This window comes from Streptomyces sp. AC550_RSS872 (genome assembly GCF_019049285.1).
Classification (GTDB): domain Bacteria; phylum Actinomycetota; class Actinomycetes; order Streptomycetales; family Streptomycetaceae; genus Streptomyces.
Map to the genome: position 1 here is coordinate 1 of NZ_JAGMUL010000128.1, position 57,393 is coordinate 57,393.

Genomic DNA, 57,393 nt, shown 5'->3' on the forward strand with positions numbered 1-57,393 from the left:
CGTGCGGTGAAGATTCGATACCTCCACCACACACGGGGGCCTTCGCCATGATCAAGCCCGGGCAGTGTTAACAACGCTCGTGATCAATACACCTAGGGCGTGTCGTCGAGGTCGGTGAAAAGAAGCTCCCCGTTGATGAAGGCTCCGGCCCGGTAGCCGCCTGCCGCAGCGTTGATGACCTGTTCCGAGAATCCCATCGCGTTGCCGACCGCCCAGACGCCGGGCACCGAGGTCAGTCCCGTCGGGTCGACCGTCGGGTACGAGCCGAAGGGGGTCTCCTGCATTTCGGCGCCGAGCTTCTCCAGCAGGCCGGTCTGCGGCACTGCTCGCGGCGCGACGAACAGCACCTCGCGTGCGTGCTCCGTGCCGTCCGCCAGGCGTACACCCTTGAGCCGGTCGTCCTCGATCGCCAGCCCGGCCACCTCCCCGGGCACCACCTTCACCCCGGCCGCCGCGAGCCTGCGCAGGTCGTCGTCCGAGAGGTCCGACTCGGCCACCTCGTGCAGGAAGAAGGTCACGTCCTTCGACCACTGCGACACCATCAGCGCCTGGTGCACGCTCAGCACAGTCGTCGCGAGCACGCCGAACGCCTGGTCACGGACCTCCCAGCCGTGGCAGTACGGGCAGTGCAGCACATCCTTGCCGAAGCGTTCGGCGACGCCGGGGACGTTCGGCAGCTCGTCCTCGAGGCCGGTGGCGACGACCAGTCGCCGGGCGTGCACGTGCCGGCCGTCGGCCAGCGTGACCGTGAAGTCGTCCCCGCGCTCGACGTCCACCACCCGGTCCTGGACCAGCTCCACGCCGTAACGCGCGATCTCCTCGCGTCCGACGGCCAGGAACTCGGCGGGCGGCATGCCGTCCCGGGACAGATAGCCCTGCATGTGCGCGGCGGGCGCGTTGCGTGGTTCGCCCGCGTCGATCACCAGGGTGCGGCGCCGGGCGCGGCCCAGGACGAGGGCGGCGGACAGGCCCGCCGCGCCGCCTCCGACGACTACGACTTCGTACTGCTCGGTCATGGTGACCACCTCCACGTAGACGGTCGCCCTAACGGCGCGGCATTGACAAACATGTTTGCCGAAACTGCAATAGCGTCCATGAGTGACGACATGGACGGCGTTCTGGCGGAGGTCGGCCCACGGCTGCGGCGCATCCGGAAGGAGCGGGGTGCCACGCTCGCCGGGCTCTCCGAGGCGACCGGTATCTCGGTGAGCACGCTCTCGCGGCTGGAGTCGGGGCTGCGCAAGCCCAGCCTCGAGCTGCTGCTGCCGATCGCGCGGGCGCACGAGGTGGCACTGGACGAACTGGTGGCCGCACCCGCGGTGCGCGACCCCCGGGTGAAGGCGGAGCCGATCAGGCGGCACGGGCGCACGTACTGGCCGCTCACCCGGCAGCCCGGCGGGCTTCAGGCCTTCAAGGTCCTGGTGCCGCCGGAGGAGGTCGAGCCGGAGCCGCGGACCCATGAGGGCTACGAGTGGCTGTACGTGATGTCGGGGCGGCTGAGGATGGTCCTGGGCGATCACGACGTCGTGCTGACCGCGGGGGAGGCCGCCGAGTTCGACACCCGGGTCCCGCACTGGTTCGGGTCGACGGGGGAGGGGCCGGTGGAGTTCCTCAGTCTGTTCGGGCCGCAGGGGGAGCGGATGCATGTGCGGGCACGGCCCAAGCGGTCGTGACGCACGCGACTGTTCCTGAATGACGGTTCCCTGATGACAAGCGACCGCTTAGTATGCGTACCGACCCCGGTCAGACGAAGCAGTCCCCCCGTGGAGGCACCGCATGCAGGCATGGCAAGTGCACGAGAACGGCGAGCCGAGCGAGGTGATGCGGCTCGACGACGTCGAGACGCCCACGCCCGGTGACGGCCAGGTCCTGCTGAAGGTACGTGCCGCGAACATCAACTTCCCGGACGCGCTGCTGTGCCGGGGTCAGTACCAGGTCAGGCCGCCGCTGCCGTTCACGCCGGGCGTGGAGATCTGCGGCGAGACCGAGGACGGGCGCCGCGTCCTCGCCAACCCCGCCTTGCCGTACGGCGGCTTCGCCGAGTACGCCGTCGCGGACGCCGCCGCCGTCCTGCCCGCGCCCGACGCCCTGGACGACGCCGAGGCCGCCGCCCTGCACATCGGCTACCAGACCGGCTGGTTCGGCCTGCACCGCCGGGCCGGTCTGGAAGCCGGCGAGACCCTGCTCGTCCACGCTGCCGCCGGAGGGGTCGGCAGCGCGGCCGTGCAGCTCGGGAAGGCCGCCGGCGCCACCGTCATCGGTGTCGTCGGCGGCGCCGAGAAGGCGGCCGTAGCCCGGGACCTGGGCTGCGACGTCGTCATCGACCGGCGTGGCGAGGACGTCATCGGCGCCGTCAAGGAGGCCACCGGCGGCCGGGGCGCCGACGTCATCTACGACCCCGTCGGCGGCGAGGCCTACGCCCAGTCGGCCAAGGTCGTCGCCTTCGAGGGCCGGATCGTCGTCGTCGGCTTCGCCAGCGGCTCCATCCCCAGTCCGGCGCTCAACCACGCCCTGGTGAAGAACTACTCGATCCTCGGCCTGCACTGGGGCCTGTACAACACCAAGAACCCGAAGCTGATCCAGCACTGCCATGAACAGCTCACCGAGCTGGCCGCGCGGGGCGCCATCAAGCCGCTGGTCAGCGAGCGCGTCCCGCTGAGCGGTGCCGCGGCCGCCGTGCAGCGCGTCGCCGACGGCGTCACCACCGGGCGCGTCGCCGTGGTCCCGGGGCTCACCGAAGGAGGAGCGGCATGACCGACGCCGCCGAACTGCGCCGCCGCACCGCGGAGTTGCTGGCCGCCCACCCTCCGGCCACCACCGACCGACTGGACTTCCTGCGCGCCCGCTTCGACGCGGGTCTGGCATGGGTGCACTACCCGGAGGGCCTCGGCGGACTCGGTGCGCCCCGTTCCCTCCAGGCCGTGGTGGACGCCGAGCTGGAGGCCGCGGGCGCGCCCGACAACGACCCCCGGCGTATCGGGATCGGTCTCGGCATGGCCGCCCCGACGATCCTCCACTACGGCACCGAGGAGCAGAAGCGGCGCTATCTGCGGCCGCTGTGGACCGGCGAGGAGGTCTGGTGCCAGCTCTTCAGCGAGCCCGGCGCCGGATCCGACCTGGCCGTGCTGGGCACCCGTGCTGTACGGGAGGGCGACGACTGGGTCGTCAACGGGCAGAAGGTGTGGACGTCCAGCGCCCACGTCGCCCGCTGGGCCATCCTCATCGCCCGCACCGACCCGGACGTGCCCAAGCACGCGGGCATCACCTACTTCCTCTGCGACATGGCCGACCCGGGCGTCGAGGTCCGGCCGCTGCGGCAGATCACCGGTGAGGCCGAGTTCAACGAGGTCTTCCTCACCGACGTCCGCATCCCGGACTCCCGCCGCCTCGGCGAGATCGGCGACGGCTGGCGGGTCGCGCAGACCACGCTGAACAACGAACGCGTCGCCATCGGCGGCATGCGGCTGCCCCGCGAGGGCGGCATGATCGGCCCGATCTCCAAGACCTGGCGCGAGCGGCCCGAACTGCGCACCCACGATCTGCATCAGCGGCTGCTGAAGCTGTGGGTCGAGGCCGAGGTCGCCCGGCTCACCGGCGAGCGGCTGCGCCAGCAGCTCGTCGCCGGCCAGCCCGGCCCCGAGGGCGCCGGCATGAAGCTCGCGTTCGCCCGGCTCAACCAGGAGATCAGCGGCCTGGAGGTCGAACTGCGCGGCGAGGAGGGCCTGTTGTACGACGACTGGACCATGCGCCGCCCGGAGCTCGTGGACTTCACCGGCCGCGACGCCGGCTACCGCTATCTGCGCTCCAAGGGCAACAGCATCGAGGGCGGGACCAGCGAGGTCCTGCTGAACATCGTCGCCGAGCGCGTCCTGGGCCTGCCCGCAGAGCCGCGCACCGACAAGGACGTCGCCTGGAAGGACCTGGCCCGATGACCGACCTGCTGTACTCGGAGGAGGAGGAAGCGCTGCGGGCCGCCGTACGCGACCTGCTCTCCGACCACTGCGACGCGCCCGGCGTCATCGCCCGCACCGAGTCGGACACCCCGCACGACCTGGCGGCCTGGAAGGCCCTCGCCGACGGCATGGGCCTGGCCGGGCTGCTGATCCCGGAGGACAGGGGTGGCCAGGGCGCCACGCACCGCGAAGTCGCCGTCGTGCTGGAGGAGTTGGGGCGCGCTGTCGCTCCGGTGCCGTATCTGACCAGCGCCGTCGTGGCCACCGAGGCGCTGCTCGCCTGCGAGACCGACGGGGGCCTGCTCGCCGAGCTGGCGACCGGCCGGCGGATCGGCGCCCTCGCGGTCGCCCTGAGCGTCGGTCCCGGCGGCGCCTACAAGGCCGTACGTCACGAAGGCGGCTGTCTGCACGGGGAGTTGACCGGCGTCGCGGACGCGGCCGCCGCCGATGTGCTGCTTGTCCCCGCGGACGACGGCGGGCTGTACGCGGTGGACGCCGACGCGGTGACCGTCACCCCGCAGGCGTCGCTCGACCTCACCCGGCCCGTGGCGACGGTCACCCTGGACGGTGCGCCCGGCCGGCTGCTGGGCGACGCCGAACCCGCCGTACGCCGCGCCCTGCGCGCCGGAGCCGGACTGCTCGCCTCCGAGCAACTCGGGCTCGCGGACTGGACGTTGACCGAGACGGTTCGCTATCTGAAGGACCGCAAGCAGTTCAACCGTCCCGTCGGCGGATTCCAGGCCCTCAAGCACCGGCTCGCCCAGCTGTGGCTGGAGGTCGTCAACCTGCGCGCGGCCGCGCGTAACGCCGCCGACGCGCTGGCGACCGGCGAGGACGCCGACGTGGCGGTGGCCGTCGCGCAGTCCTACGCGGCGTCCGTCGCCGTGCACGCCGCCGAGGAGGCCGTGCAGCTGCACGGCGGTATCGGGATGACCTGGGAGCACCCTGCCCATCTCTACCTGAAGCGGGCCAAAGCCGACTCCCTCGCCTACGGCACGGCGGGCGCCCACCGTGCGGCGCTGGCCGAACTCGTCGACCTCCAGGCTCCCTGACGTACACCTGAGCGAAGCACACGGAAAGCCCGCCCCACCTGGGGCGGGCTTTTCGGTGTGCGCGCCTCGGCCGAAGTGAACACACGACGGCAGTCCGGCCAACTCACCGCACAGCTCTGCTGTTCGGGCACTTCGGAATCGCATACTCACAGCGGTTCCCTCCGGCCCTATCAGGGAGGCAGAGCATGGCCCTCACCACCCGTCGCAGAGCCCTCACCACCCTCGGCGCCGCCCTCGCGGGCACGGTCGTCCTGCCCGTCGGCCAAGCGCCGGCGGGTGAACGGGGGCACGGCCCGCGCCCGTTGTGGCGGGCACACGCCCACAACGACTACGAGCACCCGCGTCCCCTCCTCGACGCCCTCGACCACCGCTTCGGCAGCCTCGAAGCCGACATCTACCTCGTCGGCGACCAGCTCCTCGTCGCCCACGCCCCCGAGGACCTCGACCCCACCCGCACGCTGGAGTCCCTCTACCTCGACCCGCTGGCCGCCCGCGTGAGGGCCAACCACGGCTCCGTCTACCGGGGACACCGCAGGCCGGTCCAGTTGCTCATCGACATCAAGACCGAGGGTGCGTCGACGTACCTCGAACTCGACCGGCATCTGAAGCGCTACAAGCACCTGTTCACGACGTACGCCCACGGCCGGGTGTTCCCGGGCGCGGTCACCGCCGTGATCTCCGGCGACCGTGCGGCCCGCACGCCGATGGAGGCCCAGAGTGTTCGCCGGGCCTTCTACGACGGTCGCCTCGCCGACCTCGGCAGCTCCGCCCCGACCTCCTTCGTCCCGCTGATCAGCGACAACTGGATGCTCAACTTCACCTGGCTCGGCGTCGGCGCCTTCCCGGACGCCGAGCGGCGCAAGCTGCGCGGCATCGTCCAGGCGGCGCACTCCCGAGGGCAGAAGGTGCGCTTCTGGGCCACCCCGGACGTGGCCGGGCCCGCCCGCGACGCCCTCTGGGGCGAACTGGTGGCCGCCGACGTCGACTTCCTCAACACCGACGACCTCGCCGGCCTGGAGGCCTTCCTGGACCCCCGCCGGACGGCCTAGGCTCTGGCGGCAGGACACCACACGTTCGGAGTACAGCTCAGCCGCCCGGACGAACCCCCCGCTACGCCACACTTACGGCCGAACGCCGTGAACCGGGCAAGGCGGCGTGGCGGAGGAGGTTGACGATGGCCATTTCCATCTCTGTGGTGCTGCTGCTGTTCATCCTTGCGGTGATCTTCGTGCGCAACGGCGGACTGAAGGTCACCCATGCGCTGGTGTGCCTGCTGCTCGGCTTCTACCTGGCCAGCACGAGCATGGCGCCCACCATCAACAGCGGCCTGACGGCCACGGCGGACATCGTCAGCAGCCTCAGACCGTGAGACTCAGCCGGTGGAGAAGACCCCGATGCCGTTGGGGACAGGGCGTTCCACGCCGTCGGACGGGTGGTTCCGCACGGAGACCGCCGCCGCTCCCGGTGCTCGGGCGACCAGCGTCGACGAACCGCCGCCGTCCAGGCTGAAGGCGTCGACCGAACCCAACTCCCGCATGACCGAGGCCACTTCCGCGATGGTCAGACCCGTGCGGTACTCGGGTGCGCCGTCCAGCGCGAGCAGCAGCAGACGCCGGCCGCCGTCCGCGATACCCACGGCCGTGCGCACGGCCGAGGCCCTGTCGTCCAGGCCGGGCAACGGCTGTCCGTCGTCGAGGACCGGATAGCCACCCAGCGCGAAACGGAACGGGACGCGTGACTTCGCCGCCACCAGCCGGTGCCGTACCGTCACCCTCCCCCAGCCTCCGGCCGGGGGGACCCCCATCTCGCTTCGCTCGCCCGCGAAGAACTTCCGCAGGTGCTGCGCGCCCGCCTCGCGGCCCACGAGGACGGTCGTGCCCGCGGCGATCGGGCCGCGTCCGGGAGTGTCCGCGGCCGACACGACCCGGCCGTGGCGGACCGTCACCTCGTAGGTGTCGGTGCTGCACGGGGCCGCCCGGTCGGTGTCCGTGCCGCAGGTGGCGCGGACCCGGGAGGCATCGCCCCACTGGGCGGTGAACGCCCCGATGGAACCCACCGGCAGCGCGTACTGGTTGAGCCCGCGCAGCGGTAGCGAGCCCTCCGAGGTGCGGATCGAGCCGGCGAGGCCGAGGCCGTCCATCCGGGCCCGCCGGTCGACGCCCACGCCGAACACGTCCTCGGTGCTCGTGCCGGGCGGCAGAGCGGGTCCGAACCGCTGGCCGTTCGGCACCGCCGCCTTCAGCGCCCGGCCTCGCGCGACGGCCGGTCCCACGCTCGCGCCGGTCGCCTGGACGCCCGGGTGCTGGGTCTCGCTGATGTTGAAGAAGTCACCGTTCACGCCCGCGACGGCGCCCTGCGCAATGGCCTGCCGCGAGACGGTGGCCCGTGCCGCCACCGCGCCCGGGTGCAGCAGATCGAGGCGCACGCGCGGATCGCGCAGGTCGACGGTGAGGACGTGGGCGTGCGTCGTGCCCTTCGCCGCCGGGATGTCGAACTCGTCGTAGGTGACACCGGGCGCGATCGGGGTGCCCTGCGCGGCGCCGGCCGGTGCCGCCCCGACCAGGGCCGCACTGGCCAGCGCGCCGAGTGCCGTGAGCAGCGTGAGGGCCGCTCTGGCGACCCCGAACCGTTTCTGACGACGCGTCACGACTGGCTCCCCCTGATGTCTCGTCAAATGTCCCAGGACTCAGGGGAAGTGCACCAGACGGCGATGACCTGCGGGGTTGCTAGGCGCCGACGACGCGAGAACGGGTGAGGAAACGTACCCCCTCGGGTGCCTCCAACGAGAAGCCGCTGCCCCGGCCCTCGACCACGTCGACGATCAGCCGGGTGTGGCTCCACGCCTCGTACTGACTGCGCGACATCCAGAACGACACCGGCTCCGCCACCCCCTCGACCTGGAGTTCCGCCAGCAGCACGTCAGAGCCGCCGGTGCGGAACTCGCCCTCCGGGTAGCACATCGGCGCGCTGCCGTCGCAGCAGCCGCCGGACTGGTGGAACATCAGCGGTCCGTGCGTCGCGCGCAGACGGCGCAGCAGGTCGGCGGCCGCGGGGGTGAGTTCGACGCGCGGGGTCTCTTCATACATGACAGCAAGGGCAGCACGGGCGACGTTGCGAGAGGGTTGCACCCGCTCGCTCTGATTACTCCGCTCCGTTGCTGGGCGCCGACCGCTGCGGCCGACGTCGGGGCGGGCGCGCAGGTCGGCGTAGCCGCGGACGGGTCCTCGACGAGTTCGGGGGTGAGGTGCAGGGCGTCGGTCATGGTGGCGGCCTTTCCGCTGGTGGGAGACGCCTCGCAGCGTGCGGGGAGCCGGCTTCCGCTCGGTTTCACCGCGGTTTCAACGGCGCCGACGAGGCGCTCCCACCGATGGTCAGCCGCCCGGAACGACCGCTGGGCAACTGCTTCCGTCCTCGGGAACCGTCAGGGCTGTGAGGTAGCCGTCCACCGCTGCGCGCGTGCACTCACTGCGCCCGTAGACGCTGTGCCCCGCGCCCTCGTACGTCAGCAGCACGGTCGTCCCGCGGGTCTGCCGGTGCACGTTGGTCGCCCACGCGTAGTTGTTCGCCGGGTCGTGGCGGGAGTGCAGCATGAGGATCTCGGGGGCCTCGGTGATGCGCAGGCGGTGCTGCGGGTTGTTCACCTCGTCCGGCCAGCCGACGCATCCCGCCATCGCGGCGTGGACGCGCGGTGAGCCACGCATGTGCGGCGCCGCCCGCAGTTCGGCCGCGGTCAGACGGGCGTACTCCCGGTAGTCCTTGGGCCGGATGCGCCAGTCCTGGCAGAACACCGCCGCGAAGGGTTCGGTCCGCGTCTGCTGCCCGGTGTCCTTGACCGCGGTCGCCCCCGGTGTGCCCGGCTGTGGTTCGGCACGGGGACTCCGCCCCGTCTGCGCTTCGAGTCCGGCCAGGTAGTCGGCGAGTTCGTCATGGTCCGGGCCGTAGAACTTGTACCGGAAGGCGAACAGGCTGATGTCGTTCGCGGAGAGCGTCTGACCGGGGTTCTCCGGATCCTGGATCCCGCCCCGGTCGGCCCGGTCGAGCAGACCGTCCCAGACGGCGGCGACGTCCCGGCCGTGCAAGGCACAGGACGGCGTGCGCTCGCACCACTTCACGAACTCGTGGAAGGAGTCCTCGGCGGCGGCCGCGGAGGAGACCATGAAGTCCCGGGTGCCCAGGCTGTGGTCGATGTTCGCGGTGAGGGCCATGGCGCGGATCCGGTCGCCGTACAGTTCCGCGTACTGCTCGCCGATCAGCGTGCCGTAGGAGTGGCCGAAGTAGTTGAGCTTCTCCTCGCCCAGTGACCTGCGCAGGGCCTCCATGTCCCTGACGACGCCGAGGGTGTCGGCGTGGTCGAAGATCGGGCCGCTGTGCCGTCGGCAGTCCTCGCGCAACTCCCGGTTGTAGGCGGCCAGCCGGTCGAACTCCGCCTGGTCGCGGGGGTAGGGGGACGGCGCTCGGCCGAGCAGTTCCGTCGAGCACTTCACCGGTTGGCTGCCTCCGACACCGCGCGGATCGAAGCCGACGATGTCGAACTTGGCCTGGAGGTCCTTGCTGAACTGGGCGGGCGCGCGAGTGAGGGCGAAGTCCACCCCCGAGTCGCCCGGCCCGCCCGGATTGACGAGGAGCGCGCCGACCCGTCGGCCCGGGTCGGTCGCCTTGCGCCGCGCCACCGCCATGTCGAACTTCTCGCCCGCCGGGTGTGCCCAGTCGACGGGCAGCCTGAGGGTGCCGCACTCGGCCGTGGGATGGTCGGGGCACGGTTTCCAGTCGATCCTGGAGACAGGCGTCGCCGAGGGGCCGGCGGGTAAGCGGTCGGGCGTGCCGGCGTCCGCCACGCCCGGGCCGGCCACCAGTGCGCCGACCGCCATCACTCCGGCGGTGAGCGCCCCGGTGAGCCCCTTTGTCATCGGTTGCACAGAGTTCCTCCTGGTACTCCTGATACTTCGCGGACCACGGAACACAGGAGTGGCCACTCCTCGACGAGCTTCACAGCGAGCCGAGGGTGGCCACAACCGTTCAGGACCGGAATCAGGGACAGGACCAGGGAACGTCCGGAGCAGGGCTGAGGGTTACCCCTCACGGCCTCCAGGGATGTCACCGATCTTGACGACGCCCGTCGTCCTCGCGCCGGAGAGGTTGTCGTAGACGACGTCACCGGTGGACTTCTTCCAGATCTTGATACGGAAGGTGTCCGGGCCGTCCGTCGCCGTGATCCGGAAGCCGTAGCCGCCGCTGCCGTTGACTGTGCCGGAGCCCTGGTAGACCGCACGGGGGCCGGTGATTACCAGCCAGTCGGAGCCGGTGGAGCGGAACTTCAGCTCGGCCGGGCCGAAGTCGAAGGTGGCCTTGCCCGTGGGGACGGCGGCGCTCCAGCCGTACGCGACGGCGAAGGAGAAGGCCGCCTTGCCGGTGACAGTCGGCTTGGCCGGACAGGCACCGGCCGTGGAGCTGATCACGCCGACGCCGAGCGCGGGGCCCGCGCCGCGGTCGTAGACGATCAGTTCCGGGAGCGTGTTGCGGTCCGAGGCGCCGTCGTCGTCGGTGACCGTGATCACCGGACGGTGGATGCCGGCCTGGGTGTAGACGTGCTCGGCGCGGCACACGCCGCCGGTGACCGTGCCGTCGGCAGGGTCGGTGCCGTCTTTCCAGTCGACCGTGCAGGTGTGGGAGTCCCGGGTGCCCGCGTCGCCGAAGTCGGCGGTGAGCGTGGCGCGCTGACGGGCCGACACGGCGGTCTTCGGGCCGGTGGCCGAGGTGATCGCCGGTGCCGCGTTGGTGACGTCGACGGTGGCCGTGTCGCTACTGCGACCGCCGGTCAGGGTGACCTCGTACGTGCCGTCGTCGGTGCAGGTGATCGTGGTCCGGGCGGCTTCGGGGTCGGTGACCGTGCAGGGTGCGCCGGCCTCGGCCGTCCACTTCGGGCTGCCCGCACCGGAGACGGTGCCCTTCAGCGGGATCGCGTCGCCTTCCTTCCCGCTGCCGTCCGCACCGGCGTGCACGACGGTCACCGGGTCGATGCCGGTGAGCGTGGGCACGACCTTCTTGATCAGGCCCTCGGCGTCGAACTCCAGCTTGTCGACGGTCGTTTCGCGATGGGTGCCGTCGCCGCCCGGGATGGCGAACCGGTGGTAGGCGATGTACCAGTCGTCGGTGTTCGGGACATGGACGACCGAGTGGTGGCCGGGACCCTTGATGCCGAGGGAGAGGTCCTTCTCCAGGATCACACCGTGCTTGGTCCAGGGGCCGGTGGGGGAGGGGCCGGTGGCGTAGGCGACGCGGTAGTTCTCGTCCCGGGTGTCGTTCTCCGACCACATGAAGTAGTAGGTGCCCTTGCGCTTGATGACGAAGGTGCCCTCGTTGTAGCCGCTCGGGGTGATGTCCTCGACCTTCGAGGTGTCGACGGAGGTCATGCCGGCGTTCAGGGGCGCCACGTACGCGCGCCCGTTGCCCCAGTAGAGATACGACTGTCCGTCGTCGTCCGTGAACACGGCCGGATCGATCATCTGGCCGCTGTACTGGCCTGCCTTGAGCAGCGGCTTGCCCAGAGCGTCCTTGAACGGCCCCGTCGGCGAGTCGGACACCGCGACACCGATGTTGGCGTCGGCGCAGAAGTAGAAGTAGTACTTCCCGTCCTTCTCGGTGATCGCCGGAGCCCACGCCCTGCTGTCCGCCCAGGAGACGTCCGGACCGAGGTCGAGGATGACGCCGTGGTCCTTCCAGTGGACCAGGTCGGTGGACGAGTACGCCTTGAACTGCGTGCCGCTCCAGCCCTCGAAGCCGTCGGTGGTCGGGTAGAGGTAGAAGGTGTCGCCGAACCGCACGATGTTCGGGTCGGCGTTGAGACCCGACAGGACCGGGCTCTTCATGACGAGCGCCGAGACCGTCCAGGTGCGCTTCCTGCCGTCGGAGCCGGTCACCTCGTACGTCACAGGCTTGCTGAAGTCCTGCACGCTGCCGGAAGCCGGGCTGATCGCGGCGCCGTGGGCGAGGGTGAACTCCGGGGCGAGGGCGGTGAGATCGGCGCCCTCCTTCATCGGCAGCGTGATCGTGCTGCCGGCGTTGTCGATGAGCGCGTCGACCTTCAGCGCCGGGTGCGTCGCCTTCGCGATGCCCGCGGTGTTGCCGCTGAGCTCCATGACCTCGGCGGCCGTCAGGGCCCGGTCGTAGATGCGGAAGTCGTCGACCTCGCCGCCGAAGTACGGGTCGGCCGCGTACATCGACCTGCCGATGTAGCCGGAGTAGTCCTTGTTCGCGTCGTACAGCTCGGACGGCTTGATGGTGGTCGTCGTGCGGGCCGCCTCGATGCCGTCCACGTAGAGGACCATCCTGCCGGTCGAGCCGTCGAGGGTGACGGTGACGTGCCGCCACTCGCCGGGCGTGAGCCGTGAACCGGCCGTCAGCTTCGACTCCGCCGACCAACTCGCCTTGGTGATGGCCGAGTAGAGGCTGGAGCCGCCGTTGGAGGGGGTCGCGAACAGGTACTTGTCGCTGTCGGGGCCGAGCCCGAACAGCCACTGGAAGTTGTCGCCGCCCTTCCACTTGGCGTACGTCGAGACGGTGACGCTGTCGGCGTTCTTCAGCACGCCGTTCGGGATCTTCACATACGGCGAATCGGAGGCGCCGGACATCTTGAACGAGCCGCCCTCGACACCGGTGCCGAAGTCGGGCGTACGGACGTAGGTGCCGTGGTGGCCGTGCCCGCCGGCGTCACGGGCGATGTTGCCGCCGGTCTCGTCGAAGTCGTACTGGAGGAGCAGGTCGGCCGGGACGTCCGGGCCTTCCTGCGAGACGGTGACCTCGGCCCGGACCGGTATCGCGGCGCCGTCGGGCAGGCTGCCGGTCACGGTGAAGGCGCCGGCCTGCGCGTACTTCGACGCGGGGACGTCCTCCCAGGTCACGGAGACGGGACGCCTGACACCGTCGGCGTACTCGGCGATGACGGTGGCCGGGAGGACCGGCGCCTCACCGATCCGCGTCTTCACCGTCACGTCCTCGACGCCCGCCACCAACCGGTCCGGCTGGTAGGCGCGCAGCAACCGGTCGTACTCGGCCTGCGTCACGGGGAGCACCGTTCCGTGGCGGGGCTTGGCCGGGAGGTCGTAGCCGGTGGACGGGGTCCAGGTGCCGGAGGCGAGGTCGGTCGTCTCGAAGGGGATGTAGCCGCGGCCGCCGAACTCGTCCAGGAACGCGTACCACTTGTCCTCGGTGTTCGACTTGAACACCAGCGGCCCCTCGGCGGCGTTCATCGCGCCCTTGCCGATGCCTTCGGCGACGGCGTCCCAGGACAGGTCCAGCAGGGAGTCGCTCTTCTCCTCGAAGACGAACTTGCTGTTGGGGGTGGAGGAGGTGTTGTTCCGCTCGTCCTTGGAGAGGCGGAAGTACGTCCCGTCGTGCTGGATCACCGTGGAGTCGATGACGGAGTAGCCGCGGTCGATCCAGACCTCGGGCTCGCTGAAGGTGTGGAAGTCGCGGGTGGTCGCGTACATCATGCGGTTGTACGTGTCGCCGGAGTGCGCCTCGTTGTCGTACAGCTTCGACGCCCAGAAGACCACGTACTCACCGCGCCGGGCGTCGTAGAACGCCTCCGGTGCCCAGGTGTTGCCCGCGCTGTCCGGGGAGACCTTGACGAGGCGCTGGTTCGTCCAGTGGACGAGGTCGGTGGACTCCCAGACCATGATGGACTTGCTGCCGGTGCGCTGGGAGGCGTCCCAGTCGCCGTTGCCGTAGATCCTGAGGTCGGTGGCGATCTGGTAGAACTTGTCGCCCTCGGGGGAGCGGATGATGAACGGGTCGCGCAGGCCCTTCTCGCCGAGCGTGGAGGTGAGGACCGGCTTTCCGTCGTTCAGCTCCCGCCACTTCAGCGGGTCGTTGCCCTTGCTGAGGGCGGCGTAGAGCTGCTCGCCGTCCGCCGTGCCCTCGCCGGTGAAGTAGCTGAACATGTAGCCCTTGAGGGCCTCCTGCTCGGGCAGTTCCGGGACCTTCGCGGTGAAGACGCGGGACGCCTTCGCCTCGCCCTTGGTGACGGTGGCGGTCAGGTCGACCGTCGTGGCGCCGTCGCCGTGCGCGGGGCGGTGGGCGATGCCGTCGGCGGATACGACGTCCGGCTTCGCGGAGGACCAGGTGACGGCGGTGCCGTAGGTGCCGGTCGTCGGGAGGGTCAGGTTGCCCCGTACGTCGTCGAGGTTGTGGACCGTGAGGGCCTCGGCGGCCTGCTCCGCGGCGGTCCGGTCGTCGAAGTCGGGGAGCACCGTGACCTCGAAGGTCCTGGTGTCGGTGACGGTGCCCTTGCTCAGGGTGGCCGTGAGCGTGGCGTGGGCGTCGGGCTGACCGGCGGCCGGGCGGGTCACCTTGCCGGATTCGGACACGACGCCCGGGTTGTCGCTGGCCCAGCTGATCGAGGAGCCGCCCGCCGTTCCGGTCTTCGGCAGGTCGAGGTCGGCCGTGACGGCGCTGGTGTCACCAAGGCTCAGCGCGGCCTTGTCGTCGGCGACGCCCCGGGTGGCGACGGGGAGGGCGAGTTGCTCGACCTCGGAGCCGTCGAGCGCGCGGTCGTAGACCCGGAAGTCGCGGATGCGGCCCTTGAAGAGCTTGTCGCCCGAGTAGACGGACCTGCCCAGGTAGTTGGCGGTGGTGGTGCCGGAGCCGATCGAGCCCGGGGTGATGCTGACGGCCGTGTTGCGGCCGACCTCGACGCCGTCCTCGTACAGCACGCCCGTGGTGCCGGTCTGGGTGTAGGTGAGGTGCTTCCAGACGGCGCGGGTGAGGTTGTGGGAGTCGACGGGCTTGGTGGTCTGCTCGGTCGACCAGTTGCCGCTCGCGACGGACGTCCGCAGGGAGTTGCCGGTGGTGAAGAGGTAGCCGTTGCCGTTGCCGCCGCTGGAGTTGCCGAAGCCGTAGAGGAAGTACGGCGTGCTCTGCGCGGAGTCGATCCGCACGTCCAGCGAGACGCTGATCGCGTCCATGCCCTTCATGACATCGTTCGGCACCTTGACGTAGGTGTCGGAGCCGTTGAAGGCGAGCCCCTCGCCGGTGCTCGACCAGTCCGCGGTGCCGTTCACCGTGGCGTCCCGGCCGTGGCCGGAGGCGTCGGTCACCGTGTTGCCGGAGGCGCCGTCGAGCTTGTACCAGAGGGCGAGACCATCGGTGACCGCTGCCGCTTCGGCCGTGTCGGCGGCCTGTGCGGGAAGGACGGGGGCGGCGAGCCCCAGCAGCAGCGACGCGGCGGTCAGCCCGGCGAGTCGGCCCGCCCGGCGTCTCACGCGGTCACGGGCGCGTGCGATGTACGGCATATGGATTATCCCTGCTGAGGCATGGCGGGGCCTCGGCCATGGGCACCCTGCCGTTTCGGCTGTGTGACGTCGTGTTGCGAGAGTGTCAGCCGGGGTGTGGCACAGCGTCAAGGGTTTTCGAACGATGTCCGATGCGTCGAACGATGCATTCCCAGGCACGCGCGGGACCCGTCGCCGGGGGAGTGGGCGTCAGCGGTCGCGCCTGGAGCGGCGCGCCTCGGTCAGTACGGGAATCAGGGGCAGCAGGGAGAGCACGACGACGACGGCGACCAGCGGCAGCAGGAAGGCGTCGGCGTCGGGGACGGTGGTGCCGAGGGCGTATCCGGCCATGACCAGGCTCGTCGACCAGAGCAGGCCGCCGACGATCTGCCAGACGGTGAAGGTCCGCGTGGGCACGCCGAGCGCACCGGCCGCCGGGTGCAGAACGGTCCGCACCATCGGGATGAAACGGCCGATCACCAGGGCCTTCCCGTAGCCGTAGCGGGCCAGGAGCTGCTCCGCCCGTGCCGCCGCCTCCCGGACGCGGCGTCTGGAGGTGCGGGCCAGCAGGGCCCGCCCGCCGTGCCGTCCGAGCAGGAAGCCGACCTGGGCCCCGACCACGGCCCCGACCGCCGCGCACAGCAGCACCTGCCACAGCATCAGCCGTGGCGCCTGGTCGGCGCCGGCCGCGCACAGCACGCCCGCCGGGAAGAGCAGGGTGTCGCCGGGCAGGAAGAAGCCGACGACGAGCAGACCCGACTCCGCGAAGATCACCACGAGGACCCCGAGGGCACCGAAGGTCGCCAGCACCGAGTCGCTGTCCATCGGGTTGACGGCGATCACCGCCCTCACCTCCCGACCGTCCTCGTCGGCCGCCCTCCCCTCAAGCATCGCCCGCGTGTGGCGGTGTCGCCTGTCCCCGGAGGAGCTCCTGGCCCAGGCGGGTCGCTGCCCCCGAGGCCGGCGGGCGCGACCCGGGTCAGGCCCGGCCATGTGCCTCCTGCGAGCGGCGGGACAGCGCGTCGATGACCACGGCGGCGAAGAGCACCCCGCCCGTGATCATGAACTGGACGGCGGCGGGCGTGTCCGTGATCGCCATGCCGGAGGCGATCGACTGGATGACGAGCATGCCGAGCACCGCCGACCAGGTGGAGCCGCGCCCGCCGAACAGGCTGGTGCCGCCGATGACGGCCGCCGCGATGGCGTTGAGGAGCAGCACGCCCGAGCCCGAACTCTGGCTCACCGAGGTGATGCGCGAGGCCAGGAACAGCCCGCCGACGGCCGCCATCGTGCCCGACACCGCGAGCACCGCGGTCTGCACCCGCGTCACATGGAGGCTGGCGCGACGGGCCGCCTCGATCCCGCCGCCGAGGGCGTAGACCTGCCGTCCGTAGTGCGTGCGGCGCAGGATGATGTCGAGACCGGCGACCACCACCAGGAAGATCAGCAGGGCGAGCGGCAGGCCCTGGAAGCGGTTGAGGAGATAGGCGGTGACGAACGCGATCACCGCGAGCCCTCCTGTGCGCACCACGATGACCTGGAGCGAGCGGTGCGGCATGCCGGCGGCCGTCCGGCGCCGCCGGTCCTGGTAGGACACCAGGAAGACGAGGCCCACGGAGAGCGCCGCCAGACCGTAGGCGACGGCGTCGTGGGTGAAGTAGTAGCTGGTCAGGTCGGCGACGAGGCCGGTCTCGTCGAGATTGATCGTGCCGCTGCTGCCCAGGATGTAGAGCATGAGGCCGTTCCAGGTGAGCAGCCCCGCGAGGGTGACGACGAACGCCGGCACCCGGGTTCTGGCGAAGGAATACCCCTGCACGGAGCCCGCCGCTGTGCCGGCCAGCACCGCGACGATGAGTGCGAGCCATTCCGGCACGCCGTTGTTCACGTTCAGTACGGCGAAGACGGCCGCCGCCAGTCCGCTGATCGAACCGACCGACAGGTCGAGCTCGCCGAGCAGCAGTACGAAGACGATGCCGACCGCGATCAGACCGGTGCCCACGATGTCCACGCTGAGGTTGGACAGGTTCCGGGGCGAGAGGAAGTTCTCGTTGAGGGACTGGAAGGTGATCCAGACGATGGCGAGGACGAGGACGACGGGGAGGGAGCCCAGCTCGCCGGCCCGCAGCTTGCGCCGGGAGAAGGCGACCCCGCTCTCCATGGCACGGGCGCAGCTCTCCAGGGCACGGGCGACGGTCTGCCCGCGATCCGCCGGTCGGGCCTCGGCGGTGGGTGCGGCGGCGTCGGCCTGCGGGTCGTCCGCCCTGTCGCGCGTCCCTTTCACCATCCCGCCTCCTGATGGGCCGGCCGGCGGGGCGTGTTCTCCGTCGCCCCGGTGATGGAGGAGATGATCTGTTCCTGGGAGGCGGTGTTCACGTCGAAGAAGCCGTTGTTGCGCCCGAGCCGCAGCACGGCGGCCCGGTCCGCGAGCGCCTTGACGTCGCCCATGTTGTGGCTGATGAGCAGCACGCCCAGGCCGCGGTCGCGCAGCTGGTCGACGAGGTCCATCACCTCGGTGGTCTGCTGGAGCCCCAGCGCCGCGGTCGGTTCGTCCAGCAGGAGCAGCCGCGGGTCGCCGAGGAGCGAGCGGGCGATGGCGACCGTCTGCCGCTGACCGCTGGAGAGCGACACGACCGGGGCGCGCAGCTCCGGGACGCCCCTGGTCAGCTGTTGCAGCAGCTGGAAGGTGCGGCGCTCCATCTCCATCTCGTCGAGGAACCCGAACCTGCGGATCTCCCGCCCGAGGAACAGGTTGCCCACGACATCGAGGTTCCCGCACAGCGCGAGGTCCTGGAAGACGGTGGCGATGCCGAGATCCCGGGCGTCGTTGGGCCGCCTGATGTGGACCGTACGACCCTCCCACTCGATGACGCCCTTGTCCGCGGGGGCGACCCCGGAGATCACCTTGATCAGCGTGGACTTGCCGGCCCCGTTGTCGCCGAGCAGGGCGACGACCTGGCCGGCGTGGATCTCCAGCTCGATGTCCACGAGGACCTCGACGGCGCCGTAACGCTTGCACACACCGTGCAGGGCCAGCAGCGGGGGAGCGGACACGGAGACGGTCTCCTTCCCGTGGATCCGGACGCGGTCGCACCCGGAGGGCAGGACAGGTCAGGTGAGCCCGGCCGAGGCGCACGCGGCTCCGAGTGGGGGGGTGCAGATCTGCCGGATCGTGTACACCCCGTCCTTGACCAGGGTGTCCTTGATGTTGTCGACGGTCACGGACACCGGGGTGAGCATCACGGCCGGAACCCGCCCCCCACCGCGTGTCGTCACCTGGTCCTGGCCGACCCGGTCGAGGCTCTCACCGCGGGCCGCGGCCACGGCCATGGCGGCGCCGGCCGCGGCCTCGGGTTCGAACGGCTTGTATACGGTCATGTACTGGTCGCCGCCGACGATGCGCCGCACCGCCGCGAGTTCGGCGTCCTGCCCCGTGATCGGGGGCACCGGGTCCACCTTGTTCGCCTTGAGGGCGGAGATGCTGCCGGCGGCGAGGCCGTCGTTGGCGGCGTAGACCCCCTGGATGTTGTCGACGCCGAGCGCGGAGATGGCGCCCGACATGTTCAGGTGCGCGGCCTCGGTCCGCCACTGGAGCGTGTCGTACGCCTTGCCGATCTTCACCTTCCCCATGAGCACGTCCAGTGCGCCCTTTCGGAACAGCAACGCGTTGGGGTCGCTGGGATCGCCGTTCATCATGACGATCTGGGCGCCCGGCACCTCGTCGCCCATGGCCTTCAGCAGCGCTCTGCCCTGGAGCCTGCCGACCTCCTCGCCGTCGAAGGAGACGTACCCCGATATCGGGCCCTCGGCGAGGCGGTCGTAGGCGACGACCGGGACGTCGGCCTCCACCGCCTTGCGGACGGAGGCGGCGAGCGACGTGCTGTCCACCGCCACGAGCAGGATCGCGTCGACGCCCTTGGTGATCATCGAGTTCATCTGCGCCTGCTGCATGGCCACATCGCCCTTGGCGTTGGCCTGCTCGATCGTGCAGTCACGGCACCGTTCCTTGATCTCCTTGTCGAGCAGAGGCTTGTCCCGGGTCTCCCAGCGCGCCGTGGTGACGTCCGGCAGCAGCACCCCGATCATCGGTGCGTTCCCCTCGGCGGAGTCGCTCCCCCCGTCCGCCCCGCAGGCCCCGAGGGCCACGGCCGTCGAAACCGCGGTCAGGGCGAGAACCGCGCTCCGGATGCGGGCCTTCATGCGGGAGACCTCCCTTGTCCTTCGCCCGGCGTGGCGAGGAGGCGCTCATGGTGTCGAGGACGCGTGTGCGGGTACGGGGCCACCCCAGGCGTAAGGGCCGGGTCCTTGGACGTGGCAGGACGACCACGTGGTCAGTCTGACACCGGCCGCGGTGATCTGCGAACGCAGCGAAAGCGCCCCGAGGGGACGGGAACCGGCGGCGAACCAGCGGGGCGCCGACGGGAAACCAGCAGGCTGATATGTCCGGATCATCCAGATATGCGATTCTGGTGTGTGGAAGCGACCGGGGCGGCGGGAGGTGGTGCCCCGATCCCCTAAGGCACCTCCGGCACGGACGGGAGGTAGGCGCGGACATGCCGCACGACGGCCGTGCCCGGACCGGAGTTTCGGCGCCGGGGGCATGGGAGGTCGGCACCGCGGGCACCGGTTCACCGCCTACGGAGCCGGAACCTGTCACGAGTGACCGTGCCCTCACCTTCGCCGGAGCCGCGCTGGCCGCGGTCTACGCGCCCACCGCCGGGGACGAGGAACTTCAGCTGGTCGAAACGGTCGGCGCCGCCCCCGAGTACCGGCTGCCGGAACGGCTGTCCGTGTCGGGCGGCTCGGCCGCCACCCACGCCTTCCGCACCGACCGCCCGCTGTGGCTGAACGCCGCGGCCCTCGCCTCCTACCCCGTGGGCGCCCCGACGCCGCCGCGCGCCAGGTCGGCCTCGCTCGGCGCGCTGCCCCTGGAGCGGGAGGGCACCCGGCTGGGCTGCCTCGTCGTCGTGGGCGCCTCCGCGGACGGCTTCGACGCCGGGCAACAGCGCTTCCTGGAGCGGTACGCCGACGCGGTCGCGGGCCTGCTGCTGGCCGAGTCCGGCCGGCCCGCGCAGCCGTCCCTGCTCGGCCGGGCCCTGCGCGGTCTGCGCGTCGGCACCTTCGTCCTGGTGCCGGACACCGGCCTGATCGAGGCCGACAGCACCCTGCTCGAACTGGTCGGCACCACGCCCGACGGCTTCGACGGCAAGGCCGACACCCTGCTCGCGCACGCCCTCCCGGAGGACATGCCCGCGCTGATGTCCGTCCTGGAGGCGTCCGCCCAGGCGCCGGGCCGACGGGAGCTGGAGTTCCGGGTCCGCTGCCCCACCGGGGAAATGCGTTGGCTGAGCCTGATCTGCCGGATGGTGGCGCACATCGACGATCGGCCCGAGCAGGTGCTGGGCGTGGTGACGGCCACCTCGGTCAAGAGCCGCAGCGCCGACGACGTCGCCCGGATCCAGTGGCTGACCGCCGTGCTCGACGACGCCGCGACGGTCCGGGACGTCGGCCGTGTGGCGGTCGCCGCGCTGCGCGAGCCGCTGGGCGCCGACCGGGTGGCGCTCGCCGACGTCCGGGACGACCGGCTCGTGGTCACCCTGCTCGATCCGCCCCAGCCCGACGCCTGGCCGGACCTGTGGCGCGCCCAGTGGCGTTCCGAGTGGCCCGACGCGCCGGTCAGTGCCCTGCCCACCCTCCAACTGGCCCTGCGGGACGGCCGTATGGACCTCTGGCCCGCCGGCACGGCCCTCGAACCGGGACTCGCCGGCATCGGCGCCGGAGGCCTCGCCGTCCTGCCGCTCCCGGCGAAGGGCCGGGTCGCCGGAGTGTGCCTGGTCGGCTGGGACCAGCCGCACGAGTTCATCCCCGAGGAGCGGTCCCTGCTGACCGCCACCGCGGCCCTGATCGGCCAGGCCCTCAAGCGGGCGCACGCCTACGACGCCGAGCAGGAACTCGCGACGATGCTCCAGCGCAGCCTGCTGCCCCGGCGGCTGCCCGAACTCCCCGGCGGCACTGCGGTCGCCCGCTACCTGCCCGCCAGACGCGGCCTTCAGGTGGGCGGCGACTGGTACGACGTCATCGCCCTGTCCGAGGACCGGGTCGCACTGGTCATCGGCGATGTGCAGGGACACAGCGCCGGAGCCGCGACGATCATGGGCCAGATGCGTACGGCGGTCCGGGCGTACGCGGTCGAGGGCCACCCGCCCGACGTGGTCGTCTCCCACGCCAACCGCCTCCTCGTCGGCATGGAGACCGACCTGTTCGCCACCTGCTGCTATGTCGAACTCGACATGGAGGAGGGCAACACCCTGGTCGTCCGCGCCGGACACCTCTCCCCGCTGCTGCGTCACCCCGACGGCCGTACCGAGGAGGTGGAGGTCGAGGGCGGGCCGCCGCTGGGGGTCCTCGCGGAGGCGGAGTTCCCCATGACCGCGGTCGCCCTGACCCCCGGCACCGTGCTCGCCCTGGTCACCGACGGTCTGGTCGAGGCCGCCGATCTGCCCCTGGACGTGGGCATGGAGCGGACCCGCACCGCGCTCGCCGCGGCCGACCCCGCGGATCCGGCCCGGATGGCGGACGCGCTGCTCGGCGACATCGGCCGACGCGAGGACGACGTGGCGCTGCTGCTGCTGCGCTACGACGGCATGAAGACCCGGCCGATCCGGGCCGGCTGGGTGGTGTGGCGGCTGCCCGACGCCGTCATGCACGCCCGGCGCTTCACCGCGCGCACCCTGCGCCGGTGGAACGTCGAGGACACGGCCGACGCCGTGCTGCTCGTCGTGTCCGAACTGGTCACCAACGCCCTGATGCACACCCAGGGGTCCGTCCGCCTCGACCTGATGCTCCGCGGCGACCGGGTCCGGGTCTGCGTGAGCGACTCCTCGCCGCGCGCCCCCGCCAAGCCCGTGATCGTGGACTGGGAGTCGACCGGCGGCCGGGGTCTGCTCCTGGTCGAGGCGGTGTCGGACTCCTTCGGTTCGGTGCCGGTGGCAGGCGGAAAGCAGGTGTGGAGCGAGGTCACCGTGCCACGGGACGAGCCCGCCCCCGCCGACTCGAGGCTCTGAACGGAACGAGGCGAGCTGCGATGAGGACCCGTACGCTGCACGTGATCGCGGCGCTCGTCGCGGGACTCATGACGGCTTCCCTGACCGCCTGCGGCGAGGACGACGGAGCGGGCACCGACGGCTTCACGGTCGGCCTGCTGCTCCCCAACCGGGTCACTCCGCGCTGGGAGCACTCCGACAAGCCACTGATCCAGCAGCGGCTCAGGGAGCTGTGCCCCGACTGCACGATGGTGTACGCCAACGCCGAGAACGACGCGGCGCGGCAGCGGCAGCAGATCGCCTCGATGATCACCAAGGGTGCGAAGGTCCTCATCCTCGCCCCGGCCGACAGCAAGGCGGTGCGCTCCTCGATCCAGGAGGCGCGGCAGTCGGGCGTCCCGGTCATCGCGTACGACCGCCTCGCCGAAGGCCCGATCTCGGGCTTCGTCAGCTTCGACGGCGCGCGGGTCGGCAGGCTTCAGGGCGAGGCACTGCTGAAGGCCATGGAGGAGAGGGGCAGGGGCAGAACCGTCGTGATGATGAACGGCGATCCCAGCAGCGCCAACGCGGCGTGGTTCCGCAAGGGCGCGATGTCCGTCATCTCGGGCAAGGCGAAGATCACCCGGTCGTACGAGACCGCGGGCTGGAGCCCGGAGAACGCGCACGCCAACATGACCGCCGCGATCTCCGCCCTCGGCGCGGACCGCATCGACGGCGTCGTGGCGGCCAACGACGCCCTCGCCGCCGGCGTCATCTCCGCGTTCAAGAAGGCCGGAGTCAAGGACCTCCCTCCCATCACCGGCCAGGACGCCGACCTGGAGGCCGTGCGGCGCATCGTCGAGGGCGAGCAGTACATGACGGTCTACAAACCGTTCGAGAAGGAAGCCGCGGCGGCCGCCGCCATGGCCGTCGCCGTGGGGCGCGGCGAGGGGGCCCGTGAGGTCTCCACCACGACGACCGACAGCCCGACCACCAAGGACATCCCGTCCATCCTGCTCACCCCGAACCTGGTGACGGCCGACAACCTGAGGCAGGCCCTCGTCAACGGCGGCCTCTACACCGTCGACCAGATCTGCACCCCGCAGCTCCGCTCCGCCTGCGACGCCATCGGCCTCACGAGGTGAGGACGACTGGTCGGCAGGGCGGCCCGGGAGCAGCATGGAAGAGGAGCGACCCAGGGAGGTCAGCCATGAAGACCGGAGCCTCGGACTACGACCGCTGGCTGTATTCGCACACCCCCTCCCAGGCCGAGGGCGAACGTGACGAACCCGCGGAGCGCACCGCCGTGGAGCGGCACCCGGACGTCCCCAGGACCGAACCCTCCCAGGCCGAGGGGGAACGGGGGGACGATCTCAGTACCCCGTGATACTTTGAACGTGTTCAGAAAATCAAGGGGGTACTGGTCATGCATGATCCGGTCGTCGCTGCCCAGCAGGACTCACCCGCCGCAGCCCTGGGACCCACCGCTCTCGCCTTCGGCGTCATCGCCGCCCTGACCTCGTTCGTCTTCTTCCCGTTCGCTCTGATCGCCGGCGGCCTGGCCGTCACCCTCGGCGCGGCGGGCATGCACCAAGCACGCCAGGGAGTCGGCCGGATGTGGCCCGCCACGCTCGGCACGATGCTCGGAACCGTCGGGCTGCTCGGCATCGCCGCCCTCCTCGGCGCCTGGTCCGCCTAGTTCGACGTCCTCTGGGATCAGGCACCGCCGAGGCGGCGGTCAGCGCGGACCTGAGGAGCCGTTCGTGGAGCGGTGCGCCCACTCCGGAGTCCAGACCTCTCCTTCCGGAGGGTCGTGGTGGACGGAGGCGAGGTACTCACGGACCGCGGTCAGCGCCGGGTGCGGATTGTCGGCATGCCAGAGGATCGAGTGCGGGTAGACCGGCGTCGGATCGCGCAGCGGGATCAGCCGCATGTCGTAGCCGGCGGGCCAGACGAGGGGTGTCTGGGCGCCGAGGAAGGTCGCCAGGGTCGAGGAAGCGGCGATCGTGTCGATGAGGGCCTCGACCCCGAAGTTGGGGCCGGTCGCCTCGATGGTCAGCCCGAAGTCGGCGGCGAGCGCGTCGTAGTACGCGGTCCACTCCGCGCCCGGGACGTTGCCCGGCATCCAGATCCGGTGGCCGGCCAACTGGGCGGGGGAGACCGAGGCGGCGCGGGCGAACGGGTGGGCGGAGCCGGTGAACAGGTGGATCGGCTCGTCGTGGACCGGGGTGAACTCGATGCCGTCCGGGATCCGCTGCCCCGGCATGGTGACCGCCCGGAACGTGGCGTCGATGACGCCGTCCCGGACGGCCGCGACGGCCTCCTCCGCGCCGGGCAGCGTCACGATGTCGAGGGCGATCTCGGGGTGGGCGCGATGGAAGTCGCGCAGGTGCCCGGCCAGCGAGACCCGTCGGCCGACCACGTCGATGCGCAGGGCACGGCTCCCGGGACGCACCGAGGCCCGCGCCCGCTCCTCGGCCTGGAGCAGGGCCCGCGCATGGGACAGGAACGCCTGCCCGTCGATGGTGAGCTCGGCCCCGCGCGGTGTGCGGGTCAGCAGCCGTACGCCGATGTCCCGCTCCAGGGTGGCGACGCGCTTGGAGACGGCCTGCTGGGTGAGGGCCAGGTCGACGGCGGCCTTCTGGAACTGCCCGGCGTCGGCGACGGCGACGAAGGTGCGTACGGCGTTGAAATCCACGCCGCCACCGTATCCGTACAACGGGGTGTTGTTCCTCGCTGGCGTGCCGGTTGTTTGATTCACCTGCTCACCATCCCTCTGGATGAGGGCTGGTCGGTGCGGAGTGCGGCTCTGATCAACGATCTGTTGTACCTCTGGCGCGCAGAAGCTCAGGCCGACCCAACTGGGACTACCGGCACACCTGGGTGCGCGACGCGTCCCTGTCGATGCGCGTTCAGTGGTGACGTCAGGACACTGGCCTGGGGTCGATCCACAACGCCTCGGAGACGGCACACAGTTCGCCCTCGGCCGTGGCCAGCGCCGCGCCCACCGTGTGCTTGCGGCCGGATTCCGACAGCAGCCAGGCGTAGGAGATGTACGGCTCACCTGTGGTGACCGGCCGCAGAATCGTGCCCGTGAGGGATGCGGTGACCGCGCCCGGGCGCTGGGTGCCGAGGAAGCGGCCCGCCCAGTTTCCGGGGCAGTCCAGGGCGCTCCAGACGAGGGCGGGCGGGAGCAGGCCGTTCGGGTCGGCGAAGGCGGGGGACGGGGTCCAGGCGGAGGCCACCAGGTCGAGATCCGGCACCGGGGCGCAGTACACCCGTAGACCGCGGTCGGCGGCGCGCAGGCCGCAGCCGAAGCAGTCGACCACACCCGACGGCGGCGCCGACCGGAACCGCTCGGACGCGGCGGCCGCCTGGTCCCAGGTGGGCGCGGCCGGCGCGTCGAGCGGCAACTCGGCGGGGCGCGCCGTGGCGAAGGGCCGCTCGGTGTCGCCCAACTCCACGCCGTCGTCCGTGGTTTCGGTGATCCGTACGGGGGTCTCCACGGGGACCGGGCCACGGAAGTCGACTCGCACGGTCCGTGCGCTGGACCTTTCCGCCAGTACGCCCGCGACATATCCGCCGAAGGCGACTCCGGGGTAGCCGGAGTACAGCTCGGGCACCACGATCGCTTCACTCGTTGTCATGATCCCTACTTCACCACAGGCAGAATTGTCGAGGGCTTGTCGGTGTGCGCCGGGCCCCCGCCGAGCGTGTCGGAGGGGGCCCTGTGTCCGGCCGGCCGTAGATCACCGGGTCGGCGGGTGGTCACCTCGTGGCTGTGTGCGCGGTCAGCCGGGAGGTCAGGAGGTGGGCGTCGAGGAGGGCCATGTCGGCCGTGCGGGTGGCTTTCGCGTAGCCGGTGAGCATGCGTTTGGTGAGGACGAGTGCCTCCGGGGAGCGGCGGGCGAGAGGTTTGGTCCAGGCGGCGACGGTGTCGTCCAACTGGTCGAGGGGGGCGACCTTGTGCAGGAGGCCGAGCCGGTGGGCGGTGGCGGCGTCGAAGATGTCGCAGGTGAGCATGAGTTCGCGGATGTGTGCGGCACCTACCTCCGAGACCAGCCGGCCCATGGCGCCGCCCCAGGCGGGCGCGAGGCCGACGCCGACCTCCGGCATGCGCAACCGGCAGGTGTCCGAGCCGGCGCGCAGATCGCAGTAGGCGGCGAGTGCGAGGCCTGCGCCGACGACCTTGCCGTGGAGCCGGGCGATGGTGACGGCGTGGGTGTTCTCCAGGGCCTGGCACAGCCGGTGGGCCTTGTCCGCGATGCGGCGCAGGGAGGCTCCGGAGGGGTCCGTGGCCAGGGCGTCCTGGTACTCCTGGCGGTCCGCGCCCAGACAGAAGTCCTCGCCCAGGGAGGACAGGACGAGGATGCGGATGTCGGGTCGTTCGTGGAGGTCGTCGAGGACGGCGATGATCTCGTCCAGGACGGCGGCGCTCAGCGTGTCGTCCTGGCGGGTGGGGTTGAGCCGGACGTGGAGGACGGGGCCGGACTGCGCGATGTCCACGTGCACGGGTGCGAAAGCCGGTGCCGGTCCGGGCACCGGCACGGGTATGGGGACCGGTGTGGCGGCGGTGGTGGGGCTGGAGGTGGGGGCGGTGAGGGGGTTCATGCGAGGGCGACATCCAGATTCAGCAGACGCCGGAACGCCACCCGGGGGGCCCAGGAGGGACGGCGGACCAGGGTGAGGCGGGGGAGGTGGGTGATCATTCGGCTGAGCAGGGTCTGGGCCTCGAGGCGGGCCAGGGGCGCGCCGAGGCAGTAGTGGATGCCTCCGCTGAAGGCGAGATGGCCGGGCCCCCGGCTCAGGTCGAACCGGTCGGGAGCCCTGTAGCGGGCCGGATCCTGGTGCGCGGCTCCCACCATCAGGTGGACCATCTCGTCTGCCCGGACCTCGACGCCCTCCAGGACGCAGTCCTGTGCGGCGACCCGGCTGATGACATGCGTAGGGGGGTCGTAGCGCAACGACTCCTCCACGAACGCGGGCACGAGATCCGGCTGTTCGGCGAGCAGGCTCCACCGGTCGGGGTCCTCGATGAGCAGCAGGGCCATGGTCGACAGGAGGGTGGACGTCGTCTCCAGCGCGGCCAGCAGGACGAACAGGGCGAGGAAGTAGACCGCCTCGTCCGCCCTGTCCTGGTCCGGTTCCAGCTCGTCCCAGGTGCGGATCCAGCGGGACACCGGGTCGTCGCCGAGACGTGTGCGCCGTTCGGCCACGAGGTCGAGGAAGTAGGCGCGCAGTTCGGCCATGGCCACGTCGGACCGGGCCAACTGGCTGGCGGAGGGCAGGAGCTCCTGGGTGAAGACCTGGTCGTGGGTCAGTTCGCGCAGACGGGACCAGTCCGCGCTGGGCAGCCCCAGCCAGTCCCCGATCGTGGCGATCGGGAGCTCCTCGCTGACCAGGGCGGCGAAGTCCGCCTCCCCGGTGTGCAGTTGGTCCATCAGGGAGTCGAGGAGGCCGTCGACCACCCGGCTCACGCGCGAGCCGATCTGTTCGATGGTGCCGCGGTCGAAGGTGCCGGCCGCCCGCCGGACCCGGGTGTGCTCCGGGGGGTTGAGCGCGGGCAGGGTGCGGCTGATCTCACGGGAGGAGGGAGCGCTCCAGCGTGTGCGCTCTCCCTGCCGTTCCCTCCACCCCGTGTCCGGCTCGAGCCAGGTGCCGCTGCGCAACACCTGGTCGCAGGCGCCGAAGCCGGTAACGAGGAAACCACCCCAGGGTGCGGGGCTCACGTCTCCTCGCGACCGGAGTTCGGCGTAGAGGGGGAAGGGGTCGGCCTGGCCCTGGGCCGTCCGGAGACGGGAGAAGAGGGCAACGGTGGCGCGACGATCGGATATCGGAGAGGTGACACTCCCCACGATGGCGGCTCCTTTCTGAGAGTCAGCCGCCATACGTACCCGAGAGATCATTGAAAGATTCAGTAACACACTGGTATCACAGCGTTACCTGCGTCACGCGCCCCTCGTCCATGCCAGGAACCGGCTGAACAGCCCGCCCTTGTGCTGCGGCGCGGCGTGGGCCGGCCGAGGCGCGGGGGACGGCTGCGGCGCCGAAGTCGACTGCGCCGTCTGCGCGGAGCGAGCCGCCGCGGACCGGGCCGCCGCAGCCGACGACACGACGCGCGGGGAGAACCGGACGGGCACGGTCACCAGCGAACGGCTCCACGGCGTCGGCGCCCAGGCCAGTTCCTTGAAGGGGACGCGCAGTTCGACGTCGGGCAGCCGGTTGAGCAGGGACTCGACAGCCGTGGACGCGATCAGGAAGGCGGGGTCCTTGGCCGGGCAGGCGTGCGGGCCGGCGCCGAAGGCCAGATGGGCCTTGGCGCTGAGCTGCTCGCGGTGATCGGTCAGCTTGGGGTCGGTGTTGGCCGCCGCGAACGAGATCAGGATCGGGTCGCCCGCCCTGACGGTCCGGCCGCTCAGCTCGACGTCGTGGACCGGGTAGTGGCCCGCGTAGTTGGCGATCGGCGCGTAGTTCCACAGGGTCTGCACGACCGCGTCCTCGATCGGCAGGCCGCTCGGCCAGTCGTCGCTCAGATACAGCGCGCCGCTGGTGCCGATGGCGGCGGTCAGGGGCATGGTGCCACCGGAGAGCAGGGTCACCAGCTGGTGCAGCACCTCCTCGTCCGTCAGCCGGGCGGAGTGCGCCATCAGTCGGGTGGTGAGGTCCTCACCGGGCTCGCGGCGCTTGAGCGCGATGAGTTCGGCGAGCGCTGCGCCCAGCGTCTCGTCGGCACCCGGCGTGCCCTCGAAGATGCCGCTGATCCCGACGATCACCCGGTCGCCGATCTCGGGCGGGCAGCCGAACAGATCACTGAAGACCAGCAGCGGAAGCGGCTGGGCGTAGGCGGCCATCAACTCGGCCTGGCCGAGGGGTTCGGAGCTGAAACGGCTGATCAGGTAGTCGGCCGACTGCTGCGTCTGACGCACCAGCTGGACCTGGTTGACGGTGGCGAGACTGTCCGTCACCGCCTGCCGCAGCCGGGCGTGCGCCGCGCCGTCGCTGAACAGCGCGTTGGGGCGGTAGGCCATCATCGGCAGCGCCGGACTGTCGGCGGGCACCCGCCCCTCGTTGAGGGCGTTCCAGCGACGCGCGTCCCGTACGAACGACCCGGGGTTCTGGAGGATGTAGAGGGCGGCGTCGTAACTGGTCACCAGCTCGACCTCGACGTCCGGCGCGATGTCGACCGGCGCGCTCGGCCCCATCGAACGCAGCTGGCTGTAGTGCCGCTCGGGGTCGGAGCCGAACTCGGGCCCGTACAGCCGTATGTTGCCGTGAGCGGGGCAGCCGGCCGGTGTCCCGGACGGGTCGAAGTGCTGTTGCATGCCGTGGCTCCTAGCCGAGGGTGGTCATGAGGTGCTTCACGAGGGTGATCAGCGCCTGGGCCGAGGAGCCCTGGTCGCGCACGTCGCAGCGGACGACCGGGGTCTCCTCGGAGAGGTTGAGCGCCTCACGTACCTCGTCGAGCGGGTAGTCGGGTGTGCTGTCGAAGTGGTTGACACCGATGGCGTACGTCAGGCCGAACTGCTCGACCAGGTCCAGGATCGGGAAGCTCTCGTGCAGCCGCTCGGGGTCCACCAGGACCAGCGCGCCCAGCGCACCCCGGGACAGCCCCTCCCACATCTCCTTGAAGCGTTCCTGGCCCGGGGTTCCGAAGAGGTAGAGGACCAGGCTCTCGCTCAGGGACAGGCGCCCGAAGTCCATCGCCACCGTCGTGGTCGTCTTGTCCGGGGTGCCCGAGAGGTCGTCGAATCCCTCGCTCGCCTCGGTGATCTCCTCCTCGGTCTGCAGCGGCTCGATCTCGGAGATGCTGCCGATGCAGGTGGTCTTCCCGACCCCGAAGTGGCCCACGACGAGGATCTTCACGGAACGGGAGACGGCTGGATCCAGATACACGAATTACGCTCCGAATCGGGTCTTCAGGCCATCGAGCACGGCGGTGAGCAGTTCGCGGTCGACACGTTCGGCACGCGGCGCCGGATTCCTCACAAAGAGCAGGCCGTCCTCGGCCATCTGCGCCAGCAGGATGCGCACGATACCCAGCGGCAGCCGCGTGTAGCCGGAGATCTCGGCCACGGACAGAAAGCCCTCGGCGATCAGGTCCATGACCGCTCTGGCTTCCGGAGACAGCGTGCGGGCGGCGGCCTCGGTGCCCTCCTGGGCGGTGACGAGCGTGGTGTGCTCGTACTCGTGGTCCGCGGGCAGCGCACGTCCCTTCGCGATGACGAACAGCGGGACTAATGCGGACGTCAGTTCCAGCTCGCTGTCCGGTTCGTCATGCATCGCCGGCCTTCCCTCCCTGCGGTACCTGCCGTGCGGTGAGCCTGGGCGCCACATCGCTCAGCCGAGTGGTGAACTCCTCGATGTCACAGTCGTGGGCGGCGGCCGCCGCGAGGAAGGCGCCCTCACCGGCCGCGACGAGGAAGATCCAGCCGTGCTGGAACTCGATGACCGTCTGTCGCCACCCCTCGTCCCGCCGTCCGCCGGCGAACGGCGCGGTCGCCCGGCTGTAGGCGTGAATGCCCGTCATGGCCGCGGAGATGGTGTCCGCCAGATCCCGGCCGATCCCGCCGCTCGCCCCACGGGGCAGACCGTCGGCCCCGAGCAGCAGGGCGTGCCGGGCACCGCGTACGGAGGCGATCAGCTGGTCCAGCTCGGCGAGGACGAACCCCGACCCGCCCCCCGCGTCGCTGCGGTCAGCGGCGTCGGCCTGGACCGGCGCCGAGTCACCGCCGCTCACCCGGGGTGCCGAGGTGAGGTTGTTGCCCAGCCGGGCGACCAGCCGGTTCATCCGGAAGGAGATCTGCTGCATGTCGACATCGGGTTCCGCGGCGGCGGCCAGATAGGTGCCCTGCCCGGCCCCGATCAGGAACACCCAGCCGTGCGTGAACTCGATGACCGTCTGACTCCACTGCCGGTCCTCGGACGGCCCGGCGAAGTGGGCGGTCGCGCGGCTGAGCGACTGCATCCCCGCCATGGCGGCGGCGATGGTCCGTACGTCCCCGTCGACCAGGCCGTCCGTCACCCCGCGCGGAAGCCCGTCCGCGGACAGCACCACGGCGTGCCGGGCCCGGGGGACGTTGTCCACGATGTCCTGGACCATCCAGGACATGTCCGTAGTAGTCATGCGCCTTCGGACCCTTCGGGCGTCGGGGCGTCCAGGTCACGGCCGGTCAGTGTGCCGCGCTGGAACGCCCCCAGGCCCCCGCCGCCGGAACCCTGCGCCGCCCTCCTGGGCGCGGCTGCCGTCCCACCGGCCGCGCCGCCGTCGGCGGGAACGCTGGCGATGGGCGACTTGCGGGCCCCGCGCTTCGGCAGGCCGTGCACCGTGCGGGCGCCGCCCTGCTCGCGGCCCTCGACCCGTCGGATGTTGCTCACCGGCACCTCACTGGCCGGCGGCGAGGTCTCCTCCATGGTCCACAGCTCCTCGGGCAGCAGAACGACGGCGCGTACGCCGCCGTAGCGGGAGACTCCCGTGACATCCACCTTGAAGCCGTACTGACGGGCGATCAGGCCGACGACGGGGAAGCCGAACTTGGGCTGGGTGCCCAGCTGGGACAGCCGGGGCACCTCGTCGCCGGACAGCAGAGCGGTCGCCGCCTGCCGGTCCTCGTCGCTCATGCTGACGCCGGCGTCGTCGATGATGATGCACAGGTTCTTCTGGACCCGCTGGAACGTTACCTCGATCGGCGCCTCGGCCTGCGAGAAGCTGGCAGCGTTGTCGAGCAGTTCGGCGACGGCGAGCGCCACCGGCGCCACCGCGGAGGCCTTCAGCGCGATGCCGCTCGGCTGCATGATCTCGACCCGGTGGAAGTTGCGGATCTGGCTCTGGGCGCTGCGCACCACGTCGTAGACGCTGGCGGGCTGGCTGCGCCGGCCGAGGGGCGCGCCGCACATGACCGCGATGCCCTGGGCCTTACGGGCCATCTGCGCGTTGGCGTGGTTCACGTCCATCAGGTCGGTCAGAACGCTGTGTCCGCCGTACTTGCGCTGGATCTCGTCCAGCAACGCCGTCTGTTCGGCCGCGAGGCTCTGGAGGAAGCGGGCGGCGCCCTTGAGGACCGCCTTGGTGCTCTCCTCCGCCGCCTGCTCGGCCTCCTCGATGACACCGTCCTGCTCGTCCCGGACCCGTTGCAGTTCTCCCTGCATACGGCCGAGCTCGCCCTCGGTGTATCTGAGCCGCTGTGCCAGCGCGGCCTCGGCTTCCCTCTTCTTCGCCCCCAGTGCGGAGTTGCGGAGTGTGAGGGCCACGACTGCGGCTACGGCTGTCACCGCTATCGCAACCAGACACCAGATAAGCGCGTCTTGACTCATGGAAACCTTTCCCGGCGCGTGGCATGCAGCGTCGACGGATACAGCTCGCGAGGATCCGCAACCCGTCACAGGGGACCGCATGACTGTTGGTGCGAAGAGCAGACCACCTCAGGCGGGTTGCGCCTGAGCGAAGTGGATCAAGGTCGCAGACGGCGGAATGCTATCACTCTCAAACATTGGCCTTGAGGCCGCCTTTGAGGTCTCCACAGGCTCAATAGATGGGTCACGAAAGCCTGTTGGGGAGTATCCATGATCCCCGGTGAGAGCCTGTGACCGGGGGTAGGTGAGGGCGACGTCCGCGCTGCGCAGCCCGCGGGGCACGGCGCCTTCATGCCGGACGCGTGCGAGGGCGCCTGCCGGGCATCTACCCCGGTCAGGCGCCCTTTTTGTGCTTCTGGAAGAAGCCCGGCTTCTTCGGCGAGTACGACACCGGACCACACAGCACACGGGTGATTCACTTCACCGATGGGAAACCGCATCGCCGCCCGATCCGAGCGGTGCGGCCGCGGCGATGTTCACCCACCTCACCGAGGCCTGGCTCGTCCGCCGCAGCGCACCGGGCGACCCGGTGTGCCTGGACCGTGAGCAAGCGCCACCGGCGGTGGCACGGCGTACCGGGATGGCCCTCGGGCCGGTGAGTGAGCATTGCCGGCCCGCGCTCCGTCGCCGTATGAGCGCTGACGTTGTCGCGCGACACGGGCGGGCTCGGCCTTCCGCCGGGCCCGCCACACCGGCTCCCTACCGGAGCCGGACCCGTGTCATACCGTCAGCGCTGCCGTGTCAGCAGACCCGGACGGTAGGGCAGGAGGCCGTAGTCGCCGCCTGAGTTGGGGCTGCGCCCCTGGTAGAGCAACTGCAAATTGCAGGGGTCGACGGTCATGGTCTGATCGGGGCTGGTGCGGATCAGTTCGCCATGGCTGATGTCGTTGGTCCAGGTGGCGCCGCTGTTGGCCTTGCCGGCGAAAGGATTGCTCTCGGTCGCGGCCTGGGGTGTCCATGAGCCGTTCAGACTGGTGGCCGTGAACGAGCGGAAGTAGCGCCCCTGCGAGCCGATCGCCTCGACGATCATGAGGTAGCGGTTCTGGCCCTGGAGCTTGTAGACCTGCGGGGCTTCGAACAGGTTGTTCGTCGTGTCGCTCATGATCGTCGTACACGACGAGCCGAAGCTCCCCGGGAAGTTCCCGATCGGCATGCTGGCCCGGTAGATCTTGCCGTTGTCGCCGGCGAAGAACAGGTACATGTTTGTCCCGTCGGCGATGAGCGTCTGGTCGATGGGTCCTGTTCCGGAGCCGGAGATGCTTCCGGTGAAGAGCGGCTGCTCGGCTGACCAGCCGTTCGGGTTGGTGGGGTCGCTCGACGTCCGGTAGGAGAAGGCCGTCCTGCCCCACTGGTAGGCGAGCACCCAGATGTTCTTCGGCGCGAAGTAGAAGAGCGTGGGCGCGACGGTGGAATTCGACATCGTGTTCTGGCTGGCCGAGGCCATCTCCGGCCAGTTGGTGAACAGGCCGAAGTTCATCGAGCCCCAACGCGTCCCCGTGTCGTGCGTCGTCGCATAGACGAGTTGCCTGCCGTTGTGGGGGACGACGGTGAAGTCCTTGAGCGAGACCCACCCCGGCTTGGGCTGCGCCAGCGCGCCCGTTGATGCCCAGCGGTATGTCGACGGAAGATCGCACGGCCCGGGGTTGCCGGCGCCGACCTTGACGAGCTGCCACTGCTGGTTGGTGCCGCCCCAGTCGTCGTACTGCACGACGTTCGCGTTGTCGGCGGTGGCGGCACCTTGTACTTCGAGGGCCTTGTTGCTGTGGCGGGAGATGAGCCTCACGTAGCCGTCCGAGCTGTCGGCCAGCCGCCACTGCTGGTTGGTGGCGTTCAGGTCGGCCCACTGGACGATCGAGCCGCCGTTCGCGGTGGACCAGTTGTGGACGTCCAGCACCTTGCCCGAGTGGCGGGACTTGATGCGGTAGTAGCCGCCTCCGGAGTCGACGAACTGCCACTGCTGCTGGTTCTGGTCGTTCCTGGTCCACTGGGTGATGCGGGCGCCGTCGCTGGTCGCCAGGTTGTAGACGTCCAGGGCCTTGCCGCTGTTGCGGTTGACCAGCACATACGAGGCGTTGGGGTCTACGGTCGCCGCGGCGGCGGGCTGGGCACCGAGGAAGGTGGCAACGAGCAGCAAGGGCGCGAGGACAGCGAGTAAGTGTCTCAGACGGACCGGGGGCCGGTGGCGAAACCGCATCAGAGGACCTCCTTGGGGGCGGGGCGAGGTGACGCCGATGAACCGAGGAGCGGTCGTATCGAGGGATGCAGGGGATGGATTCGAAACTTTCGAAGAGTTCCCCGATTCTTTGACGCCACAAGCTAGGAATGCGGGGCCCTTTGGTCAAGGTCTATTACCGATCTGTCCACAAACAGCTCCTCCAAGGGGCCGTGGCAGGGGGGAAGTTGACCAAGCGGTGCCCGCACACTTGCCCTGGTCCCGGCCCGGTCAGGCCCTGCGGCATCCGCTGACGACCGCGCCGAATGGTTCGGCGTCCTGCTCGACGTGATTCCGAATGTTTCGATCGACGAGCGGAAATTTTCCATGCTGTGAGGATTGACGATTCACGGTCAATCCTTCAATCATCCATCTCTGGGCGACCGGCCGCAGTTCGAGATTCCGAACTAAGTCGCCTGAGCAAACGGTGCTGCACGGCAGATCCACGCACTGCTGCACCGCAGATCCGCGCACCGAAGCACTGCGCCACCCCGTTTTGTCCCGGTGAGGTTCGCACCAGCGCATCCTGGCTCTTCGTGCAGTTGGAGAGGTATGCGGCGCCGCGTGACGGTCCCCCGGCCGAGCCGCGATGGAGTACCCCATGCCTGTGTCGAAACACCGCCACCGCCCGCCGTAGGTCACCCGACGGCCGACCGGGTGCCCTCTCGTGCCGGTTGGAGATCGTCCCGGTCCCATGACCGCGGTGTCCGGCGATTCCGTGCTGCCCGGGTTCCGGCCCGCCCGCCCCGTCCGTCTGCCGAGTGGGAGCCGATGAGGCATTCCCCCGCGCTTCAGTCCTTCCGTGATGTCTACCTTGGAGGCACAGCCATGGGCTCGTATGTCCTTCCCAGACCCGTTGTCCGCCGGAAGATCCGCACCCTGTTGTTGGCGCTGGTCGTCGGCGTCCTCGGTTCGGTCGCCGCACTGGTCGCGCCGCCGACCGCGCACTCCGCCGAGAACACGCTCGGCGCCGCGGCGGCGCAGAGCGGCCGTTACTTCGGCACCGCCATCGCCTCGGGCAGGCTGGGCGACTCGGCGTACACGTCGATCGCGAGCCGCGAATTCAACTCGGTGACGGCCGAGAACGAGATGAAGATCGACGCCACCGAACCGCAGCGGGGTCAGTTCAACTTCACCGCCGGTGACCGCGTCTACAACTGGGCGGTGCAGAACGGCAAGCAGGTGCGCGGCCACACCCTGGCCTGGCACTCCCAGCAGCCCGGCTGGATGCAGAGCCTCAGCGGCAGCAACCTGCGCCAGGCGATGATCGGCCACATCAACGGCGTGATGGCCCACTACAAGGGCAAGATCGCCCAGTGGGACGTCGTGAACGAGGCCTTCGCCGACGGCAGTTCGGGAGCCCGGCGCGACTCCAACCTACAGCGCACCGGCAACGACTGGATCGAGGTCGCCTTCCGTACCGCGCGCGCCGCCGACCCGGCCGCCAAGCTCTGCTACAACGACTACAACGTCGAGAACTGGACCTGGGCCAAGACCCAGGCCATGTACAACATGGTCCGCGACTTCAAGCAGCGCGGCGTCCCGATCGACTGCGTCGGCTTCCAGGCCCACTTCAACAACGACAGCCCGTACAACAGCAACTTCCGCACCACCCTTCAGAGCTTCGCCGCCCTCGGCGTGGACGTGGCCATCACCGAACTCGACATCCAGGGCGCCTCGGCCACGACCTACGCCAACGTGACCAACGACTGCCTGGCCGTCCCGCGCTGCCTGGGCATCACCGTCTGGGGCGTGCGCGACAGCGACTCCTGGCGGCCGCAGCACACACCGCTGCTGTTCAACAACGACGGCAGCAAGAAGCCCGCCTACACCGCCGTCCTCAACGCACTCAACGGCGGCTCCTCCACGCCCTCTCCGGGTTCCGGACAGATCAAGGGTGTCGGGTCTGGCCGCTGCCTGGACGTGCCCGGCACCAGTACCACCGACGGCACCCAGCTCCACCTGTGGGACTGCCACAACGGCACCAACCAGCAGTGGGCGCACACCGTCGCCGGCGAACTCAGGGTCTACGGCAACAAGTGCCTGGACGCCGCCGGCACCGGCAACGGCACCAAAGTCCAGATCTACAGCTGCTGGGGCGGCGACAACCAGAAATGGCGCCTCAACTCCGACGGATCCATCGTCGGCGTCCAGTCCGGCCTCTGCCTCGACGCCGTCGCGGGCGGCACGGCCAACGGCACCCTGATCCAGCTCTACTCCTGCTCGAACAGCAGCAACCAGCGCTGGACCCGCACCTGATGGGACCTGCCACAGACGAAAGGGTGAATCGATGAAGACCTACGGTGCGGCTTCCCTCGCCCCTCCACCAAGACATCGCTGGTGGTCCCGGGTCGCCGCCGTGGTGGCGGCGACCCTCGCGATCGGCATGCTCACCGCGGTGAATCCGGTACCCGCCGAGGCGGCGACGGTGGACACCAATGCCTGGTACGTCCTGGTCAATCGCAACAGCGGCAAGGCGCTGGACGTCTCCGGCGCGTCCACCGCCGACGGCGCGCGGGTCGGCCAGTGGACGCGCAGCGACGGAACCAACCAGCAGTGGCAGTTCGTGGACTCCGGCGGCGGCTTCTACCGCCTCAAGGCCCGGCATTCGGACAAGGTTCTCGACGTGGCGGGCGCCTCGACCGCAGACGGTGCCGCCATCCAGCAGTGGGCCGACCACAACGGGGCCAACCAGCAGTTCCGCCTGGCCGACTCCGACGCGGGCCATGTCCGGCTGATCAACCGCACCAGCAACAAGGCGGTGGAGGTGCAGGGCGCCTCCACCGCCGACGGCGGCAACGTCGTCCAGTACACCGACTGGGGCGGCGCCAACCAGCAGTGGCAGATGGTCAAGCTGTCGTCCGGTGGCGGTGGTGGTGGCGGCTGCGGCAGCGCCCCGACTCTGGCGAGCGGTACGCACACGATTCAGAGCGGCGGCAAGAGCCGCAGCTTCATCCTCAGGGTTCCCGCCAACTACGACAACAGCCACCGCTACCGGCTGATCTTCGGGTTCCACTGGCGGGGCGGCACCGCCGGTGACGTCGCCTCGGGCGGCACGAGCGGGAGCGCCTGGTCCTACTACGGCCAACAGGAACAGTCGAACAACAGCGCGATCCTCGTCGCCCCCCAGGGCCTCGGCAACGGCTGGGCCAATTCGGGCGGTGAGGACGTCACCTTCGTCGACGACATGATCCGGCGCATCGAGGGCGGCCTCTGTGTCAACCCGGCACAGCGTTTCGCCACGGGATTCAGCTGGGGCGGCGGTATGAGCTACGCACTCGCATGCAGCCGGGCGAACGTCTTCAGGGCCGTCGCGGTCATCTCCGGCGCGCAGATCAGCGGGTGCAGTGGCGGCACCCAGCCCATCGCCTACTTCGGAATCCACGGCATCAGCGACAACGTCCTCAACATCGGGCAGGGGCGGTCCCTGCGCGACAAGTTCGTCGCCAACAACGGCTGCACTGCCCAAAGCCCGCGCGAGCCCGCGCCGGGCAGCCGAACGCACATCACCACCACCTACTCGGGCTGCCGTGCCGGATACCCGGTCCAATGGGCCGCGTTCGACGGAGGCCACATACCCGGTCCGGTCGACGGCTCCTCCGGCGAAAGCGGCGTCACCACCTGGACCAAGGCAGAGATCTGGAGGTTCTTCGCACAGTTCCAGTGACACGCCCGCACCACGGAGTGGAGCCAGGATGATCCTGGCTCCACTCCATCGACGTCCATCCCGGATTGAAGGACGGAGAGGCCCTTTCCAGGAGAGCACCCACGCCTTCGGACTGGTCACGGCTGGTGAACAGGCGGCGGGAGAAGTGGCGTTGGAGGAACACGCCCTCGCGGACGGAGGCCTCACCCGCCGGGTGGACGCCTCGCAGGCCGCCATGGCCGAGCCGGTACATCCAGCGGTAGGCCGCCGTTCGGGAGACCGCGCCGGGACCGGGGTTGGATGTCTCCTGGCCTGAACAGGTAGGCGTGGAGCGGCATGGCCGGCAGTGCGTTCTCGGTACGGCCCTTCACCCTGGCCCACATCGAGCGGCCGGCCTCCGTGCTGTCGGTTTCCCCTCGCCCGACGCGTAGACGAAGGTCACAGAGGGGTTGTGCGCGCTTGCGGCGCTGGCGGCGGCCAGGGTGTAGTCGCAGGTGATCCGGGTGTGCTCCTCCTCGCTTCGGCCCGCTGCGGACACGCCAAGGCAGAAGAAGCAGGCATCCAGCCCTCGAACCGGCCCTGGATCGGCGTGAAGTCGGCGAAGCCGGGGAGTAGGACCTCGCGGACCTTGGGATGGCGCAGGTTGAGCGGCTGCGTGCGACGACCGGGATGTCGTCCACCTGTGCGTCCTGGAGACAGGTGTCGAGCACGCCGTGCCCCGCCAAGCCGGACGCTCCGAAGACGGCCACCCGCATGATCACCCCTCCGTCCGGGCCAGGGTGCCCGCGATCAGGGTGGCCGGCATCTCTTCCAGCGTGGCGGTGAAGTCCATGCGCAGGGCCTCGAGCGAGGGGTCCGCCTCGAATGCGGCGAGCATGGCCGCGGAAGGCCGGGCGTGGGTCCACACCGCGCCCGTCACCATGACGGCCTGGGCGCACAACTGGTCGGCACCGTCGTCCGGTTCGGGAAGGTGGCGGCGGGCCAGTGCGGCCAGGGCGGCGACGTTGCCGAGGGCGGTGGCTGGGGCACGCTCTGCGTAGGTACCTCGACCACGTGCCGCTCGACATGGTGGAGGCACTCCTCAGCCGCGCTCTCGACTCGGGTGGAAAGCGCGACGCCGACGATCCGGACGGCGCGCAGGCGTTCGGCGCGGACGGGGCGGCGTGACGCGCGACCTGCTCACCGCCGGGATCAACACGGTACGGGGCAGCGCGGCCGAGAGCCTCGGCGATCTGCTCAACCACGACCCGGACGGGTCCCGCGCCGCCCTGATCGTCCCCCACCTGAGCCGAATAGCGGCCGACCCCTCCCTCGATGTTCGGGCGTGCGTGGCCCACCTGTTGCACGCCGCGATCCGCCGCGACCGCCGGGCAGCAGCTGATGCCTTCGCGGTGCTCGTCCAGGCCCCCGACCACCTGCTCGCGTCACCGTACGTTTCCCGCCTTGCCGTTGCCCTGATGCACGGGGACCCGGCGTCGGTCGGACTGCTGACGGAACGCATGTTGCACTCTCTGGTGGCACCGGTGCGCCGCGTCGGCGGCCAGGTCGCAGCGCCGGCCGCGATGGAGTGGGAGACATCCGACCTGCTGGCCAAGGTGCTCGCCGGCAACGACACGGCACAGCGGCAGGGAGCCGCTGACGTGTGCGCGGCGTCTCCTGAACACGGGTGACGCGGTGCTTGCCCATGACGCACTTGTCCGGTTCTTCCACGACCCCGAGGGGGATGTGCGGGGAGCCGCCGCGACGGTGGCCGCCGCGCTGCGCGGCCGGCGTCCGGGGCCCTGCCGGCGGACACTCGTCGCGCTGATGGACTCCCTTGCCTTCGGGGACGCGCTGTCTCAGCTGCCGATCACGCTCGAACACGCCCCTGACCGGGTAGACGAGTTGGTCCTGACATGGGTGCGGCGCTTCGTCGCGGTTTCCGGAGCAGCTTCGGCCGACTTCGCCCGTGGTGCGGCGGCCGGCGCCCGCCACATCGGCCGTCTGCTGGTCCGCGCGTATGTCCAGGCATCCTCACCCGCGCGCCGGTCCGATTTCCTCGATCTGCTGGACCAACTGCTTCTCCTCGGGTCCTACGGCGTGGCCGAGGCGATCAACGACTCCGACCGGAACTGAACGGGACCGGCCCTGCCGCGGGTTCCGTCCCTCAGCATGCTCCGGTCGTGCGCCGCCGAGCGCCCCGGCATGCGTCCTGCGCACCGGCGGACCGGGCGGAATCGTTCGCCGCCGCGGTGCCCAAGTGCTGTGCTGTGCACATGATGCAGGGCTCGAACCCCCACGGTCGCGCGGCCTTCCTCGACACGTTGTATCCCGAAGCACGCGCGGCCTTCACCCGGCTCGGTACTCGACGGCGTTACGCCATGGGAGACGTACTGATCCACGAAGGCGACCACACACAGGAGTTGGTGGTGCTCCACGAGGGCTTGGTGAAGGTGACCGCCCGACTCGACCGTGACCGGGTGTTGCTCAGGGACATCTGGATCGCTGGGGACGTCGTGGGTGAGGTGGCGGCGGTGGGTGTCGGACCGCGATCGGCGACGGTCACCGCCTGCGGCGATGTGGTCGCCGCCGTCGTCCCGAGGCATGAGCTGGAGGCCTTCCTCCTTGCCCATCCCGAACTGTCGCTGTCATTCATACAGATGGTCTGCGGCCGGCTGAGCCGATCTGACCGCCTGAGGCTTGAGCTCGGCGGATACCCCGTCCCGGTCCGGCTGGCGCGTGTCCTCGTCGAGCTGGCTGTCACGTACGGGCAGCCCGAACGGAACTCGCTGCGCATCGATGTGAACCTGTCCCAGACCGAGTTCGCCGCCCTCACCGGAGCCAGAACGCGCAGCGTGCACAAGGCACTTGCGCAACTGCGGGACAGGGACATCATCACCACCGGCCATCGGAAGACCTACGTGCGGGACATGACCCGCCTGCGCAAGGCAGCTCGGCTGAGTGTGCCGGTCGCCTAGGGCCTTGGCCACAAAGTCGCACTAATGCGGCTTTCTGTATTGCTCCCGCCCTTTCCGCTCACAGTTGGCGTGCACCTCAACCCAACTCCTTCGGAAGGTGGCGAGTTGTCATGAAAGAGATCTCTGCTCCCCGGCTGCCGGCAGGCGTGCCGCACCGTCGACTGTGTCTGGCCACGGACGTGGAGCAGTACAGCCGTCTCGACACCCGGACGCAGTCGACTGTCCAGTGCGAGCTGGTCCGGTTGCTGGACGAGGCGGCGGAACTGACTGGGCTGGACCGGGCAGCCTGGACGCGTCAGCCGCAGGGCGACCTGGAGTTCGCCGTCCTGCCCGAGGCAACGCCGGAAGACGCCGTGCTGGGCCCCTTCATCCACCATCTCGCGGTCCGCCTCGGCGAGCGCAACGCCCGCCCGGCCGTCCAGCGGGTCAGGCTGCGGATGGCCGTGGACGCCGGGGTCGTCGCGGACGCAGCGCTCGGCCATGCCGGCCCGGCTCCGGTCGCTGTGGCGCGCTACGTCAACGCGCACCAGCTCAAAGCTGTACTCGCCGCCCTGACTGAGGCCGACCTTGCCGTCATCGTGTCGGACCGGCTGTACCAGGATGTCGTGCGGTCCGGGCGCCGGGGCCTCGACCCCGCGCAGTATGTACGGGCCCATGTGCGAGTGAAGGAGTTCGGCGGCTACGGCTGGATCCGCGTACCGGGCCACACGCCGGACGGCGTGCGGTCGGCTGTCGCGGAGGCGCCGAAGCCGAATCCCTTGCCGGACGCCGCCACCCCGAGCCCGACGGCCGTGTCCCAGTACGTCCACCAAGGCGCCGCCGTCGGCCGGGACGTCGTCGGGGGGCTCACCCTTGGCCTGCCCGTGCCCCCATCGCCGGCCGACTCCGGGCCCGCCCGGTGACGGCCCCCTACAAGGCCCCGCCCTGGCGCGAGCGGGGTAACAACCAGTGGGCGGACTACGGGGTGAACGTCGGTCACGCCGTGTACGGCGGCATTCACTTCCACCCGCCCGCCTCGACCGCCGCGCGGTCCCGGCGCCGGAACGGGACGGCGCAGCTGGCCCGCACGCGGCACGAGGCATTTCGGTCGGCCCTGGTCGAACTTGCCCGTGCCTGCGGCCGAGTCGCTGCCGCCCTGGCGTACCTCCGGCCCGACGAGGCCGCAAAGGAGGAGGGATGACATCGACCGGACCTGAAGGCGTCTTCGCCCGGATCGACCGTGGCGTCCCCGGATCGCATGGCGCCACACGGCCTTGCCTCACGGTGCGCGTAGGCTCCCGCGCTCTCGTGCTTTCCCCGGAGGAGGGCAGGAGGGCGCTCTACGGCCCACGCCGGGACGCGGCGCTGGGCGCCGCGGTCTGGCGACAGGCCGTCACCGAGGCCATGAGGGAACCGCGGAACGGCGACGACGCCGGACGGCTGCTAGTCGTCTGGCTGGCCCTCCCCGGGCTGTACCGGAACCTGCACCGAATCCTGCGCCGCTGGCGGCAGGTCGGCCGGGCGGACCTGGAGTCGGAGGCCGTCCTGGGCGTGCTTGCCGCCCTTGACACGGCGGACCCGGATGGCCCGGACCCGGGCGGCCACCTGATCAAGGAGGCGGTGAACCGGATGTGGGCCTACGCGAAGCGCGTCACGCGGGAGATCCCCGTCGTCGACATCGGTGCCTTCGCCGATGCCCGCAACGCCCCCGCCTCGCCGGAGGAACGGCCCCGCCCGCCCGAGGGGTGGGAACTGCACATCACGCCCCGGCCCCGCCGCGAGGGCCTGTACGCCACACTCCGCTTCGCTGAGCCGCGCCCTCGGCAAGACTGCCGGCGGACCGGTACCCGCCTGCCCGACCTGGTATTCCGAGCCCGCCGCCACGAGGAGGCCGACCTGATCGGCACGCTGGTCCTGCACCCTGCGGGAGCCCAGCGGTGAGCGGGCGGTCCGGCCCGCCGCTCGGCTTCGCGGAGGCCCTCGACCTGCCGCTGTGTGTTGACTTGCGTACAGCCGCACGCGCCTTCGGTATCTGCCCCGCGACGGCGTACAAGCTGATCCGCCTCGGCACCTTCCCATGTCCCGTGTTGAGGGTCGGCCGACGCTACCGGATCCCCACCGCCTACTTGCTACGCACCCTCGGGATCGAGGAGCGGCCGGTGTACGCCGTCCCCTTGGAGGACGACGCGGCGCCCGCTGCCCGGCCCCACGACACCCACTCCCGCGCATCGGAGGTTCCCGCATGAACACATCACAGGCGCTCCGGCAGGAGTCCGCCCAGCCCCGTAGGTGCTTCGTCGTCGGCCCCATCGGCGACCAGCACGCCGCGCACGGCAGCCCCGAGCGTGAGGCCTACGAGCACCATCTCGGCATCTTCGAGCAGGTGATCGCCCCCGCCTGCGAGAAGTACGGCATCAGCGCCGTGCGCGCAGACGGCATCGCACACGCCGGTGACATCAACGAGCAGATCTGCCGGCATGTCGTCGAGTCCGACTTGGTCGTCGCGGACGTAAGCGGCGGCAACCCGAACGTGATGTACGAGCTGGGGCTGCGGCACATCACCGGTAAGCCGACCATCCACATCGGGGAATCCGGGCAGCTGCCCTTCGACATCGCATCGATCAGGACGATCCGTTACCAGCGAACCCGCAGCCATCTGGCCGGAGCGCGCAAGGAGATCGAGAGCGCCCTGGAGGCCGGGCTCCGGGACGGCTTCGAACTTCTCACGCCGGCACGGGTGCTGCGCGGACTCCAGGCCGGTGATGGGCCGGACTCCGGCCAGGAGGTCGGCGACGGTGGGGAGGAGGACGAGGATCCGCCCGGTCTGCTCGACGACTTCGCCGTCATCGAGGACGGGCTGGACGACATGACCGCCGACTTGGAGGCGATCGCGAAGACGATCGAGACGATCGGGGCACTGACCGAGCGGTCCAGCACCGAGTTGCTGGATCTGGCCCAGGCGAACACGCCGGCCAGTGCGCGCCTCGCCGCCGTCGTCCGGTACGCGGAGGCGATCAGTGCACCGGCGGGCGAACTGAACACCGTAGCCGACGCGTTCGTGGAGCGGATGGCAACCATGGACAGCGGGGTGCGGGCCGCGCTGGGGCTCATCGAGATGACGCCTCCCGACGAGCGCGATGAGGGAGCGGAGGAGTTCCTGGAGCAGCTGATGTCCCTGGACGAGGCCGCGCAGGACGGTCTGGCGCAGATCGGCTTCTTCGGCACATCGGCCGGTGCCATGGTCCGGGTGAGTCGGCACCTCCGCAAGCCGGTGAAGGAAATCTCCGCCGCGGTGAACCAACTGACCGCCGCCATCACGAGGATGAGCGATTGGGCGGCCAAGGCCCGTGCACTGGCGCACGGTGCCACCGCATGACACTGCCCTCGCAGGACCCGGACCTCCTCAGAGGTCCGGGTCCTGTGCCTGCTCGTCCGCGGCATCCTTGATCATTGGTTCCTGGACAAAGAGGACGACGAGTGCCCCACGCGAATGCGCCCCTGAGCGTCGAGGGCCGTAGGCGGGAGCAGATCGAGTCCTGGCGCCGCGAGCTCAAGTGGTCCGCGCAACGGATCACCGACGAACCTGTCAGTATCGATTTCGTGATCGACCGACGAACTGTCAGCCGACACCTGACCCGGCTGGGCCTCGGCAAACGCCGCTTCATCGACCCAGACGGTGAGAACAACCGGAAGCCGGGAAGATTACTGCCCGCTGGCACGGACACATGGTGCACCTGGATGTGAAGAAGGTCGGCCGGATCCCTGATGGCGGCGGGTGGCGGATCCATGGCCGGGACAGCGATCAGGCCAAGGTCGCTAGTCGGGCGAAGTGGGCCGGGGCAAAGCGTGGCTACGTCTACCTGCACTCCGTCGTCCATCGTTTCTCACGGCTCGCCTGGCGCGACGGCTGCTGCTTTCCTCGCCCGGGCGAAGGTCTGGTTCGTCGCCCACCGCATCAACCACATCCACCGGGTCGTCACCGACAATGGCGCTTGCTACCGCTCCGGCGACTTCGCCCGCATCGTCGGGCAAGGCACCCGCATCAGAGAACCAAGCCATACACACCTCGGCACAACGGGAAGCTGGAGCGCTACCAGCGCATCATGGCCGAGGAAGTCCTCTACGCCCGCGAGTTCACCAGCGAGGACGCCCGGTCAGCCGCGATCGCGCGAGAGCGTCACCAACGTCGAGCCCTCATACAACTAGGTCGTAGCCCTTCGCCCGGGAGAAGCCGAACGCCCTGGAAGCGTCCTCCACGCTCCCCGTTCCGTCCCAGGTGGCGTGGGGTGTGCGTCGGGCTGTAAGGGGTGCCTTCACATAGTTGCTGACATTGCGCGGCTCCGACCGAGGGCCGAGATTCCGAGGCGCCGTCAGCTCGAAGCGTGCCCTTTGTGGAGTGTGTCGGCCGTGCGGTCGCCGACACGGGGGGTGGGAAGGGGCGCGCGTGCCTTCTCGCGGCGGCACGCGTGGGCGATGGCGCGCGCCTCGATGCCCGCCTGGCGGAGAACACCCGTAAGAGGATTGGTGTATCCGGCGAAGTACAGGCGCGCAGCTTCGGGAAGAGTCCGCGCCCCTACGGCGATGGGGTGTCCGGCCTCGTCGAGTACGCCCAGGGACCCGACCAGATCGTGCAGGTTGGGCCGGTACCCGGTGGCAGCGATGACCGTGTCGGGCCGCAGCCGCGTACCGTCGGCCAATAGCACGTCTGGGCCTTCGAACGCCTGGACGGCCGCGACCGGCTCGACCCGCCCGGACCGGACGGCGTCCACGAATCCGTGGTCGAGCACCGGGGTGACCCCTTCGCGGAGATTGCGGGTGTACAGGCCCGAGCGGGGCCGCGGCAGTCCCCGTGAGGTCAGGTCGGGCACCGCGAGACGTTGCGTGAGCAGCGAGGTGCCGTCGCGCCACGCGAGTGGGAGGGCCTGTGTGAGCCGGCCGACCGCATGCCATCGGGCGCTGGAGCGGGGCAGGATGTTGGGTGGGGTACGGACCGCGATCCGCACCCGTTCGGCTCCGGCCCCGGACAGGACGTCGGCGATCTCGGTACCGCTGTTACCGGCGCCGACCACCAGGACGTCCCGTCCGCGGTAGGGGGCCGGGGAGTGGTAGTGGGCCGAGTGCAGCAGCGTGCCGGTGAAAGTCGAACGCCCGGGCCAGTCGGGAAAGTCAGGGGTGTGGCAGCGGCCGGTGGCCACCACGACCGCGCCAGTGGGCAGCGGACCGTCGGGGGTGTGGACCAGCCACTGTGCTCCCGAACCGGGCTCGGCCCGCTCGACGCGCTGCACCGGGGTGGTCACCCGGACGTCGAGTCGGTGATGGACGACGTAGCGCTCCAGGTATCGCACATAGTCGTCCCGGCTCACCCATGGGCCCGCCTGGCGCGGCACCGACAGGCCGGGGAGCTTGGAGGTGCCGGAAGTGGTGTGCAGGCGCAGATGGTCATAACGCTGCGCCCAGCTCGCTCCCACGCGGTCCGACCGTTCGAGGATCACCGCCTGCACTCCGGAGCGGCGCAGTAGCGCGGCGGCCGCCAGGCCGTGGGGACCGGCTCCGATCACGATCGCGGGAGCACTGAAGTCACGCTGTGGTGTCGTGGGCATCGCCTTTTACAACGGCAGACCGCGGTTCACGTCACGCCCAACGCGGAGGCGCAGAGCATGTGCAGTGGCCATGCCGGCTGTTCACCGGAACAGTGGGTGGCGGCGTGGCGTCCGTTACAGCGGTGGTACGCACTCGTTGAACCCCGGGCGGTAACGCGCCGCCTCGCGCAGGGAGTTCGGTCCGCCCAGGGCGCCCCGGCCGTCGGGGCCGGGCGGCGCTGAGCGGCCATGAACCGGACAGGCCAGGGAACTTGAGCCTGCCGGTCCCGGCCTCCAGCCTCGCAGGCGCACCTTTCCTCCGGGGCGGCTCGCTACACCTGTCCGATCTATCGAGGGGCTCATGTGCAGACAGGCTCGACGGGCCAACGGCCACGGCTGCGGATCCGCGGAGTCTGCAAGGAGTACGGCGGCAGGCAGGTTCTGCGCAGCATCGACCTCGACGTACCCGCCGGGACGCTGATCGGAGTCGTCGGCGAGAACGGCGCGGGCAAGAGCACGCTGCTGCGGATCGCCGTGGGACAACTCGCACCTGACCGCGGAACGGTGACACGGACCGGGGCGGTGGGCTACTGCCCGCAACGGGCGGTGCTGAACGATGCGTTCACCGTCGGACAGCATCTGCGGTTGTTCCAGATGGCCTACCGGCTGCCGACGCTGGAGCGGGCCGGCGCGCTGATGGAACTGCTGGGGCTGACCGACTGCCGACGACAACAGGTCGGCGAGCTCAGTGGCGGAACGCGGCAGAAACTGAACTTGCTGATCGCCCTCATGCACGATCCGCAGTTGCTGGTCCTGGACGAGCCCTACCAGGGCTTCGACTGGGACACCCACCAGAGGTTCTGGGCCCTGGCCGCCGATCTGCGTGATCAGGGCCGGTCGATCATCGTGGTTTCGCACCTGCTGCACGACCTGCACCACTTCGACTCCATCGCTCAACTGCGCCAGGGGCGTCTGCACTTCGAGGAGACCAACCGTTGAGGCTGTCCTGGACGGCATTCACCGAACTGCTGCGCTGCACTCTTCGGGGCCACCTGCGCAACCGGCTGGCCATGGTCCTGGCGGTCGCGTTCATCCCCATCTGGATCGCCGTGGCACGCCTTTGCACCTCCGACCAAGTGGTGCGCATCTGGCTGGACGCCATCGACGCCCCGGTCTCCGCCCGGGCCAGCCAGGTGGGCCAGGTGGCCAGCGCGCTGGGCGCCGTCACCCTGGTCGCCGGCTTCATCACGTTCACGGAGACCTTCCTGTCCCGGCAGATGGACCGCCGACTGCTGCTGGCCGGCTACCCGCGGCTGCCGATGCTGCTGGCCAAACTCGCTGCCGTCGCCCTCACCGCCGCCCTACTGGCCTTGTACACCACGATCCTGCTGTGGATCTCCCTGCCTGTACGCCACGCAGGCCCCCTGGCGCTGGCCCTTGCGGGCGCCGGCCTCGCCTACGGCGGCATCGGTCTTCTGCTCGGCTCTCTGGTCCGCGGCGAGTTGGAGGGCTTCTTCCTCATCATCATGCTCAGCCTGGTCGACACCGGCGTGCAGAATCCCGTCTTCAACACACTCATGGATGTGGCAGGCGTGTCCGCGCTTCCTCTGTACGGCGTGACCCAGCTGGCGCTCAGCTCGGCCCTCAGCCCTCACGTCCCCTGGTCGCACGGCCTGCTCTCCCTCACCTGGTCCGCAGCGACCGGCGCCCTGGCGCTCCTCGTCCTTCACACCCACCGCCCATCCCGCTCCCCGTCGCTCCGCAGGACGTCGACATCACAGCCACGGCCCGCGCGCGACGGGAGGTGACCAAGGCCGTCACCACCATCGCCCCCTGCGCGGCTTCACCCCGCCAGAGATGGTGGACGAAGACGGGCACCCGCTCTGCCTCCTCTACGGCAGCCGTCACACGCCAGGCGTAAAGAAGATGAAGGACGCCATGTGGAGTGTCGACCCCACATACGGCGTCCAGTACCGGGATCCAAAGGACGTGCAACAACAGGCCCTGGACCTGGAATTTGAGCCCAACACGGATCCACTGCGCCGAATGCTCTTGGAGATCATCGCCGGCAGGCCCGGTGGGCGGATGGTCGAGGACCTCCGGCAGCCTATGCTCCTCGAGACGGTCTACCGTCCCGCCCAGGTCATCTCGCTCATCGAGAAGATGTGGGACGACAAGGTCGTCGCGACAGATCTGCGTCGTATAACCAAGAAGACCCGGCGTTCCCCTACGCCGAGAAGCCTGGACAAGGCGAGCTCCTTTAGGGCGCGTATCGAGTCGTGATCATCGGGTGGTCCTGGTGAGGTCTTTGATCCAGATCATCGAGGCGCGCAGGTGGAGACCGGCGAGGTAGCTGTCGGGAGCCTTGTCGTATCGGGTGTCTCACCCGTGCACTGATGTCCGGGCGGGGACTCATGGGAAATGGCCCGGCACCCGGCTCAGGTTCCGGGGAGGATGCGGCGCGTTTCGTAGGCCCACATCGCGATCTCGACCCGGTTGCGGGCGCCGAGTTTGGCCATCAGGCTGGCCAGATGCGTCTTCACCGTGCTGAGGCTGATGTGCAGTGCATCGGCGATCTCGGTGTTGGTCAGCCCGCGGGCGACGGCGAGGAGCACCTGCTCCTCGCGAGCGGTGACGGGGGAGACGGGCTGGGCCGCGGGCCGGCCGGCGGGCAGGTCCGCGAATGCCTGGAGCAGACGGACGGTGACGCTGGGCGCGATGAGCGCCTCACCGTCGGACGCCGAGCGTACGGCCTGGGCCAGAAGGTCTGGTCCCGTGTCCTTGAGGAGGAATCCGCGGGCGCCGGCACGCAGTGAGCCATAGACGTACTCGTCGAGGTCGAACGTGGTGATGACGACCACGGCCAGCGGGTCGGCGACGCCCGGGCCGGCGATCAGCCGGGTGGCCTCGAGCCCGTCGATCACGGGCATGCGGATGTCGAACAGACAGACGTCGGGGCGCAGTTCGCGGGCCAGACGTACCGCTTCGTGTCCGTCGGCGGCCTCGCCGACCACCTCGATGCCGGGCTGGGCGTTCAGCATGATCCGCAGCCCGGTGCGGATGATCGTCTGGTCGTCAGCGACGAGGACGCGAATGGACACCGCTCTCGCTCCTCGCTCTCGGCAGTTCGGCGTCGACATGCCAGCCCCGGTCGGTACCCGGGCCGGCTCGTAGTGTGCCGCCGAGCAGCGTCGCGCGCTCGCGCAGTCCGGTAAGTCCGTATCCGTCGCGACCCCGGCCGGTGCGCCGGCCGTTGTCGCGCACGCTCACCCGCACCGTGTGCCGTTCCGCGGCGACCCGGACGACGAGCTCGGTCGCGTCGACCGCATGGCGCAGCGCGTTGGTCACCGACTCCTGCACGATCCGGTAGACGGCCGCGTCCACGGCCGGGGGCAGCGCGTCCAATTCGCCGTCGAGCCCCAGGTCGACCCTGAGGCGACCACCCGGGGTGCGCACCAGGCGCTCCAGATCCGCGATACCGGCAGGGGGCGCCAGCTTGGCGCCGACCCCGCGGTCGCGCAGCGCGGCGACCATGGCGCGCATTTCCTCCAGCGTGCGCGCCCCTTCCTCCTCGACCCCCTCCAGCGCCTCGACGGCGGCGGACGGGTCGGTGCCCGCGAGCACCCGGCCCGCCTGGGCGATGATCACCATGGCCGACACGTGGTGGGCCACCGTGTCGTGCAGTTCCCGGGCGAGCTGCTCGCGCTCGCGGGAACGCACCTGCTCCACCTGCCGCTCGCGTGCGGTCACCCGGAACCGCACGGCAGCCCCGACCACGCCGGGCAGCAGCAGGAAGACGAAGCCCACGACGTTCTCGACGACCGGGGTCTCGTCCGTGACGGAACACAGCGCGCCGGCCGCGAGGATCACCGCGCCGCCCAGCACGATCTCGCGTCCCGATCCCCACCGGAGCAGCGCGTACACCAGCACGAGCACGACCGCGCCGGTGTACAGGCCGACGGGATCGCGCGGTGCGGCGACCAGCGAGGCCACCTGGAGCAGGATCACCGAGCCGAACGCCAGCGTCACCATCGCCAGCGGGCGGGTCCGGCGCCACAGGGGCAGCAGGCACAGCCATACGGCGAACACCACCGCCACCGGCCGCCACACGACGTTCTCGCGCAGGGTGGCCTCCAGCGCCACACCGGCAAGGCCCGCGGCGAGCAGCGCCCAGTCCCGCCACACCCGGGCGGGCGGGTCGGGCGGCCGGGGTTCGGTCCACAGGGTTCGCAGGTCGTCTCGGAGCACGGTTCTCAGCCTAGGGACCGCGGCGTGCCGCGCATCGGCCGAAAGGACGGGTCGTCACTCCGCCCTGGGGCCGGCGGATCCGTGGCCCGCGGGCCGATGCCGCGGAGCGCCGTGGCGACGAGCCTTACGCATCGGCGGCCGTACAAGGACGGCCGACGAGGTGGTTGGAGGACTCGATGCTCTCGAAAGCCCTGATGCGCCTGGGCGCAAGCGCCGCCCGCCATCCCTGGCGGGTGATCGCGGCATGGCTGATCGCCGCCACGCTCGCCGTCCTCGCCGCCGTCGCCTTCGGCGGGCGGAATGCGGACTCGATGACCGCTCCGGGACTGGACTCCCAGCGGGCCGCGGAACTGATCGAGCGGGCCGGCACCGGCCAGGAGGGGATGACCGCCCAAGTGGTCGTCACCCCCCTCGACGGCGCTGCGACGTTCTTCGACCACGACGGAGCGCGCACCGCTCTCACGCGGCTGCGGGCCGAGGTGAAACGGCTGCCGCACGTGCTCGGCACGAGCGACCCGGCGGGGGCACTCGACGCAGGCGGGGACACCGCCGTGCGCGGCGGCCTCGTCTCGGCCGACGGGCGGATCGCGGTCGTCCGGGTGCAGTACCCCGACCAGCGCCGGCTGTCGGCCGAAGACCTCGACGCCCTCGTCGATCTCGGCGACCGGCTGCGCCCCGAACTGCCCCTGCGCATCGAGATGGGCGGGAACCTCTTCTACGCCTTCTCCGACCCCGATGGCGGCGCGAGCGAGTTGATCGGCCTCCTCGCCGCGGCCGCAATCCTGTTCCTGGCGTTCGGTTCGCTCATCGCCGCCGCGCTGCCGATCGGCATGGCGGTATTCGGACTGACCGTCGGGGTCGCCACGATGACGGTACTGGCGGGGGTCACGGACGTCCCCACCTTCGCACCGGTCCTGGGCAGCATGGTCGGGCTCGGAGTGGGCATCGACTACGCGCTGTTCGTGCTCGCCAGGCACCGGGAGTACCTCGCGCGCGGGCTCGATCCCCGCGAGGCGGCGGGGCGAGCGGTGGCCACGGCGGGGCGGCCGGTGGTCTTCGCCGGCGGCACCGTCGTCGTGTCGATCCTCGGCCTGGCGGTCGCGAACGTGCCGTTCATGACGGTGGGCGGGCTCGCCGTCTCGATCGTCGTCCTGACGATGGTGCTCGCGTCGGTGACGCTGCTGCCGGCCTTCCTCGGCGCGGCGGGCCCGCGCCTGGCCCGGGCCGGCCGGATCGGCCGGGCTCTGCATACCAGGAAGCCGGGCCGGCTCGCACGGCGGCGGGACCCGGCGGCAGGCGCCGCCCACGCCGCCGGGTGGCGTCGCTGGATCGGGCACGTCAGCCGGCACCCGGTGCCGTACGCGGTCGGCGCGACGGGGCTGCTGCTGACGGCGACGCTGCCCGTGTTCGGCCTGCGCGTCGGCCTGCCCGACGACGGCTCACTGCCGCAGAGCCGTACCGAGCGCCGGGCCTACGACCTCGTCGCCGAGGGGTTCGGCCCGGGCACCAACGGTCCCCTCGTCATCGCCGCGGACCCCACCGGTGATCCGGGAGTGCTGGACCGACTCGTCGGGGCGGTCGCGGCGGATCCGGGCATCGCATCCGTCGCGCCGACGCACATCGATCGGGCCACCGGCATCGCGACCCTCGTGGTGTTCCCGACCACCAGCCCTCAGGACAAGGCCACGGCCGACACCGTCGCCCGGCTGCGCTCCGACGTGCTGCCCACGGCGATCGGGCACGGCCCGGCCAGGGCCCACGTCGGCGGCGCCGCCGCGAGCCTGTCCGATGTGGGCCAACGCACCAGCCAACGCCTGCCGCTGTTCGTCGCCGCCGTGCTGGCGATGTCGTTCCTGCTGCTGATGCTGGTCTTCCGCTCGATACTCGTACCGCTCAAGGCGGTACTGCTGAACCTGCTGAGCATCGGCGCGGCCTACGGCATCATGGTCGCGGTCTTCCAGTGGGGCTGGGGAGGCGCACTCATCGGGCTGGAAGCGACGGTTCCGGTCGTGTCGTTCATCCCGATGTTCCTCTTCGCCATCCTGTTCGGCCTGTCGATGGACTACGAGGTGTTCCTCCTCTCCCGCGTACGCGAGGAGTACCTGCGCACCGGCGACAACGGCACGGCGATCGTTGAGGGCATCTCGCGCACCGCCCGGATCATCACCTCGGCCGCCCTCATCATGGTGGCGGTCTTCCTGTCCTTCGCCGTCGCCGACGACCCCTCCACCAAGATGTTCGGGCTCGGCCTGGCCACCGCGATCTTCATCGACGCCACGGTCGTACGCATGGTGCTGGTACCGGCGACCATGACACTCCTCGGCCGGAGCAACTGGTGGCTGCCGAGGTGGCTGGATCGGATGCTTCCCCACGGTCCGGTCGGCACCGACGCCGCCGACGCGGAATCCACGGGTGAGGCCCCGCGTCCACGGCTGGTAGGGGGGCATATCGAGGCGTGATCATCTGGTGGTCCTGGTGAGGCCTTTGATCCAGATCATCGAGGCGCGCAGGTGGAGACCGGCGAGGTAGCTGTCGGGAGCCTTGTCGTATCGGGTGGCGATGCCTCGCCATGCCTTGAGCTTGTTGATCAGGCGTTCGACGGTGTTCCGCTCTCTGTAGAGATAGGCGTCGTGGCTGACGGCTCGGCCACCTCTGGAGCCCTTCTTCTTCCGGTTGGCGGCCTGGTCCTTCTTCTCCGGGATGACCGCCTTGATACGGCGTTTGCGCCGGTGGGCGCAGTTTCCGCGGGACGAGTACGCCTTGTCCCCGGCGACCGCGTCCGGCCGGATGCGGGGTCGGCCGACGCGCCCGTGCACCCGTACCTTCTTCAGCACGGGGATGAGCTGCGGGCTGTCCGCTGCCTGGCGTGTGGTCAGGAGGAACGCCGGCGGGCGGCACTTGCGGTCGGCGGCGAGGTGGACCTTGCTGGTCTGCCCGCCTCCGGAACGTCCGAGGAGGGGGCCTTCAGCCGGAGTTTCCGCCGACACCGGATGCGTCGCGTTCTTCCAGCGCGGGATCACTTTCGGTCTCTTGCCCGTTTTGCTTTTCGAGGCCGCCCCCCTTTGACCTGGCCTTCTCTTCCTCGGCCGCGGCTTTCTCCAGGGCGGTGACGACGTCCTAGCCGAGGTGCATCCCGGCCGCGTCGTGGTGGGCTCGGGCGGTGGTGGAGTCGATGCTGACCAGGGACAGGTCCACCTCACCCCGCTTCGCGGCTTCCGTGATCAGGCCCTCCAGCAGGGCCTCGAAGGCGCCGGCGTCACGCCACTGCCGGAAGCGGTTGTGGACGGTCGACCAGGCGCCGAACTCGGGGTACGGGCCGTACTCGCCGATCGGCAGGTACGGCTCGATGAACTCCCAATCCTGATCGGTCAGTTGCCCTCCGGATCGGTCAGTTGCCCTCGCGTCACGTAAGACCGTCTATCGGACCGGACCGTGCCACGAAGGCACATCCCGCAAATCGATCACGACTCGACACGCCCCCTACCTCCACCACGGGGACAGGCGAGACCGTGAAGTGCATGAGGACGGCCTGGCCAGTGATACGCCCGGGCGGGTGGGCAGCGGCAGGCAGCTCGTCATACCGGTTGCCTGCCTGTGGTGCCCCGTCGTGTTGGTTGCCCATATGAGACAAAGTTGAGGGCCACCACTACGGTTTGCATGCCACGCCGCCGAAGTCGTCGACCTCGGCAGGCGCTTGCGCGCCCGTCTGTGCGGCGCGCCAGCGAGAGACTGAGACGAGGCCGGGCTCCAGCAGCTCCAGACCGTCGAAGAAGCGGGCGAGTTGTTCCGGGCTGCGGTTGATGCGGGGGTTGTCGCTCGCCTCGTTCCACTGCTCGACCATCGCGCGCTGCTGCTCGGGGTGGACGACCTCGGTGCTGTCGCAGAACACGAGGTAGCTGCCGGACGGCAAGGCGTCGACGAGGCGGCTCACGATGTCGTAGACGGAGTCGTCGGTGACGTGCGCGGCGATGCCGAGCAGGATCAGCGCCACGGGCTGGGTGAGGTCCAGTGTCTTGGCGGCCTGTTCCAGGATCGTGTCGGGGTTGCGCAGGTCGGCGTCGATGTAGTCCGTCGCGCCCTCGGGCGTGCTGGTGAGCAGCGCCTGCGCGTGGGCCAGCACGATGGGATCGTGGTCGACGTAGACGATCCGTGTCTCGGGGACCAGGCGCTGGGCGACCTCGTGGGTGTTGTTCGCGGTGGGCAGGCCGGTGCCCACGTCCAGGAACTGGCGGATGTTGGTCTCGGCGATGAGGTACTCCACGGCACGGACCAGGAACGCCCGCTGCGCCCGGGCGACGTCGAGGATGGCCGGGTTGGCCTCGGCGATCTGGTCACCGACCTGCCGGTCGATCTCGTAGCAGTCCTTGCCGCCCAGCCAGTAGTTCCAGATGCGGGCGGAGTGCGGCACGCTGCTGTTGATGATCGGACGTTCAACTGGCATTAGATCTCCACGCGTTGGCCTGATGTCACGCAATCTAGCCGCATCGCACGCCAGGTACCGGGGAAGCTTGGATCTTTGGCGATCATCTGCCTGTGTTCGCTGCTTGGCGTCCCGTCCCGTCCCGTCACCGAACGACCGGTGCATGCTGCGCCGGGGAGCAGCACCGCGGCCCGTGGGCGCGGCACAATGACCGCATGGACCAAGCACACTGGCAGCACGCGGTCACACGGGCCGTGACAGATCTGCCGACCGCCGCCAGGGGATGGACCGCACGGTAAGCGGTCGCGTTCACCCCTGCTCGTGGAGTTCTACATGCTGATGGCCGGCATTGGCGTCTACGCGGTGCACGCGGGAAGCGCAGTCCGGGTGGGGGCCACTGCCGTTGCAGGTCTGGGCGCCACGGCATGCCTCACAGCATGGCTCGCCTTCCGCGGGGAACGGCTTCGAAGGCGGACATGAATTGCCCCGCGTGCGGGCGGCAGATCCCCCCACGCCGGGCCGCCACGACCGTCACGTCAGAGCGCTGATCCCCATGGCGAGCAGCGCCGTGATGAGGATGAGAGCCACCGAAGGCGACACCGGCGCAGTAGAGCGGCGGGCAGCGAAGCGCCGTCCATGCGGGCCAGCAGGCCAGCGCCGACCGCCGCCAGGAGCGCGAGAAGCACGGAGGCGAGGACGGCAAGGGCGAGCAGAGTCAAGGAGGTTAGCGACACAGACACGGTTCTGTTCCGTTCCATAGCGGGGGCTTTTGTGGGAACGAAGATGGCGAGACGGGCGTGCGCCGACGTACACGTGGACGAAGATGAACGGGCAGATACCGAGGGCCAGGGATGACCAGAGGGAGGAGCCGAGTGGCGGGGGCACGCGGGACGAGCTCGTCGAGTTGAAGGCGCAGCTGCGGCAGCTGCGGCAGCTGCGGCAGCTGTGGGCTGAGCGCCGGTTGTCGATGTCCGGGCTGGAACTGCGGGCGGGGCCAGGGCACACGACCGCGAGTCGGGCGTTGAACGGCTCTACGGTGCCCAGTGAAGCTACCGTCGTCGCGCCGGCCCGCGCATTAGGTACGGCCGCCGCACCGTTGCTTGCACCTCGCCGCAAGGCGCTGCCATCCGTTCCCGCCCTGGTCCGCGCTCCCGCTGGCAAGGACGACGGCGCGGACGCGGAGTTCGAGGAGCGGTACCGACAATACGTGGAACACCGGCAGGTGCAGATGTCCGTCATCGGCCTGGTTCTCTCCCAGCCGGGCCGGGCGTCGTGGCCGCTGGACACCTCCTACCTCAGCCTCGAACTCGCGCCCCGGGACCGGGCCCTGGGCGCGGAGCGATGCCCCACCGAACGGCTGGAAGTTCGACCTGGCGGGTATCCCGGAGGTGCGAGCAGAGCGGGCCGAGCAAGCCCTGGCGGGGCGACGGCGCACCCTGGTCCGCGGGCCAGCACGAGGGCAAGGTCCGTACGGCAGCCTTCACGGTGCATGCGGGCGGCGTGGTGGACGAGTCCGAGCAGCCCTCGCAGACCAAGCCCCCCGAGGAAGAGGCCGGGCACGCACACTGAGGCGCGCGGCCCGCACCGGGATGCGGTGCGGGCCGCGCCCGAATCGGCGGACAGATCACGTCGATGTAGGGCGGTGGGTGGGCGGTGGCCGACAGCTGCCGTCGCCGTCGTTGTGACGGCGCCCGTGCGCGAAGACGCTCC

The 57,393-nt window shown here is 70.2% G+C and carries 49 protein-coding genes and 2 pseudogenes; 26 read left to right on the plus strand and 25 right to left on the minus strand.

What is annotated here, in order from left to right:
• Positions 1-92 precede the first annotated feature (92 nt).
• The gene (locus KUM44_RS35070; protein WP_217213803.1) at positions 93-1,016 is read right to left on the minus strand and encodes an NAD(P)/FAD-dependent oxidoreductase; all 924 of its coding nucleotides are present in this window, start codon (positions 1,014-1,016) and stop codon (positions 93-95) included.
• A 78-nt stretch (positions 1,017-1,094) separates the two neighbouring features.
• Here KUM44_RS35070 and KUM44_RS35075 point away from each other — a divergent pair, with 78 nt between their 5' ends.
• The 6 genes from KUM44_RS35075 (at position 1,095) to KUM44_RS35100 (ending at position 6,374) form a co-directional block, all read left to right on the plus strand.
• On the plus strand, positions 1,095-1,673 hold the full coding sequence (locus tag KUM44_RS35075; protein WP_217213804.1) for a helix-turn-helix domain-containing protein: 579 nt from the start codon (positions 1,095-1,097) through the stop codon (positions 1,671-1,673).
• 103 nt (positions 1,674-1,776) lie between these two features.
• Entirely contained in the window at positions 1,777-2,754 is a 978-nt protein-coding gene (locus KUM44_RS35080) for an NADPH:quinone oxidoreductase family protein (protein WP_217213805.1), read from the plus strand.
• A complete protein-coding gene (locus KUM44_RS35085) occupies positions 2,751-3,932 on the plus strand; it encodes an acyl-CoA dehydrogenase family protein (protein ID WP_217213806.1) in 1,182 nt (393 codons plus the stop codon). The genes KUM44_RS35080 and KUM44_RS35085 overlap by 4 nt, the downstream gene beginning before the upstream one ends.
• Positions 3,929-5,005 (plus strand): acyl-CoA dehydrogenase family protein, encoded by a 1,077-nt coding sequence (locus KUM44_RS35090; protein WP_217213807.1) that lies wholly within the window; start codon positions 3,929-3,931, stop codon positions 5,003-5,005. Before KUM44_RS35085 ends, KUM44_RS35090 begins: the two co-directional genes overlap by 4 nt.
• Before the next feature lie 185 nt (positions 5,006-5,190).
• On the plus strand, positions 5,191-6,054 hold the full coding sequence (locus tag KUM44_RS35095) for a phosphatidylinositol-specific phospholipase C/glycerophosphodiester phosphodiesterase family protein (RefSeq protein ID WP_217213808.1): 864 nt from the start codon (positions 5,191-5,193) through the stop codon (positions 6,052-6,054).
• Positions 6,055-6,179: 125 nt separating this feature from the next.
• A complete protein-coding gene (locus KUM44_RS35100; RefSeq protein WP_217213809.1) occupies positions 6,180-6,374 on the plus strand; it encodes a hypothetical protein in 195 nt (64 codons plus the stop codon).
• Between the two features lie 3 nt (positions 6,375-6,377).
• Here the strand turns inward: KUM44_RS35100 and KUM44_RS35105 are convergent, their stop codons facing one another.
• From KUM44_RS35105 to KUM44_RS35140, 8 genes are all read right to left on the minus strand, one after another.
• Positions 6,378-7,652: a phosphodiester glycosidase family protein gene (locus KUM44_RS35105; RefSeq protein ID WP_217213810.1), complete on the minus strand. Its 1,275-nt coding sequence runs from the start codon at positions 7,650-7,652 to the stop codon at positions 6,378-6,380.
• A gap of 79 nt (positions 7,653-7,731) precedes the next feature.
• Positions 7,732-8,091: a DUF779 domain-containing protein gene (locus KUM44_RS35110; protein ID WP_217213811.1), complete on the minus strand. Its 360-nt coding sequence runs from the start codon at positions 8,089-8,091 to the stop codon at positions 7,732-7,734.
• 285 nt (positions 8,092-8,376) lie between these two features.
• Entirely contained in the window at positions 8,377-9,912 is a 1,536-nt protein-coding gene (locus KUM44_RS35115) for an alpha/beta fold hydrolase (protein ID WP_254390594.1), read from the minus strand.
• A 162-nt stretch (positions 9,913-10,074) separates the two neighbouring features.
• Entirely contained in the window at positions 10,075-15,294 is a 5,220-nt protein-coding gene (locus KUM44_RS35120; protein WP_217213812.1) for a family 43 glycosylhydrolase, read from the minus strand.
• Between the two features lie 189 nt (positions 15,295-15,483).
• Positions 15,484-16,116, minus strand: coding sequence for a DedA family protein (locus tag KUM44_RS35125; RefSeq protein ID WP_217213930.1), 633 nt, complete (start codon positions 16,114-16,116; stop codon positions 15,484-15,486).
• 136 nt (positions 16,117-16,252) lie between these two features.
• The gene (locus KUM44_RS35130; protein WP_217213813.1) at positions 16,253-17,557 is read right to left on the minus strand and encodes a sugar ABC transporter permease; all 1,305 of its coding nucleotides are present in this window, start codon (positions 17,555-17,557) and stop codon (positions 16,253-16,255) included.
• Complete coding sequence (locus tag KUM44_RS35135) at positions 17,551-18,324, minus strand: ATP-binding cassette domain-containing protein (protein WP_217213814.1); 774 nt, start codon at positions 18,322-18,324, stop codon at positions 17,551-17,553. The genes KUM44_RS35130 and KUM44_RS35135 overlap by 7 nt, the downstream gene beginning before the upstream one ends.
• Positions 18,325-18,381: 57 nt before the next feature.
• Entirely contained in the window at positions 18,382-19,470 is a 1,089-nt protein-coding gene (locus KUM44_RS35140; RefSeq protein ID WP_217213815.1) for a substrate-binding domain-containing protein, read from the minus strand.
• 353 nt (positions 19,471-19,823) lie between these two features.
• Between KUM44_RS35140 and KUM44_RS35145 the strand changes: the two genes are divergently transcribed.
• The 4 genes from KUM44_RS35145 to KUM44_RS35160 all read left to right on the plus strand — a co-directional run bounded on the left by KUM44_RS35145 (position 19,824) and on the right by KUM44_RS35160 (position 23,991).
• Positions 19,824-22,334, plus strand: coding sequence for a SpoIIE family protein phosphatase (locus KUM44_RS35145; RefSeq protein WP_217213816.1), 2,511 nt, complete (start codon positions 19,824-19,826; stop codon positions 22,332-22,334).
• Positions 22,335-22,354: 20 nt separating this feature from the next.
• Complete coding sequence (locus KUM44_RS35150) at positions 22,355-23,437, plus strand: sugar ABC transporter substrate-binding protein (protein WP_217213817.1); 1,083 nt, start codon at positions 22,355-22,357, stop codon at positions 23,435-23,437.
• A 65-nt stretch (positions 23,438-23,502) separates the two neighbouring features.
• A complete protein-coding gene (locus KUM44_RS35155; protein ID WP_217213818.1) occupies positions 23,503-23,679 on the plus strand; it encodes a hypothetical protein in 177 nt (58 codons plus the stop codon).
• Between the two features lie 39 nt (positions 23,680-23,718).
• Positions 23,719-23,991 (plus strand): hypothetical protein, encoded by a 273-nt coding sequence (locus KUM44_RS35160; RefSeq protein ID WP_217213819.1) that lies wholly within the window; start codon positions 23,719-23,721, stop codon positions 23,989-23,991.
• Between the two features lie 39 nt (positions 23,992-24,030).
• On the opposite strand, the gene KUM44_RS35165 is transcribed toward KUM44_RS35160, so the two are convergent.
• The 10 genes from KUM44_RS35165 to KUM44_RS35210 all read right to left on the minus strand — a co-directional run bounded on the left by KUM44_RS35165 (position 24,031) and on the right by KUM44_RS35210 (position 34,836).
• A complete protein-coding gene (locus KUM44_RS35165) occupies positions 24,031-24,990 on the minus strand; it encodes a LysR family transcriptional regulator (RefSeq protein ID WP_217213820.1) in 960 nt (319 codons plus the stop codon).
• A gap of 226 nt (positions 24,991-25,216) precedes the next feature.
• Entirely contained in the window at positions 25,217-25,939 is a 723-nt protein-coding gene (locus tag KUM44_RS35170; RefSeq protein WP_217213821.1) for a PaaI family thioesterase, read from the minus strand.
• Between the two features lie 121 nt (positions 25,940-26,060).
• Positions 26,061-26,903: an enoyl-CoA hydratase/isomerase family protein gene (locus KUM44_RS35175; RefSeq protein WP_217213822.1), complete on the minus strand. Its 843-nt coding sequence runs from the start codon at positions 26,901-26,903 to the stop codon at positions 26,061-26,063.
• The gene (locus KUM44_RS35180; RefSeq protein ID WP_217213823.1) at positions 26,900-28,147 is read right to left on the minus strand and encodes a cytochrome P450; all 1,248 of its coding nucleotides are present in this window, start codon (positions 28,145-28,147) and stop codon (positions 26,900-26,902) included. Before KUM44_RS35180 ends, KUM44_RS35175 begins: the two co-directional genes overlap by 4 nt.
• A 93-nt stretch (positions 28,148-28,240) precedes the next feature.
• Positions 28,241-29,614, minus strand: coding sequence for a cytochrome P450 (locus KUM44_RS35185; protein WP_217213824.1), 1,374 nt, complete (start codon positions 29,612-29,614; stop codon positions 28,241-28,243).
• Positions 29,615-29,624: 10 nt separating this feature from the next.
• On the minus strand, positions 29,625-30,185 hold the full coding sequence (locus KUM44_RS35190) for an ATP/GTP-binding protein (protein WP_217213825.1): 561 nt from the start codon (positions 30,183-30,185) through the stop codon (positions 29,625-29,627).
• A gap of 3 nt (positions 30,186-30,188) precedes the next feature.
• Positions 30,189-30,572, minus strand: a complete 384-nt coding sequence (locus KUM44_RS35195; RefSeq protein ID WP_217213826.1) for a DUF742 domain-containing protein — start codon at positions 30,570-30,572, stop codon at positions 30,189-30,191.
• The gene (locus KUM44_RS35200) at positions 30,565-31,392 is read right to left on the minus strand and encodes a roadblock/LC7 domain-containing protein (protein WP_217213931.1); all 828 of its coding nucleotides are present in this window, start codon (positions 31,390-31,392) and stop codon (positions 30,565-30,567) included. The genes KUM44_RS35195 and KUM44_RS35200 overlap by 8 nt, the downstream gene beginning before the upstream one ends.
• 20 nt (positions 31,393-31,412) lie before the next feature.
• A complete protein-coding gene (locus tag KUM44_RS35205) occupies positions 31,413-32,603 on the minus strand; it encodes an ATP-binding protein (protein ID WP_254390579.1) in 1,191 nt (396 codons plus the stop codon).
• A 766-nt stretch (positions 32,604-33,369) separates the two neighbouring features.
• Positions 33,370-34,836 (minus strand): non-reducing end alpha-L-arabinofuranosidase family hydrolase, encoded by a 1,467-nt coding sequence (locus KUM44_RS35210; RefSeq protein WP_217213827.1) that lies wholly within the window; start codon positions 34,834-34,836, stop codon positions 33,370-33,372.
• Positions 34,837-35,682: 846 nt separating this feature from the next.
• On the opposite strand from KUM44_RS35210, the gene KUM44_RS35215 reads away from it, so the two are divergent.
• Together KUM44_RS35215 and KUM44_RS35220 are read left to right on the plus strand one after the other, a co-directional pair.
• Positions 35,683-37,113 carry an endo-1,4-beta-xylanase gene (locus KUM44_RS35215; RefSeq protein ID WP_217213828.1) on the plus strand — a complete coding sequence of 477 codons (1,431 nt, stop codon included), beginning with the start codon at positions 35,683-35,685 and terminating at the stop codon, positions 37,111-37,113.
• A 100-nt stretch (positions 37,114-37,213) separates the two neighbouring features.
• Positions 37,214-38,521, plus strand: coding sequence for an RICIN domain-containing protein (locus KUM44_RS35220; RefSeq protein ID WP_217213933.1), 1,308 nt, complete (start codon positions 37,214-37,216; stop codon positions 38,519-38,521).
• Positions 38,522-39,257: 736 nt separating this feature from the next.
• On the opposite strand, the gene KUM44_RS35225 is transcribed toward KUM44_RS35220, so the two are convergent.
• Complete coding sequence (locus KUM44_RS35225) at positions 39,258-39,578, minus strand: hypothetical protein (RefSeq protein ID WP_217213829.1); 321 nt, start codon at positions 39,576-39,578, stop codon at positions 39,258-39,260.
• Between the two features lie 85 nt (positions 39,579-39,663).
• Between KUM44_RS35225 and KUM44_RS35230 the strand changes: the two genes are divergently transcribed.
• From KUM44_RS35230 to KUM44_RS46195, 9 genes and pseudogenes are all read left to right on the plus strand, one after another.
• Entirely contained in the window at positions 39,664-40,170 is a 507-nt protein-coding gene (locus KUM44_RS35230) for a hypothetical protein (RefSeq protein ID WP_217213830.1), read from the plus strand.
• 4 nt (positions 40,171-40,174) lie between these two features.
• Positions 40,175-40,615, plus strand: a complete 441-nt coding sequence (locus KUM44_RS35235; RefSeq protein ID WP_217213831.1) for a hypothetical protein — start codon at positions 40,175-40,177, stop codon at positions 40,613-40,615.
• Between the two features lie 140 nt (positions 40,616-40,755).
• Positions 40,756-41,457, plus strand: coding sequence for a Crp/Fnr family transcriptional regulator (locus KUM44_RS35240; RefSeq protein WP_217213832.1), 702 nt, complete (start codon positions 40,756-40,758; stop codon positions 41,455-41,457).
• Positions 41,458-41,567: 110 nt separating this feature from the next.
• Positions 41,568-42,359: a hypothetical protein gene (locus KUM44_RS35245; protein WP_217213833.1), complete on the plus strand. Its 792-nt coding sequence runs from the start codon at positions 41,568-41,570 to the stop codon at positions 42,357-42,359.
• Positions 42,356-42,637, plus strand: coding sequence for a hypothetical protein (locus KUM44_RS35250; protein ID WP_217213834.1), 282 nt, complete (start codon positions 42,356-42,358; stop codon positions 42,635-42,637). The genes KUM44_RS35245 and KUM44_RS35250 overlap by 4 nt, the downstream gene beginning before the upstream one ends.
• A gap of 107 nt (positions 42,638-42,744) precedes the next feature.
• Complete coding sequence (locus tag KUM44_RS35255) at positions 42,745-43,377, plus strand: hypothetical protein (protein WP_217213835.1); 633 nt, start codon at positions 42,745-42,747, stop codon at positions 43,375-43,377.
• A complete protein-coding gene (locus KUM44_RS35260; RefSeq protein ID WP_217213836.1) occupies positions 43,374-43,682 on the plus strand; it encodes a helix-turn-helix domain-containing protein in 309 nt (102 codons plus the stop codon). Before KUM44_RS35255 ends, KUM44_RS35260 begins: the two co-directional genes overlap by 4 nt.
• Positions 43,679-44,812 (plus strand): hypothetical protein, encoded by a 1,134-nt coding sequence (locus tag KUM44_RS35265; RefSeq protein WP_217213837.1) that lies wholly within the window; start codon positions 43,679-43,681, stop codon positions 44,810-44,812. The genes KUM44_RS35260 and KUM44_RS35265 overlap by 4 nt, the downstream gene beginning before the upstream one ends.
• A gap of 101 nt (positions 44,813-44,913) precedes the next feature.
• Positions 44,914-45,602 (plus strand): annotated as a pseudogene (locus KUM44_RS46195) (IS481 family transposase); the annotation flags it as partial.
• Positions 45,603-45,806: 204 nt separating this feature from the next.
• Here the strand turns inward: KUM44_RS46195 and KUM44_RS35275 are convergent.
• Positions 45,807-47,036 carry an NAD(P)/FAD-dependent oxidoreductase gene (locus KUM44_RS35275; RefSeq protein ID WP_217213839.1) on the minus strand — a complete coding sequence of 410 codons (1,230 nt, stop codon included), beginning with the start codon at positions 47,034-47,036 and terminating at the stop codon, positions 45,807-45,809.
• Positions 47,037-47,378: 342 nt separating this feature from the next.
• Here KUM44_RS35275 and KUM44_RS35280 point away from each other — a divergent pair, with 342 nt between their 5' ends.
• The 3 genes from KUM44_RS35280 to KUM44_RS35290 are packed head-to-tail and all read left to right on the plus strand — an operon-like array spanning position 47,379 to position 49,298.
• Positions 47,379-48,014: an ABC transporter ATP-binding protein gene (locus KUM44_RS35280; protein ID WP_217213840.1), complete on the plus strand. Its 636-nt coding sequence runs from the start codon at positions 47,379-47,381 to the stop codon at positions 48,012-48,014.
• Entirely contained in the window at positions 48,011-48,823 is an 813-nt protein-coding gene (locus KUM44_RS35285; protein WP_217213841.1) for a hypothetical protein, read from the plus strand. The genes KUM44_RS35280 and KUM44_RS35285 overlap by 4 nt, the downstream gene beginning before the upstream one ends.
• Before the next feature lie 49 nt (positions 48,824-48,872).
• Positions 48,873-49,298, plus strand: coding sequence for a hypothetical protein (locus KUM44_RS35290; protein WP_217213842.1), 426 nt, complete (start codon positions 48,873-48,875; stop codon positions 49,296-49,298).
• A gap of 155 nt (positions 49,299-49,453) precedes the next feature.
• On the opposite strand, the gene KUM44_RS35295 is transcribed toward KUM44_RS35290, so the two are convergent.
• The gene (locus tag KUM44_RS35295) at positions 49,454-50,116 is read right to left on the minus strand and encodes a response regulator transcription factor (RefSeq protein WP_217213843.1); all 663 of its coding nucleotides are present in this window, start codon (positions 50,114-50,116) and stop codon (positions 49,454-49,456) included.
• Complete coding sequence (locus KUM44_RS35300) at positions 50,091-51,263, minus strand: histidine kinase (protein ID WP_217213844.1); 1,173 nt, start codon at positions 51,261-51,263, stop codon at positions 50,091-50,093. Before KUM44_RS35300 ends, KUM44_RS35295 begins: the two co-directional genes overlap by 26 nt.
• Positions 51,264-51,439: 176 nt before the next feature.
• Here KUM44_RS35300 and KUM44_RS35305 point away from each other — a divergent pair, with 176 nt between their 5' ends.
• Positions 51,440-53,722 carry an MMPL family transporter gene (locus KUM44_RS35305; RefSeq protein ID WP_217213845.1) on the plus strand — a complete coding sequence of 761 codons (2,283 nt, stop codon included), beginning with the start codon at positions 51,440-51,442 and terminating at the stop codon, positions 53,720-53,722.
• Here KUM44_RS35305 and KUM44_RS35310 read toward each other — a convergent pair.
• A pseudogene (locus tag KUM44_RS35310) lies at positions 53,723-54,635 on the minus strand (IS5 family transposase).
• Between the two features lie 274 nt (positions 54,636-54,909).
• On the minus strand, positions 54,910-55,704 hold the full coding sequence (locus KUM44_RS35315; RefSeq protein WP_217213846.1) for an SAM-dependent methyltransferase: 795 nt from the start codon (positions 55,702-55,704) through the stop codon (positions 54,910-54,912).
• Between the two features lie 1,320 nt (positions 55,705-57,024).
• On the opposite strand from KUM44_RS35315, the gene KUM44_RS35320 reads away from it, so the two are divergent.
• Positions 57,025-57,252, plus strand: coding sequence for a hypothetical protein (locus KUM44_RS35320; protein WP_217213847.1), 228 nt, complete (start codon positions 57,025-57,027; stop codon positions 57,250-57,252).
• Positions 57,253-57,393: the final 141 nt, after the last annotated feature.

Excerpts from the sequence above, each read along its gene's own strand:
- KUM44_RS35175 (WP_217213822.1), bottom strand. The coding sequence starts at position 26,903 with ATGAACCCCCTCACCGCCCCCACCTCCAGCCCCACCACCGCCGCCACA.
- KUM44_RS35075 (WP_217213804.1), top strand. The coding sequence starts at position 1,095 with ATGAGTGACGACATGGACGGCGTTCTGGCGGAGGTCGGCCCACGGCTG.
- KUM44_RS35130 (WP_217213813.1), bottom strand. The coding sequence starts at position 17,557 with ATGGTGAAAGGGACGCGCGACAGGGCGGACGACCCGCAGGCCGACGCC.
- KUM44_RS35320 (WP_217213847.1), top strand. The coding sequence starts at position 57,025 with ATGCCCCACCGAACGGCTGGAAGTTCGACCTGGCGGGTATCCCGGAGG.
- KUM44_RS35155 (WP_217213818.1), top strand. The coding sequence starts at position 23,503 with ATGAAGACCGGAGCCTCGGACTACGACCGCTGGCTGTATTCGCACACC.
- KUM44_RS35215 (WP_217213828.1), top strand. The coding sequence starts at position 35,683 with ATGGGCTCGTATGTCCTTCCCAGACCCGTTGTCCGCCGGAAGATCCGC.
- KUM44_RS35145 (WP_217213816.1), top strand. The coding sequence starts at position 19,824 with ATGCCGCACGACGGCCGTGCCCGGACCGGAGTTTCGGCGCCGGGGGCA.
- KUM44_RS35070 (WP_217213803.1), bottom strand. The coding sequence starts at position 1,016 with ATGACCGAGCAGTACGAAGTCGTAGTCGTCGGAGGCGGCGCGGCGGGC.
- KUM44_RS35085 (WP_217213806.1), top strand. The coding sequence starts at position 2,751 with ATGACCGACGCCGCCGAACTGCGCCGCCGCACCGCGGAGTTGCTGGCC.
- KUM44_RS35245 (WP_217213833.1), top strand. The coding sequence starts at position 41,568 with ATGAAAGAGATCTCTGCTCCCCGGCTGCCGGCAGGCGTGCCGCACCGT.
- KUM44_RS35210 (WP_217213827.1), bottom strand. The coding sequence starts at position 34,836 with ATGCGGTTTCGCCACCGGCCCCCGGTCCGTCTGAGACACTTACTCGCT.
- KUM44_RS35100 (WP_217213809.1), top strand. The coding sequence starts at position 6,180 with ATGGCCATTTCCATCTCTGTGGTGCTGCTGCTGTTCATCCTTGCGGTG.
- KUM44_RS35140 (WP_217213815.1), bottom strand. The coding sequence starts at position 19,470 with ATGAAGGCCCGCATCCGGAGCGCGGTTCTCGCCCTGACCGCGGTTTCG.
- KUM44_RS35200 (WP_217213931.1), bottom strand. The coding sequence starts at position 31,392 with ATGGTCCAGGACATCGTGGACAACGTCCCCCGGGCCCGGCACGCCGTG.
- KUM44_RS35150 (WP_217213817.1), top strand. The coding sequence starts at position 22,355 with ATGAGGACCCGTACGCTGCACGTGATCGCGGCGCTCGTCGCGGGACTC.
- KUM44_RS35170 (WP_217213821.1), bottom strand. The coding sequence starts at position 25,939 with ATGACAACGAGTGAAGCGATCGTGGTGCCCGAGCTGTACTCCGGCTAC.
- KUM44_RS35205 (WP_254390579.1), bottom strand. The coding sequence starts at position 32,603 with ATGAGTCAAGACGCGCTTATCTGGTGTCTGGTTGCGATAGCGGTGACA.
- KUM44_RS35240 (WP_217213832.1), top strand. The coding sequence starts at position 40,756 with ATGATGCAGGGCTCGAACCCCCACGGTCGCGCGGCCTTCCTCGACACG.
- KUM44_RS35195 (WP_217213826.1), bottom strand. The coding sequence starts at position 30,572 with ATGCATGACGAACCGGACAGCGAGCTGGAACTGACGTCCGCATTAGTC.
- KUM44_RS35305 (WP_217213845.1), top strand. The coding sequence starts at position 51,440 with ATGCTCTCGAAAGCCCTGATGCGCCTGGGCGCAAGCGCCGCCCGCCAT.
- KUM44_RS35120 (WP_217213812.1), bottom strand. The coding sequence starts at position 15,294 with ATGCCGTACATCGCACGCGCCCGTGACCGCGTGAGACGCCGGGCGGGC.
- KUM44_RS35090 (WP_217213807.1), top strand. The coding sequence starts at position 3,929 with ATGACCGACCTGCTGTACTCGGAGGAGGAGGAAGCGCTGCGGGCCGCC.
- KUM44_RS35265 (WP_217213837.1), top strand. The coding sequence starts at position 43,679 with ATGAACACATCACAGGCGCTCCGGCAGGAGTCCGCCCAGCCCCGTAGG.
- KUM44_RS35315 (WP_217213846.1), bottom strand. The coding sequence starts at position 55,704 with ATGCCAGTTGAACGTCCGATCATCAACAGCAGCGTGCCGCACTCCGCC.
- KUM44_RS35185 (WP_217213824.1), bottom strand. The coding sequence starts at position 29,614 with ATGCAACAGCACTTCGACCCGTCCGGGACACCGGCCGGCTGCCCCGCT.
- KUM44_RS35110 (WP_217213811.1), bottom strand. The coding sequence starts at position 8,091 with ATGTATGAAGAGACCCCGCGCGTCGAACTCACCCCCGCGGCCGCCGAC.
- KUM44_RS35095 (WP_217213808.1), top strand. The coding sequence starts at position 5,191 with ATGGCCCTCACCACCCGTCGCAGAGCCCTCACCACCCTCGGCGCCGCC.
- KUM44_RS35115 (WP_254390594.1), bottom strand. The coding sequence starts at position 9,912 with ATGACAAAGGGGCTCACCGGGGCGCTCACCGCCGGAGTGATGGCGGTC.
- KUM44_RS35160 (WP_217213819.1), top strand. The coding sequence starts at position 23,719 with ATGCATGATCCGGTCGTCGCTGCCCAGCAGGACTCACCCGCCGCAGCC.
- KUM44_RS35080 (WP_217213805.1), top strand. The coding sequence starts at position 1,777 with ATGCAGGCATGGCAAGTGCACGAGAACGGCGAGCCGAGCGAGGTGATG.
- KUM44_RS35275 (WP_217213839.1), bottom strand. The coding sequence starts at position 47,036 with ATGCCCACGACACCACAGCGTGACTTCAGTGCTCCCGCGATCGTGATC.
- KUM44_RS35290 (WP_217213842.1), top strand. The coding sequence starts at position 48,873 with ATGGTGGACGAAGACGGGCACCCGCTCTGCCTCCTCTACGGCAGCCGT.